Raw genomic sequence first — 57,671 nt, 5'->3', positions numbered from 1 at the left:
CTTGCCGGGCCGTAAAATCCCCGCTACACTGCCTTCATCCATTAAACTACTGAATATATAAGGAGGCCAATTATGCTGTACTGTGAAATTTTCAATGTTTCACATACATTTGGTGATCGCACCAGCTCAAGCGTTATCGGTATCGTGCTGCGATAACTTCTGCTTGAGCGAAGACACCAACCCCTGAAATCCCTTCTCTCGGGCTTACTGAGTTATCGTCAGCGATGTTTGACGAGGCATAAACATGCCTGTAACTCTTGGGTAAGCAACAATGAGCACTTTACTCACTGCACAATCTCTACGTGTTGATACGGCGTTTGGTACGCTCTTCGACTCGCTCTCCTTTACGCTGAAAAAAGGCGATCGCATCGGTCTGCTGGGCGACAACGGCTGCGGTAAAAGTACGTTGCTGAAGGTGCTGGACGGTACGGACACGCCTGCCGCCGGAACGGTCGCGCTGGCCGGGCACTGCATCATGGCGCGCGTAGAACAACATCTGCCGGACGGGATTTACCCCCTGAGCATGCTGGATGCCGTGCTGGCACAACTGCCTGCAGCTGAACGCGAGAGCCTGCGCTGGAAAGCGGAAACGCTGCTGGCGAGTATGGGCTTTACGCCGCAGGACTGGACATTAACCTCGGCAACATTGAGCGGCGGGCAACATACGCGTCTGCTGCTGGCGCGGGCTTTGATTAATGCGCCGGACCTGCTGCTGCTGGATGAACCGAGTAACCACCTCGATTTACCCACCATGCTCTGGCTGGAGCAGTTTTTACAGGCCTGGTCAGGCAGCTTTGTGCTGGTTTCACATGACAGGCAGCTGCTGGATGCCGTGACCAACGGCAGCTGGATCCTGCGCGATAAGATGCTGCATTACTTTGCCCTTCCCTGCACCGCCGCACGCAAAGCGCTGGATGCGAAAGACGAAAGTGATGCGCAGCGCCACAAGGCAGAACAAAAGGAGATCGACCGCGTCGCGGCCAGCGCAAAAAGACTGGCGACCTGGGGCAAAGTCTACGACAACGAAGACCTGGCCCGCAAAGCGAAACAGATGGAAAAGCAGGTTGAACGGCTGAAAGAGAGCCAGACGGAGATCACGGCGGGAAGTCAGTGGACATTAACCCTGCGCGGCGACGCGCTACGGGCCGATCGTCTGCTTGAGCTGGAAAACCTCGCGGTGCCGCCGGCTCCCGGGCTGCCTGCGCTGTTTAACATTGACATCGCGCGTCTCAAAAGCGGCGACCGCGTGGCCATCGTTGGACGTAACGGCTGTGGTAAATCATCCCTGATGAAGCTGATCTGGCGGCATTTTCGCGGCGAGCAGGCTGACGATGGGCTGAAACTCCATCCACGCGTATCGCCTGGCTATTATGACCAGACGCTGAACCAGCTCCCGGACGATGCATCGCTGTTTGATGCACTGGAGCCGTTTGCACCCGATCCGCAGAATCGCAAGATGGCCCTGATCGGTGCCGGCTTTGCGTGGCCACGTCACGGTCAGAAAGTCAGTACGCTCAGCGGTGGAGAACGCTCTCGCCTGCTGTTTGTTGGCCTGACGTTAGCGCGCTATAGCCTGCTGATGCTGGATGAACCGACCAACCATCTGGACATGGAAGGCAAAGAGGCGCTGACAGAAACCCTGCAGCAATTTGAAGGTGGCGTGCTGCTGGTCAGCCATGACCGTCAATTAATCAGCCAAAGCTGCAACCGTTTCTGGCTGATTGAGGACGGCAGGTTGAGTGAATGGCATGACGCCGAAGCGGTCTTTGAACGGCTGCGTGAAAGTGCAGGCCTGATAACATCGCCGTGTTCACCGAAACAACAGCACGATCGCCCTTCGCAGTTTGACGACCTGCTTGAACGGCTGATCGCGCTGGAGACATTGCTGGAGGAAGACCTGGCTCGCAAACCGAAGCACCAGAAGCCGCAGTTGCAGGCGCAATGGCGCCAGGAGATTGAGGCGATAGAAGCAAAACTGTAAGTCCGCGCCCGGCGAGCGTCTCGCCGGGCCGCTCTGCCCCTGAACGCCCCCCTGATTATTAGAGGATCGCTGTATTCTTAATCCGAAATCGAATCAAATGATGACATTATGTTGCTGCCACCTTGCATTAACGCGCCTAAGTATTAATCCTTAAGAAGTAGTACACCTGCTATGCAGAATCTCATCATGAACAAGGAGAAACATATGAAGGCTGCTGTTGTCACTCAGGATCATCAGGTCAATGTCACCGAAAAATCATTACGTCCGCTTAAGCATGGAGAAGCCCTGCTGAAGATGGAATGCTGCGGCGTATGTCATACCGATCTTCACGTGAAGAACGGTGATTTCGGCGATAAGACCGGGGTGATCCTGGGTCACGAAGGAATAGGGATCGTTAAAGAGATTGGCCCAGGCGTCAACTCGCTGAAAATTGGCGACCGTGCGAGCGTGGCATGGTTTTTTGAAGGCTGTGGACACTGCGAATACTGTAATACCGGCAACGAAACCCTGTGCCGGGATGTGAAAAACGCGGGTTATTCCGTTGACGGTGGGATGGCTGAAGAGTGCATCGTGACCGCCGATTATGCGGTAAAAGTGCCGGACGGTCTGGATTCCGCAGCGGCGAGCAGCATCACCTGCGCGGGGGTCACCACCTACAAAGCGGTAAAAGTGTCCCACATTAAGCCGGGCCAGTGGATTGCGATTTACGGTCTTGGTGGTCTGGGTAACCTTGCGCTGCAGTACGCTAAAAACGTGTTCAACGCCAAGGTCATCGCCATTGATGTGAACGATGAACAGCTGAAACTGGCCGCGAGCATGGGGGCAGATTTAACCATTAACTCTCGCAGCGAAGATGCAGCGAAAATTGTTCAGGAGAAAACCGGAGGCGCACATGCCGCGGTGGTAACTGCCGTGGCAAAAGCAGCCTTCAACTCAGCGGTGGATGCCGTGCGTGCGGGTGGCCGCGTGGTCGCCGTGGGCCTGCCGCCGGAAGCGATGAGCCTGGATATTCCACGCCTGGTTCTGGACGGCATTCAGGTCGTCGGTTCGCTGGTGGGAACCCGTCAGGACCTGATGGAGGCATTCCAGTTTGCAGCAGAGGGCAAAGTGGTGCCAAAAGTGACAATGCGTCCGCTGGAAGATATCAATGCCATCTTTAAAGAGATGGAGCAGGGTCAAATCCGCGGTCGTATGGTGATTGATTTACGCTCTTAATCGCCGGTTGCCGGGGGGCGGTTTTGCCTTACCCGGCATTTCACTACGACGATCGCCGGTCAGAAATCCACTCCTGAACCTCAATCTGAAAGGTATCCGGCGCTTTGCGGTACATCTTGCGCGCCAGATCGAGAATGGTATGTCGCGCTAACTCCTCTTCCATCCGTTGCTGTGCGCTGTCCATGACCGAACGTACGCCACACGGGCCATTGCACACCCAGGCAGGAGGCGTTTCATTAAACACCGCCAGCCGCTGACGCACCTCGCGACACTCAAACATGTTCTTCTCACCGTCAATGGCGTGCGCCACATCCAGTACGGTGATCAACTCAGCCGGGCGCGCCAGTTTAAACCCGCCGCCCTTACCTTCCGTGCTGCTCACCAGCCCGGCACGTGACAAACGGGTGAAGATTTTTCCCAGGTAATCATACGGCACACCCTGCAGGGCGGCCATTTCCCGGACGCTCATCTCACGCTCATTGCCTTTTGCATCCACCATGCACATCAGGCTGTGAATGCCGTATTCCACACCGGAACTGTAAAACGCCATGGTTAACTCCGAAGTTATTTATCTGGGTCATTATAACGGCGTTATTGCCCACAATCACAACTACCCTCCCCTTTTTCATTAACATGCTGATTTTATGCAGCATTAAAATTTAACTCAGAAAGAAGTTGTCTCAGTTAACTGCGACAAGTATAGTTGCAGTTATGTCAGGTATACAGCGTGATGATCAAAAGGATCGAAGATGAAGAAGCAGATTTTAATTGTGGGCAGTGGTTTTTCCGGCATGTGGGCTGCAGTCAGTGCCGCGCGTCTGAATGCGCTGGAGGGCAATAACAGCCTGAAGATCGCCGTGCTGGCACCCGCCCCCGAGTTGCGTGTTCGCCCGCGCTTCTATGAAGAGAACGTGACGTCGCTGGTCTCGCCGCTGACCGGACTGTTCGCTGAACTGGGTATTGATTTTATCGCCGGTAAAGCAGAATTCATTGATATAAAAGGGAAAAGTGTTTCCTATCGTGATGCGAATGGCGTAACTGCCGCAGTGAGTTACGAGCGGTTAGTGCTGGCCACCGGCAGTCAGAGCAAGCGTCCACCGATTGCCGGGCTGGCTGAGTACGCCTTTGATATCGATCAGCTTGAATCCGCACAGACCTTTGAGCAGCATCTTGACTCCCTGGTCTCGCGCCCTTCCACCGCTGCGCGCAATACCGTGGTTATCTGTGGCGGCGGTTTTACCGGCATTGAACTGGCAACCGAGCTTCCTGCCCGACTGCGCGCTCGCTTCGGTGATGATACGGCGACAAGAGTTATCGTAGTTGAAAGGGGTCATGTCATTGGCGGACGATACAGTGAAGCATTGCGTAACACCATTGAAGACGCGAGCCAGGAACTGGGGATTGAGTGGCGTCTGAACAGTGAAATTGAGGCCATCGATGCGAACGGCGTAACGCTGAAAAACGGCGAACGTATCCCCGCTGCAACCGTAGTCTGGACGGCAGGCGTTGAAGCAAACCCGCTTGGACAACAGATTAACGGCGAACGCGATAACCAGGGGCGTCTGAAAGTGACAGAAACGCTGCAGGTTCCGGCTCATCCGGACGTGTACGCGACGGGAGATATGGCCTACGCCAGAACGGACGAGATGGGGAACACGGCGCTAATGACCTGCCAGCACGCGATCCAGTTGGGTAAATTTGCCGGCCACAACGCGGCAGCCAGCCTGTTGAATCGCACGCCTTATCCTTACCGCCAGGTTAACTACGTGACCTGTCTGGACCTGGGTGCCTGGGGTGCCGTTTACACTGAAGGGTGGGACCAGGCCGTCAAATCGGTGCGTGATGACGCAAAGAAAATCAAAATCGCCATCACCAATGAACTTATCTACCCGCCAGCAGCGGACAAAGCCGTGGCGTTTGCCGCTGCCGATCCGTTGGCGAAATTTGTCTAGCGCCCTTCTACCGCGCCTTACCGGCGCGGTTCAACGTGCGGAAGCGAGCGAACCGGCGTCTGCCTTTCTGGCCCGAAGGTGCGCGTAGATCAGCAGTGAACTCATGGCTGAGAAAGAGAGCACAGCCGCTGGCAGCGTGACATAGCTCCAGCTAAAGCCTAGCGTGATCATCATCCCGCCAAAATACGCCCCTATCGCACTGCCGAGGTTAAATGCCATCTGCCCGCCTGCGGCACCCAACATCTCACCGCCCTTCGCATTTTGCAGGAGAAGAATTTGCAGCGGCGCAGAGAGTGCAAACAGCCCGGCGCAGCAGATAAAGCCCATCACCAGCGACGCCGTTTTATGTTCCCCAAAAGCGAACAGCAACAGCAGTGACGCGACAATGACCATGTCGGTGGTGGCGGCAATACGCAGCGGACTGAAGCGACCCGATAATTTCCCGCTCAGGAGATTACCTAACACCATACCCAGCCCCATCAGCATCATGATGACCGTCATGACGCCTTCGGAGAAGCCAGAGACGTTGACCATAAACGGTTTGACGAAGCTGAACCACGCAAACACGCCAGCATTGCCAAACATGGTGGCGGCAAAAATCAGCCACGGCTCCGGTTTTTTCAGAAAGGAAAATTGCGCGGTCAATTTGATTTCGGAGCGATCATGGATGTGCGGCACCCAGACCAGTACCGAGATGATCACCAGAGCATCAAACAGGGCAATCAGGAAAAAGGTATAGCGCCAGCTGAATTCATGACCCAGCCAGGTGCCCAGCGGTACGCCCACCAGATTGGCAACCGTCATGCCGGCTATCATGCCCGCCACGGCGACCGTCACCTTCCCCGGAGGCGCAATTCTCGAGAGAATAATCGCCCCGACGCCAAAAATGGCGCCGTGCGGAAAACCGGAAATCAGCCGCCCTATCGCCAGCCAGGCATACGACGTTGAAAAGGTAAAAATCGCATTACCGACGGCGCACAGCACCACCAGAAACAACAGCGTGGATTTTAACGAGAACTTGCCTGAGAACAGCGCCACAATCGGGGCACCAATCACCACACCAAAGGCGTAAAACGAAATCATATTCCCGGCGGCGGGAATTGAAATTCCGGTGTCATGGGCCAGTTCAGTTAATACGCCCATAATGCCAAATTCAGCCATTCCCAGGCCAAACGTGCCAAGTGCCAACGAAAAAATTGTCTTTTTCATACCACAACCACTGGTTAACAACGCGCGACGGGCATTATTGAACAATCTTGTATGGTGAGCCAGTTCAAATCAGCTGGCTGACACGTTAATCCATTAATTCAGGTGGATTACACTTCATAGTGCGGCCCCGCTTTTTCCCGCGCCGGACAACCTGAGGATGACAATCATGGGAAGCAAGAAGAAAACCAGTGTCGCAGTTGATGTCATAAAGCATGAGCCGTTAAAAACGAAAGAGTATGAAAAAGAACTTCGTCGCCTCCACGTTGAACTGGTTAAACTCCAGCAGTGGGTCGTCGCAAAGGGATTAAAGGTCTGCATTGTCTTTGAAGGGCGCGACGGTGCCGGTAAAGGCGGAACCATTAAAGCCATCACTGAACGCGTTAGCCCACGCATCTTCCGGGTTGTTGCGCTCCCCGCCCCGACGGAAAAAGAGAAGACCCAGCTCTATTTTCAGCGCTATGTTCCCCACCTGCCAGCCGCCGGCGAAATTGTCATTTTTGACCGCAGCTGGTACAACCGTGCGGGCGTTGAACGGGTGATGGGATTCTGCACACCGGAGCAGGTCGAGAAGTTTCTTGATGGCACGCCGGTGATGGAAAAAGCAATGGTGGATGCCGGGATCATCCTGCTCAAATACTGGCTGGAGGTCACGCCAAAAGAACAGGAGCGTCGTCTGCGCGATCGTATTAACGACGGGCGAAAGACCTGGAAATTATCGCCAATGGACATTAAGTCTTTCAATTTGTGGGATGAATATACCGTGGCGCGAGATGCGATGTTTGCTGCCACCGACACCGCCTGGGCGCCGTGGTTTGTCGCCCGTTCGGAAGATAAAAAACGCGTGCGCCTGAACATTATTTCGCACCTGCTGGCGCAAATCCCGTACAAAGCCATTCACATCGAAGCGGTGAGTTTGCCGAAGCGTAAGATTGGTAAAGTGAAGCCGACCCAATACCCGTTCCGGTATGTTGAAGAGCGTTTTTGACTGAACCGTTCGCGGGTCATTCGCTGACCCGCGAACGCGGGACTTACGGCATCCCTTTCGTACTTTCCTGTTTCGCTTCCAGCCGCTCAACGTCACGGTACCAGCGCGGGTGGTGTTTCTGCGCCCAGCGGCGGCTCACCTTCCCTTCAATCATGCCTTTAATCGACCCTTTGACCCAAAAGGCCATATACATGTGGATCAGGATGGCGTGGATCAGAATGATCGCTGACGTCGCGTGAATAAGCAGCGCGTAGCGAATCACCTGAATGGGGAAGTAGTGCGCAAAGTACGGCCGCCAGATAATGACGCCGGTGACCAGCAGCACAAAAATCATGCTCATGATGGTCCAGAACATCATCTTCTGCCCGGCGTTGTATTTGCCGACCTTCGCAACCTTATGCTCATTGCCCTTCAGAACCTCAATAATCCCCTTCAGCCATGGAATGTCATGCTTATCCGGAATATTGTGATGTACGAAGCGCGCAAACATAAACATCAGCACCACAAAAATCAGCACGCCGAAGAACGGATGCAAAATACGCCCCATCTGTGGCGTCCCGAAGGTTTCCGTCAGCCACTGCAGCGTCGGGAAGAAGAAGGAGATCCCCGAGACCGCCACCAGGAAGAAGCAGATCACTACCGTCCAGTGACAGGCGCGGTCGACAAACTTCGTGCGCACAATCCATGACTTACTCATGAGGTTCCTCCTCATCGTCATCCACCTCTTTGTTGGGTCCGATACCGATGTAGTGATAAATCAACCCGGCGAAAGTAGCGATAAAGCCCGCCGCAGAGAGCGGTTTGAGCGCCCCTTTCCACAGGTTGATCGAGGTATCGATCGCAGGATCTTTCGGCAGATTGTGGTACAACTCCGGCTGGTCGTTATGGTGCAGAACATACATCACGTGCGTTCCCCCCACCCCCTGCGGGTTATAAATGCCCGCACTGGCGTAACCGCGCGCTTTCAGTTTGTCCACGCGCTGCTGGGCTACCTCCAGCATCTCTCTTTTGGTCCCGAAGTGGATAGCCCCGGTCGGACAGGTTTTCACGCAGGCAGGCTCCTGCCCGACGCTCACGCGATCGACACACAGGGTGCATTTGTAGACCCGGTTATCCTCTTTATTGAGGCGCGGAATATTAAACGGACAGCCCGCAATGCAGTAGCCGCAACCGATGCAGTTATCCTGCTGGAAATCGACAATTCCGTTGGCGTACTGGACGATGGCCCCGGCTGACGGACAAGCCTTCAGGCACCCCGGATCTTCGCAGTGCATACAGCCATCTTTACGGATCAGCCACTCCAGCTTGCCGTTCTGATCGGTTTCGCTAAAACGCATCACCGTCCAGGATTTGGCACTCAGGTCCGCTGGATTATCGTAAACCCCGACGCAGTGTCCTACTTCATCGCGGATATCGTTCCACTCCGAGCAGGCCACCTGGCAGGCTTTACAACCCACGCAGGAAGTGACATCGATAAGCTTTGCGACTTCTGCCTTATCATCCCGCGCACGAGGCGCGGGGGTGATGGAGTTGGTCGCGGAGCGTTTAATAATGTCCTGTGTTTCCATTGCCATGTATTCGCTCCTTACGCTTTCTCGATGTTGACCAGAAACGCTTTGTACTCCGGCGTTTGCGAGTTGGAATCGCCGACGTTTGGCGTCAGGGTATTGGCGAGGTAGCCTTTTTGCGCCACCCCTTCAAAGCCCCAGTGCAGCGGAATACCGACGGTTTCCACCTGCTGACCATGCACGTTCAGCGCCTGCAGACGGCGCGTAACCACCGCAACCGCGCGAATAAAGCCGCGCTTGCTGCTCACCTTCACGCGGTCACCGTTGGCAATACCCTTCGCTTTCGCCAGCGTTTCGCTGATCTCCACAAACTGTTCCGGCTGGGCAATGGCGTTAAGCCGTGCATGCTTGGTCCAGGTATGGAAATGCTCGGTCAGGCGGTAGGTTGTCCCGACATACGGGAACCTGTCCTTCTTGCCTAAACGCAGGACGTCCTCTTCATAGATACGCACCACCGGACTGGATATGACGTTCGGGTGCAGCGGGTTGGTTCCGAGCGGCGTTTCCATTGGCTCGTAGTGTTCCGGGAATGGCCCCTCCGCCAGCTTATCGAGGGCAAACAGGCGTCCCAGCCCTTCCGGCTGCATGATAAACGGCCCGGTCTCACTGCCCGGTGCGGCGGTGCTGAAGTCCGGAATATCGTTACCCGTCCATTTGCTGCCGTTCCATTCGATCAGCATCCGTTTCGGATCCCACGGTTTGCCGTTGATATCCGCAGAAGCACGGTTGTACAGCACGCGACGGTTCAGTGGCCATGCCCACGCCCAGCCCAGCGTATTGCCCAGCCCTGACGGGTCGGCGTTATCGCGGTTCGCCATCTGGTTACCCTGTTCCGTCCAGCAGCCGGTGTAGATCCAGCATGACGACGCGGTCGTGCCGTCATCCCGCAGCAGCGCGAAGCTGTTGAGCAACTGACCTTTCTTCGCCAGCAGCGTGCCGTTCGCGTCAAACAGATCCGTCAGCGCAACGCCGTTATTCTCTTTGGCGACCTCTTCGGATTCAGGATGGTCCGGCTGTTTGTAATTCCAGCTCATCCTCAGCAGCGGTTCAGCGCCTTTCCCCCCTTCGGTGCGATACATTTCACGCAGACGATGGTAAATCCCGGCCAGGATTTCGCCGTCGTTACGCGCTTCACCCGGTGCATCCTGGCCTTTCCAGTGCCACTGCAGCCAGCGGCCGGAGTTGGCAATCGACCCGTCTTCTTCTGCAAAACAGGTGGACGGCAGGCGGAACACTTCGGTCTGAATCGATGCGGGATCGACGTCGTTCATCTCACCGTGGTTCTGCCAGAAGTTGGAGGTCTCGGTCACCAGCGGATCGATAACCACCATGTATTTCAGTTTGCTCAGGCTGCGAACGACCTTGTTTTTGTCCGGGAAAGATGCCACCGGGTTAAAGCCCTGGCAGATGTAGCCCGTAACGTTGCCCTTATCCATCATGTTGAAATACTTAATGACGTCGTAGGCCTGGTCCCATTTCGGCAACCACTCGAAGCCCCAGTCGTTTTCCTTCTGCGCGGCATCGCCATAGAACGACTTCATCAGGCTAACGAAGAACTTCGGATAGTTACTCCAGTAGTTCACCTGATCGGCACGCGTCGCTTTTGGCGTGTTGGCCGCCAGATAGCTGTGCAAATCAGTCTGCTTTTCAGACGGCAGCGTCAGATAGCCTGACAGGCTGGTCGACAGCAGGCCCAGATCGGTCAAGCCCTGAATGTTGGAGTGTCCGCGCAGGGCGTTCACGCCGCCGCCGGCCATCCCCATGTTTCCAAGCAACAACTGGATCATTGCCATGGTGCGGATGTTTTGCGCACCGACGGTATGCTGCGTCCAGCCGAGCGCATACAGGAACGTCGTGGTTCTGTCGGCGGCGCTGGTTGACGCCAGTACATCACACACCTTGAGGAAATCTGCTTTTGGCGTGCCGCAGATATTCTCCACGACGTCCGGCGTATAGCGGGAAACATGCTGTTTCAGCAAATTCCATACGCAGCGCGGATGGCTCAGGGTCTCATCGCGTCTGGCGTAGCCGTTTTCATCGAACTGGTAGTTCCAGGACGATTTATCGTACTGCCGTTTTTCCGCGTCATAACCGCTGAACAACCCCTCTTCAAAGGCAAAATCATCCCGTACCAGGAGGCTGGCATTGGTGTAATGCTTAACGTATTCAGCGTTAATTTTGTTGTTTTCAATCAGGTACAGCAGAACGCCCGAGAGGAACGTAATGTCCGTACCGGAGCGAATAGGCGCATAGATATCCGCCACCGATGCCGTACGCGTAAAGCGCGGATCGACAACGATCAGCGTCGCATCGTTATTATTTTTCGCTTCCATCGCCCAGCGGAAACCCACCGGATGGGCTTCAGCGGCATTACCGCCCATCACCATCACGACGTTGGCGTTTTTGATATCAACCCAGTGGTTGGTCATCGCACCGCGACCAAATGTTGGAGCAAGACTTGCTACCGTTGGTCCGTGTCAGACGCGCGCCTGGTTATCTACCGCCAGCATGCCGAGGGAACGCACAAATTTTTGCGTCAGCATGCCGGTTTCATTACTTGCCGCGGACGCGCACAGCATGCCGGTCGACAGCCAGCGGTTCACCGTAACGCCCTGCGCGTTCTTTTCGATAAAGTTGGCGTCGCGGTCAGCTTTCATCAGTTTTGCGATTCGGGAAAACGCCTCATCCCAGGAGATACGCTGCCATTTGTCAGATCCTGGCGCACGGTATTCCGGATAGCGCAGACGGTTTTCGCTGTGGACATAATCCAGCAGACCCGCCCCTTTCGGACAAAGTGCGCCACGGCTCACCGGATGATCCGGGTCCCCTTCAATATGATAAATCGCTTCTTTGGCGTTCTTCGCACCATCGCCCAGGCTATACATTAAAAGCCCACAACCTACGGAACAGTATGTGCAGGTGTTACGGATCTCTTTCGCGCGCAGCAGTTTATAGTTGCGTGCCTGAGCCAGCGCCATTTTGGGTGCAAATCCCAGCATTGCGGCTGTTGTTCCGGCCATACCGCCCGCGCAGATTTTAAAAAATTGTCTGCGGCTGACGTCCATTGTTGTCCTCGTTTTCATATAAGACTTCGCGCCGCAAACTAGCAGTAAAGCCCCTGATTTTTTTGCGTCAAATCAAGGTCACTTGTCTTCACCCCCTTAATAGTCACCCCCACGGAATTTAAATACCTCTTTTTGATTAAAGACTTAAGAGAATAATTCGCGATGGCAGGAGGATTAATGCTATAAATTTTTCCTTTGATTTTTATAGCGGTGGCAGGGTTATGGACAGAAAGAGAGCAACGCTCACGGGACTGGCGGCGATACTGTTGTGGAGCACCATGGTTGGCCTCATTCGTAGCGTCAGTGAGGGGCTGGGACCGGTGGGAGGCGCCGCAATGATATACACCCTCAGCGGATTACTGTGCCTGGTGACGGTAGGATTTCCTGATATCAGACGGTTTTCACCCCGGTATCTTATTGCCGGCAGCGTGCTGTTTGTCAGCTATGAAATTTGCCTTGCCCTGTCGTTAGGCTATGCCGCAACGCGCTCCCAGGCTATCGAAGTGGGAATGGTCAATTATCTCTGGCCAAGCCTGACGATTGTGTTTGCCATTTTATTTAACGGCCAACGGTCCACCCTGTGGGTGATCCCGGGCTTAGCCGTCTCATTGTTGGGCGTCTGTTGGGTATTAGGCGGAGAGCAAGGGCTACATCTTGATGACATCATGTGTAATGTCATCTCAAGCCCGCTCAGCTACGCGCTGGCGTTCGCCGGGGCTTTTATCTGGGCGGCTTACTGCACCGTCACCAGTAAGTTTGCCAACGGGCAAAACGGGATAACGCTTTTCGTGCTGCTCACCGCGCTCAGTCTGTGGGTGAAATATGCGTTCAGCGAACAGCCGCAAATGGTGTTTACTCTCCCGGTGGTCGTAAAGCTCATCATGTGCAGCGTCGCACTGGGGTTTGGCTATGCGGCATGGAATATCGGTATTCTTCATGGCAACGTCACGGTACTCGCAGCGGTATCCTATTTCACGCCTGTACTCTCAGCAGCACTCGCTGCCGTATTGCTGAATTCCCCCCTCTCGTTTTCTTTCTGGCAAGGCGCATTAATGGTTTGTGCCGGGTCTTTGTTGTGCTGGTACGCCACGCGAAAATAATATCGCTATCTTCTGCCGGGTCCATAATCGCCCGGCGGGAATTAACATAAATTTAATATGTGATCGCGCGTCAAAATAATGATCGGCGCGTTAGAAAAGCCGTTTAGATTCTGTTTATATTACCGCCCTTTCGTAAATCTCCGTCGTCCTTTATTGACATAACTTGACACCGTTACGTTATTAATCCCTTGCGAATATTAACAATGTATATAGCACAAAGTGCAATAGTGTGTTTCTGTGTGTTTCATGTCCAACAACGATTATCCCGTATAATGAAATAGTTAACTTACTGATTTTAAACAAATGACATTTATATCAAACGCGTAAAAAGACAGAAAATACCGACAATTAACAAAAGAAACTAAAACGGCTGAAAACTATATTGCGGCCAATGGTTTTGTTGAATAATTCATCAAAAAATGCACAAATCACCACCATCTCATTCGTTACAGCCGCAATTTATCCGATCCGGATCACACTAATTGAAATTATTGCTAATATTTTGAAACTTATTATTGAAACCCTACTACAAGATTCTTAAAAATAGCATGCCATTGATGATTAGCCTCGTTTAGAAATCGTTCAAAGTGGCTCAGGAAATACTGAAGAAAATTATAAGGAATATTTAAGATGAAACTTAAATTAGTTGCAGTGGCAGTGACTTCCATGTTGGCAGCAGGCGTTGTAAACGCGGCTGAAGTTTTTAACAAAGACGGTAACAAACTGGATCTGTACGGCAAAGTAACAGGTCTGCACTATTTCTCTGATGACGCTGGCAACGACGGCGACAAAACCTATGTTCGTCTGGGCTTCAAAGGTGAAACTCAGATCAACGACCAGATGACCGGTTATGGCCAGTGGGAATACGAGTTCAAAGGCAACCGCTCTGAATCTCAGGGTTCTGACGGCAACAAAACCCGTCTGGCATTCGCGGGCCTGAAATTCAACGAATTCGGTTCTTTCGACTACGGTCGTAACTACGGTGTTGCTTACGACATCGGCGCATGGACTGACGTTCTGCCAGAATTCGGTGGTGATACCTGGACTCAGACTGATGGCTTTATGACTGGCCGTACGACTGGCGTTGCAACTTACCGTAACACCGACTTCTTCGGTCTGGTTGATGGCCTGAACGTGGCTGCTCAGTACCAGGGTAAAAACGACCGTAACGACATCACCGAAGCGAACGGTGACGGCTGGGGTCTGTCTTCTACTTATGAATTCGAAGGCTTCGGTGTAGGTGCTACCTACGCGAAATCTGACCGTACTGACCGTCAGGTTGCTGCTGCAAGCAATCTGAATGCAGGCGGCGAAAACGCGGAAGTATGGGCTGCGGGTCTGAAGTACGATGCCAACAACATCTACCTGGCAACCACCTACTCTGAAACCCGTAACATGACCAACTTCGGTAGCGGTTTCATCGCTAACAAAGCGCAGAACTTCGAAGTGGTTGCTCAGTACCAGTTCGACTTCGGTCTGCGTCCATCCATTGCTTACCTGAAATCCAAAGGTAAAGACATTGGTACTTACGGCGACCAGGATCTGGTTGAATACGTTGACGTTGGCGCGAGCTACTACTTCAACAAAAACATGTCTACCTACGTTGATTACAAAATCAACCTGGTTGACGACAGCAGCTTCACTAAAGCAGCTGGTGTTTCTACCGACAACATCGTTGCTGTTGGTCTGACCTACCAGTTCTAAGATTTGTTAGTATAAAAAAGCCAGCCTTCGTGGCTGGCTTTTTTTATTCGGTTTGACTGGCGTAATAAAGGAGCACGCCATGCATATTTTCAAAGGACGCTGCCTGTGTGGGATGAGCCAATTCAGCGTTTCCCTCAACAATTTCGACGTCTATGCCTGCCACTGTACCCAGTGCCAGAAATGGTCGGGGGGAATGGCCATGTATCTGGAAGCGCAGGGGCAACCGCTTGTGGAAGAAGAGTCGATAGCCCCTTCTCATTTCACGTCATCTGCGCGCGGCGAACGCTGGTTTTGTCCCGGATGCGGTTGCCCGCTGTGGTTCACGCTGACCGCACGCTCAACGACGCGCTATTTCATTCCCTGGACACAGCTTGAGATGAGCGAAGACGAACGTCGCCGTCTGATACTTGCCGCTGAAATCTATACAGAAACGCAACCCGCATTCTTTGGCCTGACCGGGCAATACGCACGCTTTAGCGGCACCGAAATTGAAGCACACGACAAGCGCTGCCTGCTGACTCCCCATGACGCACACTGAGGGTTACCCGGTTAGCATTGCACCACCGGGCCTGATTTTACTGTTTCGGTACGTTTGCCAGGCTAAACCAAATCCCGACCGCCAGCACCAGTAACATTGCGCCAGCACTGCCTAACGCCACGCTGTGTGACGTGATAAAGGCCGTTTTTGCCGCCGCAATTAACGACTCCGCCAGTCCTGGAGTCAGGCTCTGCGCCACGTTCACCGCTTCGCCAATCGATGACGAGGCCTTATCGGCCAGCGTCGCGCTTAGTCCCTGCGGCAGGACAATTGACGCCGAGAAGCTGCGGGTTAACAGCAGACCAAAAATGGCAATGCCCAACCCTGCGCCCAGCTCATAGGACATGGTTTCAATCGCCCCTGCGGCAGCCGCTTTCTCTTTTGGCGCAGCCGCCATAATTGCCGAGGTTGAGGCCAGCAGCGCACTGGCGGCACTGAAGCCCAGCAGCACCATCAGACTCCATGCCTGCCAGTGCTGCGTGCTGAAGTCGAGCAGCGACAGACCGATAAAGCTGACGGCACTCAGCCCCATTCCGCCTGCCGCCACCAGCCGCAGCCCCAGACGACCGACCAGCACACCGGCAATCGGCCCGCTAAACCCGCTGGCAACCATCAGCGGCAGCATAAACATCCCCGCTTCAAACGGCGTAAAGCCATGTACAAACTGCAGCTCCTGGGCCATCAACAGCTCAAACCCCACCAGCGCGATCATGGCGGTCATCGCCATCACAACACCGCTTAAAATAATGCGATGACAGAACAGGCGCATGTCGATCATCGGCACGCGGGCGCGAAGCTGGATCCGCACAAAGATCATCAGCATCACCGCTCCGGTGAGCAGCGTCATTGCCACCAGCCACGGAGAAAGCACCCCTTTGAGCGCGGTTTTCGCGCTGTAGACCAGCAGCAATATCGCCACAATCAGCATGACTGCATGGGCAATATTCAGCGGCTGTTCCGGGCGTCCCTGTTGACGAGGCACCAGACGCGCGGCAAGGGAAACAACGATGACCACGATCGGTACGTTGATCAAAAAGACCGATCCCCAGTAAAAATGCTCCAGCAACATACCGCCAATCAACGGACCAAACGCCGCACCGCCTGAACCGACGGCGGCCCAGACCCCAAGCGCGATGTTGCGATCGCGCGCATTAACGAACAACGTGCGGATCCCCGCAAGCGTGGCCGGGATGATCATCGCCGCCCCAATCGCCAGCGAGGCGCGGGCAGCAATCAGCCATCCTGCTGAAGGCGCAAATGCAGCTGCCAGCGATGACAAGCCAAACAGCGTACTGCCAATTATCAACAACCGTTTAAAACCAATGCGGTCACCCAGTGCGCCCATCGGCAGCACCATCCCCGCCATCACCAGCGAGTATATATCGATGATCCACAATAATTCGTTACCGCTGGCACCCAGCGTCATACTCAACGTCGGCGCCGCTACGTGCAGTACCGTCGCGTCGATCGCCACCGGGATATACACCAGCACGATAATGACTAACGCTAACCACTGACGAAACATAAATTTCCTTTTCTTTTAAATCATGGACACATGTCCAGTTTGCGATCCTACGTAAAGTTGAACGAGTGTCCAGCTTTTTGTTACACTTGTTTCAGTCCCATTAAGAGTGAGTGAAAATGCGATATCTGAGCAAGGATGAAAGGCGGGAAGAGATTTTACAGGCCGCTATGCGCGTGGCGCTCTCTGACGGACTTTCCGCAATGACGGTACGGCGAATTGCCGCCGAAGCCGGCGTCGCCACCGGACAGGTCCACCACCATTTCACCTCTGGCGGGGAGCTAAAATCGCTGGCTTTTGTGCGGTTAATCCGTGAACTGCTGGATGCGGATGTGGTCGGCAAGCAGGCCAGCTGGCGACAGCAGCTGCATGCCATGCTCGGCAGCGATGATGGCCGGTTTGAGCCCTATATTCGCCTGTGGCGTGAGGCGCAGATCCTGGCAAGCCGGGATACGGACATCAGGGGCGCATATGTACTGACCATGGAGATGTGGCACCAGGAGACCGTCGCCCTTATCAAAGCAGGCACTGACGCGGGAGATTTTACCCCGGGCGATCGGCCAGAAAATATTGCCTGGCGTTTAATTGGTCTGGTGTGTGGCTTGGACGGCATTTATATATTAGATATCCCAGAGATGGACGACGCTGCCTTTAATAACCATCTTGATAAATTAATCTCTCTGGAATTGTGTTAATACTCACTTATGAGTATTAACAACCCTCACTTACAATTCGTAACACATTAAGCGAACCCTTATTTCCCCTCCCGGCTCAGGGATTCGCTTTTTTATCTATCCTTTCAGATGTATCCCAAACCATCCAATAATTCCAGAAACACACTGTCAGACATCCACCTGTTTTTACTCCATTTTTTCTTTTTATGGTTAAGCAAGAGGGCGACATGTCACAACAAAGTGAGAAGAATAATCCTTATCTGCTGAGCAACTGGAAACCCGAAAATGCGCAATTCTGGGAGAATAAAGGAAAACATATTGCCCGAAGAAATCTTTTAATTTCTGTGGCTTGCCTGTTATTAGCGTTTTGCGTATGGATGTTATTTAGTGCCATTGCGGTCAATCTGAATAAAGTTGGATTTAATTTTTCCACCGACCAGCTTTTTATGCTAACAGCCTTACCCTCCCTGTCCGGTGCGATATTGCGCGTCCCCTATTCGTTTATGGTTCCTCTCTTTGGTGGACGCTACTGGACGGTGTTAAGCACGGTGATCCTGATTGTTCCCTGCGTCTGGTTAGGGATCGCGATTCAGGACACTGCCACTCCCTACTGGATCTTTATCGTCATCGCGCTGCTGTGTGGTTTTGCCGGCGCTAACTTCGCCTCCAGCATGGGCAATATCAGCTTCTTCTTCCCGAAAACGAAACAGGGTAGCGCCCTGGGGATTAACGGCGGGCTGGGGAATCTGGGCGTGAGCGTAATGCAGCTGGTCGCGCCGCTGGTGATCTTCCTGCCCATGTTCACCTTTCTCGGCGTAAACGGCGTGCCGCAGGATGACGGCTCAACGATGTGGCTGGCCAATGCCGCGTGGATTTGGGCGCCCCTTCTCCTGCTGGCCACGATTGCGGCGTTTTTCGGCATGAATGACATCGCGAGCTCTAAGGCCACGATTGCCAGCCAGCTACCGGTGTTAAAACGTTTTCACCTGTGGCTCCTGAGCCTCCTCTACCTGGCAACCTTCGGTTCGTTTATCGGTTTTTCAGCAGGCTTCGCCATGCTGTCGAAAACCCAGTTTCCTGACGTCAATATCCTCCATCTGGCTTTCTTTGGCCCACTGATTGGCGCGCTGGCCCGTTCTGCGGGCGGGATGATCTCAGACAAACTCGGCGGCGTACGCGTCACCCTGATTAACTTCGTCTTTATGGCGCTTTTCAGCGCCCTGCTTTTCCTGACGCTTCCCGGTTCCGGGTCGGGCAGTTTTCTCGCCTTCTATCTGGTCTTTATGGGTCTGTTCCTCACCGCCGGACTGGGCAGCGGGTCAACGTTTCAGATGATTGCCATCATTTTCCGCCAAATCACCCTCACCCGCGTGAAGCAACAAGGGGGAAGTGACGAGCAGGCGCAGCATGAAGCAGTCACCGAAACCGCGGCAGCGCTGGGCTTTATCTCCGCCATCGGTGCCGTCGGCGGGTTCTTCATTCCGAAAGCCTTCGGCACGTCGCTGGCCATGACCGGCTCGCCTGTGGGTGCCATGAAAGTTTTCCTCGTGTTTTACATCGTCTGCGTCCTGGTGACCTGGCTGGTTTATGGCCGCAAATCTTCACAACAATAACAATTACACATTCGCCTGAGAGTGGGCAGCCCTCTCCGAAAAGGCTATCGAAGCAGGAGAAATGTCATGAGTAAACTGTTGGATCGCTTTCGCTATTTCAAACAAAAAGGCGACAGCTTCGCCAATGGACACGGGCAGGTGTACAACACCAACCGTGACTGGGAGGACAGCTACCGACAGCGATGGCAGTTCGACAAGATTGTGCGGTCCACCCATGGCGTGAACTGCACGGGCTCCTGTAGCTGGAAAATCTACGTCAAAAACGGCCTGGTTACCTGGGAAACCCAGCAGACCGACTACCCGCGTACCCGCCCCGACCTGCCTAACCACGAGCCGCGCGGCTGCCCGCGCGGTGCAAGTTATTCCTGGTACCTTTACAGCGCCAACCGGCTGAAATACCCGCTGGTGCGCCGCACGCTGATCGAACTGTGGCGTGACGCGCTGGCGCAACACAGCGATCCGGTGCTGGCCTGGGATGCCATTCAGAACGATCCGCAGAAGAGCCGGAGCTACAAGCAGGCTCGCGGACACGGCGGATTTATCCGCTCCAGCTGGAAAGAGCTGAACCAGCTGATTGCTGCCGCCAACGTCTGGACCATTAAACATTACGGCCCCGATCGCGTGGCCGGTTTTTCACCGATTCCGGCGATGTCGATGGTCTCGTATGCCGCCGGGACGCGTTATCTCTCTCTGCTGGGCGGCACCTGTCTCAGCTTTTATGACTGGTATTGTGATTTACCGCCCGCCTCGCCCATGACGTGGGGCGAGCAGACCGACGTGCCGGAATCCGCAGACTGGTACAACTCCAGCTACATCATTGCCTGGGGGTCTAACGTTCCGCAGACGCGTACGCCAGATGCCCACTTCTTTACCGAGGTCCGCTACAAAGGCACCAAAACCGTGGCCATCACCCCGGACTTCTCCGAGGTCGCCAAACTGAGCGATCAGTGGCTGGCACCCAAGCAAGGCACCGACAGCGCGCTGGCGATGGCAATGGGCCACGTGATCCTCAAAGAGTTCCATCTCGACAACCCCAGCGAGTACTTCCTCAACTACTGCCGCCGCTACACCGACATGCCGATGCTGGTGCTGCTGGATGAACAGGCCGATGGCCGCGTGGTGCCGGGGCGGATGCTTCGGGCCTCTGATCTCACGGACGGGCTGGGTGAAGCCAATAATGCTGAGTGGAAAACCGTCGCCTTTGATATCGCCGGCGATCTGGTGGTGCCGAACGGGTCCATTGGTTTCCGCTGGGGCGAAAAAGGCAAATGGAACCTGGCGCCGCTGGCGGCAGATCATGAAACTGAACTCACCCTCTCGCTGCTGATTACCCACGACAGCGTGGCAGAGGTGGCATTCCCCTATTTTGGCGGCAATGAAAATCCACACTTCCGTAGCGTCAAGCAGGAGCCGGTCCTGACGCGCCGTGTACCGAGTAAAACCCTGACGCTGGCCGATGGCAGCCAGAAACGGGTGGTCAGCGTCTACGATCTGATTCTCGCTAACTACGGCCTCGATCGTGGTCTGGAAGACAGCAACGCGGCGGGCAGCTATGACCAGATCAAAGCTTACACTCCCGCCTGGGGCGAGCAGATCACCGGCGTCCCTGCTTACCTGATAGAGAAAATTGCCCGTGAGTTTGCCGACACGGCGCACAAAACACACGGCCGGTCGATGATTATCCTCGGTGCCGGGGTGAACCACTGGTACCACATGGACATGAACTACCGCGGGATGATCAACATGCTGGTGTTCTGCGGCTGCGTGGGTCAAAGCGGTGGCGGCTGGTCACACTATGTGGGTCAGGAGAAGTTGCGTCCGCAAACCGGCTGGCTGCCGCTGGCGTTTGCGCTGGACTGGAACCGTCCCCCGCGCCAGATGAACAGTACGTCGTACTTCTACAACCACGCCTGTCAGTGGCGTTATGAAAAACTGACCGCGCAGGAGTTACTCTCTCCGCTGGCGGACGCGACAAAATTCACCGGTCACCTGATCGATTTTAACGTCCGGGCAGAGCGTATGGGCTGGCTGCCCTCGGCACCGCAGCTAAACCTCAATCCGTTGCACATTAAAGCCCGGGCCGACGCCGCCGGCATGACCCCGCAGGAGTACACCGTGCAGGCATTAAAATCGGGCGATATACGTTTCGCCTGCGAACAGCCTGACAACGGTAAAAACCACCCGCGCAATCTGTTTGTCTGGCGGTCTAACCTGCTTGGTTCTTCGGGGAAAGGTCACGAGTACATGCTCAAATACCTGCTCGGTACTGAAAGCGGCATTCAGGGCGAGGATTTAGGGTCGACGGATGACGTTAAGCCCGAAGAGGTGGAGTGGCAAACTCAGGCCATTGAGGGCAAGCTTGACCTGCTGGTGACACTCGATTTCCGCATGTCCAGCACCTGCCTGTTCTCCGATATCGTGCTGCCCACCGCGACATGGTATGAAAAAGACGACATGAATACGTCGGATATGCATCCGTTTATTCATCCGCTTTCAGCTGCCGTCGACCCGGCCTGGGAATCCCGCAGCGACTGGGAGATCTACAAAGGTATTGCCAGCGTTTTCTCAGAGGTGTGCGTCGGCCATCTTGGCACCGAAACGGACGTGGTACTGCAGCCGCTGCAGCACGACTCCCCGGGGGAACTGTCACAGCCGTTTGATATTCAGGACTGGCGCAAAGGCGAATGCGATCTCATTCCGGGTAAAACGGCGCCGACGATTGCGGTGGTCGAACGACATTATCCGGAAACCTACGAGCGCTTTACTTCACTCGGCCCGCTGATGGACAAACTCGGCAACGGCGGAAAAGGCATTTCATGGAATACCCAGAGCGAGGTCGATTTCCTTGGCAAGCTGAACTACGTCAAGCTCGATGGCCCGGCAAAAGGACGCCCGCGTATTGAAACGGCGATTGACGCCTCTGAAGTGATCCTCGCCCTCGCCCCTGAAACGAATGGCCAGGTGGCAGTGCGAGCCTGGCAAGCGCTGGGCGAACTGACCGGTCGCGATCACACCCATCTGGCGCTGAACAAAGAAGATGAGAAAATCCGCTTCCGCGATATTCAGGCCCAGCCGCGGAAAATTATCTCCAGCCCCACCTGGTCGGGCCTTGAGAGCGAGCATGTCTCCTATAACGCCGGTTATACCAACGTTCACGAGCTTATTCCCTGGCGCACCCTTTCCGGTCGTCAGCAGCTGTATCAGGACCATCCGTGGATGCGCGCGTTCGGGGAGAGTCTGGTGGCCTATCGCCCACCGATTGATACCCGAAGCGTTAGCCATATGCGCGAAATCCCGCCGAACGGCTTTCCTGAGAAGGCGCTGAACTTCCTGACGCCACACCAGAAATGGGGCATTCACTCGACCTACAGTGAAAACCTGCTGATGCAAACGCTGTCACGCGGGGGGCCTATCGTCTGGATCAGCGAAACCGATGCCAGAGAGTTAGGCATTGAGGATAACGACTGGATCGAAGCCTTCAACGCCAACGGGGCCCTGACCGCCCGGGCAGTGGTGAGCCAGCGCGTCCCGCCGGGCATGACCATGATGTACCACGCGCAGGAACGTATCCTGAATATTCCGGGTTCAGAAGTCACCGGTCGTCGCGGCGGGATCCATAACTCGGTGACGCGCGTCTGTCCCAAACCGACACACATGATTGGCGGCTACGCCCAGCTGGCGTACAGCTTCAACTATTACGGCACCGTCGGCTCTAACCGCGACGAGTTCATCATGATCCGCAAAATGAAAAACATTAACTGGCTGGATGGCGAAGGTCGGGATCAGGTACAGGAGGCGAAAAAATGAAAATACGCTCACAGGTTGGAATGGTGCTGAATCTCGACAAATGCATTGGCTGTCACACCTGCTCGGTCACCTGTAAAAACGTCTGGGCCGGGCGTGAAGGTATGGAATATGCGTGGTTCAACAACGTTGAAACTAAACCGGGGATTGGCTACCCGAAAAACTGGGAAGATCAGGAGGAGTGGCAAGGCGGTTGGGTACGCGGGATCACCGGCAAGCTGACGCCGCGTCTCGGCGGGCGCGTGGGCGTGCTGTCAAAAATCTTTGCCAACCCGTCCCTGCCCGGCATTGATGATTACTACGAGCCCTTCACGTTTGATTACCAGGATCTGCACCGTGCACCACAAGGCGATCACCTCCCGACGGCCCGCCCGCGCTCGCTGATTAGCGGCAAACGGATGGACAAAATTGTTGGCGGCCCGAACTGGGAAGAACTGCTTGGCGGCGAGTTCGAAAAACGCGCCCGCGACCGCAACTTCGACAAGATCCAGAAGGAGATGTACGGCCAGTTTGAAAACACTTTCATGATGTACCTGCCGCGCCTGTGTGAACACTGCCTGAACCCGAGCTGCGTGGCCACCTGCCCGAGCGGTGCCATCTACAAGCGTGAAGAAGACGGCATTGTGCTGATTGACCAGGACAAATGCCGTGGCTGGCGCATGTGCATCAGCGGTTGCCCGTACAAGAAAATCTACTTCAACTGGAAAAGCGGAAAGTCGGAGAAATGCATCTTCTGCTACCCGCGCATTGAGTCTGGCCAGCCAACCGTCTGTTCGGAGACCTGCGTCGGGCGTATTCGCTATCTGGGCGTGCTGCTGTATGACGCGGATCGCATTGAAGAAGCGGCCAGCACCGAACATGAAACCGACCTCTATGAACGCCAGTGTGACGTATTCCTTGATCCGCATGACCCGGCGGTCATTGAAGAAGCCTTCAAGCAAGGTATTCCGCAGAACGTGATTGACGCCGCCCAGCGTTCCCCGGTTTACAAGATGGCGATGGACTGGAAGCTGGCCCTGCCGCTGCATCCAGAATACCGCACCCTGCCGATGGTCTGGTACGTTCCGCCGCTGTCACCAATCCAGTCTTACGCAGACGCGGGTGGCCTGCCGCTCAACGACGGCGTGTTACCGGCGGTCGAAAGCCTGCGCATACCGGTGCAGTATCTGGCCAACATGCTCAGCGCGGGCGATCCTGCTCCGGTGCTGCGCGCCCTGAAACGCATGATGGCCATGCGTCATTACAAACGCTCTCAGACCGTTGAAGGCGTGACCGATACCCGCGCCATCGAAGAAGTGGGCCTTAGCGTCGAGCAGGTCGAAGAGATGTACCGCTATCTGGCGATTGCCAACTACGAAGATCGTTTCGTGATCCCCACCAGCCACCGCGAAATGGCGCGCGACGCCTTCCCGGAACGCAACGGCTGCGGCTTCTCCTTTGGCGACGGGTGCCACGGTTCCGACACCAAATTCAACCTCTTTAACAGCAGCCGCATTGATGCCATCAACATCACCGAAGTGCGCGACCACGGGGAGGGAGAGTGATGCAGATCCTCAAAATCATCGCCCTGCTGATTGAGTATCCCGATGAAACATTATGGGAAAATCGCGAGGAAGCACTTTCCCTGATAGAACAGGATCTCCCTGCGTTACTGCCCTTTGCCCGCCAGCATCTGGATGCCGCACTGCTGGATAAGCAGGCCGAATGGTGCGAGGTGTTTGAGCGGGGTCGTGCGACCTCGCTGCTGCTGTTTGAGCACGTTCATGCTGAATCCCGCGATCGCGGCCAGGCGATGGTCGACCTGATGAGCCAGTACGAAAAAGCCGGCCTGCAGCTGGACTGTCGCGAGCTGCCGGACTATCTGCCGCTCTACCTGGAGTATCTCAGCCTCGTCACCGACGACGAGGCCCGCGAAGGGCTACAAAACGTTGCGCCGATCCTGGCGCTGATTGGCGGTCGCCTGAAGCAGCGCGGCGTGGCGCATTATCAGCTGTTCGATGCGCTCCTGACGCTCGCAGGCACGCGTCTGACCAGCGACAGCGTGGCGAAACAGGTTTCCACCGAGAAACGGGATGATACCCGCCAGGCGCTGGACGCCGTCTGGGAAGAGGAACAGGTCAAGTTTATCGAGGACAACGCCACATCGTGTGATACCTCACCGATGCAGCAATATCAACGACGCTTTAGCCAGGACGTTGCCCCGCAGTATGTCGACGTCAGTGCGGGAGGCCCAAAATGATCCAGTTTCTGAACGTCTTTTTCTACGATATTTACCCCTACCTGTGCGGCACGGTTTTTCTGGTGGGAAGCTGGCTGCGTTACGACTACGGGCAGTATACCTGGCGCGCCTCCTCCAGCCAGATGCTGGATAAGCGCGGCATGGTGCTGTGGTCAAATCTGTTCCATATCGGGATCCTGGGGATCTTCTTCGGACATCTTTTCGGGATGCTGACGCCGCACTGGGTTTATTCGTGGTTTCTGCCGATGTCGCAGAAACAGCTGATGGCGATGATTCTGGGCGGCGTTTGCGGCGTGCTTACGCTGGTGGGCGGTGCGGGATTATTGATTCGCCGGCTGACGAACCCGCGTATCCGGGCGACCTCCTCCACGGCAGATATCCTGATCCTCTGCATTTTGCTGGTGCAGTGTATTCTTGGGCTCACCACCATTCCGTTCTCCGCGAAATATCCCGACGGCAGCGAGATGCTCAAGCTGGTGGACTGGGCGCAGTCGGTAGTGACCTTCCGCGGTGGCTCGTCCGAACATCTGGCGGGCGTGGCGTTTATCTTCCGTGTCCATCTGGTGCTGGGCATGACCATTTTCCTGATCTTCCCCTTCACCCGACTGGTGCACGTCTGGAGCGCGCCGGTGGAGTATTTAACGCGCAGGTATCAGGTGGTGAGATCGCGCCGCTGAGTGTTGCCGGGTGGCGCTACGCCTGAGCGCAGCGCCACCGGTCTATTTCCCGGCCTGAGGATGTGTATCAAACCCGGCCATCACCGCCGTCAGCGCGTCCAGCGAAAACCCGTGTTTGGGATCGTCAACGCCCAGTCCAAACCGTGACTGCATCACCTGATACAGCGCGTTCGCGTCGGGAAGATGGACCTGCTCTTCCGCATGCCCCTTCTGCCAGTGGGTAAAGTTAAAGTTGGTCAGGGTCAGCTTTCCGCCGTCAGGCAGATGGCGACACATCAACAGATGGTGGCGAAAATGGGATTGCGGCCAGTGCGCCGACCAGAAGTTGCCCATCACGTAATCGCTGAAATACTGTGTTGTCAGATCAAAATGGTACATCGACTGCCAGTGATCGTGGTGGCTGAACTGCAGGATCCAGTCGTTGCCCTCGCTCAGCAAACGGTACAGCCCGTGGGGTGTCTCCTGCTCCTCGTTGGCGAGCAAACGAATCGGCGCCGTCAGGGTCTGTCCGCCAAAACCGACGTCGGCAATCCAGCGCTCGCCGTTGAGTTCAACCAGCAGCAGACGATGCGTACGCGGCGGCATCTGTGGCGGACTGGCTAAGACCACGCGGCCCAGCACGCTGCGAACCGTAAAGCCCACTTCACGCAAAACGCGTTCAAAGAGGCCGTTCTGCTCAAAGCAATAGCCTCCACGACGCGCCGTCACCAGTTTGTCGACCAGGCACTGATCTTCCAGATGGATCTCGCGCGGCATCACGACGTCAATATTCTCGAAGGGGATCGCGCAGTTGTGGTGTAGATGCAGCGCCCGCAGGGTGTCGATGTCAACCTGAACAGGCTGTTGCCAACCCGTACGGGCAAAATAAGCACTCAGAAATGGGGACATGATTCGCTTCCATGATGTGATGTTCCCTGTTTATAAACTATTTTCTGGCCTCCATATGCGCAAAAGTGCTTTTTGCGGGTGCATCTTGATTTCGGCTACCCATCAGACGTTTAATGCCAGCATACCTGCTGAGAGGAATGTTCATGAGCGCGTTTCGTCCCGTTGAATTAAAGCATGCCAGCCGTCTGCTGAACCATGGCCCTACGGTACTGATTACCAGCCGCGATGAGTCTATCGACCGTCGTAACGTCATGGCTGCGGCCTGGTCGATGCCGGTAGAGTTTGAGCCACCGCGTATCGCAATTGTGGTGGACAAAAGCACCTGGTCGCGCGAACTGATTGAGCGCAGCGGAAAGTTCGGTATTGTCATCCCCGGCGTGGCAGCGGCTAACTGGGCTTACGCCGTCGGCAGCGTGAGCGGGCGCGACGAAGACAAGTTCAACTGCTACGGGATCCCGGTTGTGCAAGGTCCGGTACTCGGCCTGCCGGTGATTGAAGAGAAATGCCTGGCGTGGATGGAGTGTCGTTTACTCCCGGTTACCGCAGCTGCCGAAAAATACGATACGCTGTTTGGTGAGGTTGTTTCGGCAGCCGCAGATGAACGCGCGTTTGTCGCCGGACGCTGGCAGTTTGACGGCGATAAGCTGAACACCCTGCATCATCTGGGGGCCGGGACGTTTGTGACCAGTGGGAAAATGGTAAAGGCGCTGGAAAAATAGCCTATAAAAAAAGCCCTCTCCGCGAGGGAAAGGGCTTTTAAATTACTTCGCGCGCCGTGCAATAATTTCATCCGCAACATTACGCGGTGCTTCCGCGAAATGATGGAATTCCATCGTGTAGGTCGCGCGGCCTTGCGACATCGAACGCAGCGTCGTGGCATAGCCAAACATCTCCGCCAGCGGCACATCCGCGCGAATAATCTGACTACCGTACTGCTCTTCCATTCCCTGCACCATGCCGCGGCGGGAAGAGAGATCGCCCATGATGTTGCCGGCGTACTCTTCCGGTGTTTCCACCTCGACATGCATGACCGGTTCAAGAATCACCGGGTCCGCTTTGCGAGCGCCCTCTTTAAAGCCGAGGATCGCCGCCATGCGGAACGCCATTTCCGAGGAGTCGACCTCGTGATAGGAGCCAAACGTCAGGGTCGCTTTCACATCGACAACCGGATACCCCGCCAGGACACCGCTGTTCATGGCTTCGCGCAGGCCTTTCTCCACAGACGGAATATACTCGCGCGGGACAACGCCGCCCTTGGTGGCATCTTCAAATACAAAACCACTGCCGGGCTCTAACGGCGCCAGACTGAGCACCACATGGCCGTACTGCCCTTTACCGCCGGACTGTCGGACAAATTTCCCTTCGATATCCTTCACCCCTTTACGCAGGGTTTCACGGTACGTGACCTGTGGGCGACCAATGTTCGCCTCAACGCCGAACTCACGCCGCATGCGGTCAACGATAATCTCAAGATGTAACTCACCCATCCCGGAGATAATTGTCTGGCCGGACTCTTCATCGGTGTGCAGACGAAACGAAGGGTCTTCCGCTGCCAGGCGCTGCAATGCAATGCCCATTTTCTCCTGATCGCCTTTGGTTTTCGGCTCGATCGCAAGCGAGATAACCGGGTCAGGAAACTCCATCCGTTCCAGCGTGATGACGGCATTCGGGTCGGTGAGCGTGTCACCGGTTGTCACATCTTTCAACCCAACGCAGGCCGCGATATCGCCCGCGCGCAGCTCATCCACTTCGTGGCGATCGTTAGCATGCATCAGCACGATGCGCCCAATGCGCTCTTTCTTCCCTTTCACCGGGTTGTACACCGCGTCGCCTTTGCGCAGCACGCCAGAGTAAACGCGGATAAAGGTCAGCTGCCCGACGTACGGGTCGCTCATCAGTTTAAAGGCCAATGCGGAGAACGGCTCGTTGTCGTCTGGATGACGCTCGGCATGCTGCCCATTCTCATCCACACCATCAATGGCGGGCACGTCCAGAGGCGACGGCATCAGTTCAATGACCGCATCGAGCATGCGTTGCACGCCTTTATTTTTAAACGCGCTGCCGCACAGCATCGGCTGGATTTCACCGGAGATGGTCCGCATACGCAGCCCCTTGATGATTTCCGCTTCCTCTAAATCACCCGTTTCCAGGTATTTATCCATCAGCTCATCGCTGGCTTCCGCCGCCGCAGAGACCATTTTTTCCCGCCATTCCTGCGCAGTACTCATTACGTCATCCGGCACAGGAGCATAGGTAAACACCATGCCCTGGGTGGCATCGTCCCACAAAATGGTACGCATTTTGATGAGATCCACCACGCCGGTGAAGTGTTCTTCTGCCCCCACCGGAATAACAATCGGGACCGGATTCGCTTTCAGACGCTCCTGCATCATTCGCACGACGCGGAAGAAATCCGCACCCGGGCGGTCCATTTTGTTGACGAAGGCCAGCCGCGGGACATGATATTTGTTCGCCTGACGCCAGACGGTTTCCGACTGCGGCTGCACGCCACCGACGGAGTCATACACCATGACAGCGCCGTCGAGTACACGCATGGAACGTTCCACTTCAATGGTGAAATCCACGTGGCCCGGGGTGTCGATAATGTTGATCCGGTGCGGTTCAAAGCCCCGGTCCATACCTGGCCAGAAACAGCTGACTGCCGCAGAGGTAATGGTTATCCCGCGCTCTTGCTCCTGTGCCATCCAGTCGGTAGTTGCCGCGCCATCGTGTACTTCACCCAGTTTGTGGCTCATACCGGTATAAAACAGGATGCGCTCGGTGGTGGTCGTTTTACCGGCATCGATATGCGCGGAGATACCGATGTTGCGATAACGTTCGAGAGGGATGGGTCGGGGCATAATATTTCCTTAGTCATTAAGACTGCGTTGTGACGACCGGGATGGTCGCGTGTTCGTTCGTTTGCTATAATAGTCCTATTGTACGAGTATTATCGAACTATTTTTTTTACGGTTGACCTATTGTTGATATAGCTCAATCTGACACCAGACGCAGGAAAACGATGATCCCGAACCACCCTGAAACTGAACAAATACTGCTGGAAAATGTGCTTTTTGCCCTCGGTAACCCGCTCCGGCTGTCGATTATCCGCAGGCTGGCCGATGGCAGCGAACTGAGCTGTAACGCGCTGCGCCCGGACGAGGTGGTGAAATCGACGATGACCCATCACTGGCGCGTGCTGCGCGACAGCGGCGTGATTTGGCAGCGCCCGCAGGGACGAGAAAATATGATTTCACTGCGCAGGGACGATCTTGATGCCCGCTTTCCGGGGCTGATGGCAATATTGCTGCAGACGAAGTAACGCGTGTGTCGTGTCGGGCGACTCCGCGCCGCCCGACCCTCTCTCACATTGAATAGCCGGGTTTCTTAATTAAGTGATCCAGGTTGGGTTCAATTTCGGTATCCCAGACCTGCGCTTTCCAGTCGGCTTCCTGCACTTCATTCAGGGCGACCGAAATAGAGCGATCTTTACTGTTCAGATGACGGGTAATCACCTCGGCAATATCCGCCGCCAGCGCGGTTTTTTGGTCGTCGTTCAAATCACGGGGAAAACATTTGATATCTACGTGTGGCATATGCAGGCTTCCAGTTATGAATGTGAGTTCCACGTTATCAGATTATCTCGTTTGCCTTTAACACCTTGTGCAGTTCCGGTAGCTGGCACACGGTATCCGCAATCGCCGTTATCTTCGGCGTGTTCGCCGCAAACCATGCATGGCGAGGCCCCCAGGTGCGTGCAACCGTGATGTAGACGTCAAGCAGCGTCAGCCGTTCCCCGAGTGCAAAAGGGGTGGCACTGAGCTGGCTGTCAAACCACAGATAGAGTGATTTTCGGTATTCAATACAGCTGTTTTTCAACTGCTCTGGCGCATCCGGCACCCAGCGTTCGGGGTAGTCGGCGTAGGTAAAGGTGGGATAAACGTTCGCAACAAACCAGATGAGCAACCGCTGAAACTGCTGCCGCTCAGCCTGCCCGACGGCAGGCGCAAGATCGGGACATCTGTCCAGCACCATCAGGGCAATCGCCGCCGTTTCGGTCATGATCGCCCCGTTTTCCAGTTCCAGCGTGGGTACCTGACACAGCGGATTGCGTGCTTTCAGCAACTCACGCTGCGGGCCGGGCTGGTCGAACCCGTCCACGTTGATAAATTGATAAGGGATGTCTGCCAGAGTCAGCATCACTTCACTGATTGCCGATCCCCAGCCGGGTACGCCATAGAGTTTCATCATGTTGCCCCTCCGGGATGAAAACCCTAAGTGTAGACATGACTAATAGGTTATCCCAGGCGGGTTCACGTCGGATTGTGTCACCGCTTCACCCTCTTCTCCCCAGCGTGCCAGCACCCGCTGGTACTCTCCACGCGTAATAGCGCCCTCCAGCGCAGCCTGCAAAGCATAAACCAGCCCATTGCCCTTTTTGGTCGTCGTGGCGACATAGGCTCTCTTCGGCCCGAGACCCACTACGCGCGTTTTGCCGGTCAACGCCGCTTTATAGGCTGATACGGATTGAGGCCCGAAGAACACATCCGCCCTGCCGGACTGAATATAGAGGTTGCCGGAAGCATCATCGGTCAGATAGACCGGCAGCGCAGGCTCACGACCGGCTTTTTTGTTCTCTTCATTCCAGCCCAGCAGAATGCGCTCCTGATTGGTCCCGGAACCGACAATCACCTTTTTGCCTGCCAGATCTTTTGCGCTGTTAATCGCCTGGACCGCACTGGTGGATTTCACGGAAAACGCCAGCGAGTCGACGCGATAGGTCGCAAAGTCAAATTTCTCTTTTCGCTGTTCGGTCACCGCAATATTCACCAGCGCCACGTCATAGCGTCCGGAGCTGATCCCCAGCGGCCAGTCTTCCCAGGCCGTGGGAACCAGCTTCAGCTTTAACCCCAGACTGCCCGCCAGCAAGCGGGCAATATCCGGATCGCTGCCAATCCGCGTCCGGTTATCGCTGGCAAGCAGCGCCAGCGGTGGAGAGTTGAGCGCTGAGATCGCTACCGTGAGCGTGCCCGGCTCAACGAATTTATAGTTCGCGGGGATCTTCGCGACGGCCTGCCGATCTACCGTCACCGGCAGCGGCTGCTCGTTGGCGTGTAAATCGATACCCGCATGGCTCGCGGTCGTAAAAGCCAGACCGGCCAGAAAAGCATATCTCATCTGCACTCCTTACAGCACTTTTGACAGGAACTGGCGCGTTCGCGGGTGCGACGGACGGGTTAATACGTCGTCACTGCTACCCTGCTCCACAATTTTGCCGTCGACCATAAAGACCACCTGATCCGCCACTTCCCGGGCAAAGCCGATCTCGTGGGTGACGACCACCAGCGTGGTACCCGAGCGGGCGAGCTTTTTAATCACATCCAGCACTTCGCCAACCAGTTCCGGGTCGAGCGCTGAAGTGGGCTCATCAAACAGCATTACCCGGGGACGTAACGCCAGCGCGCGGGCAATGGCAATACGCTGCTGCTGACCCCCGGAGAGATGGCGCGACCAGGCGTCGGCTTTATCGCGCAGCCCGACCACATCCAGCAGGCTGTATGCCCTTTCAACGGCTTCTTTCTTACTCAGTTTTTTATGGGCGATGGGCGCTTCAATCAGATTTTCCAGCACCGTGAGATGCGGAAAGAGATTAAAGTTCTGGAAGACATAGCCCACATTGACGCGCTGTTTGAGGATCTCTTTCTCTTTCAGCTCGTAGAGTTTGTCACCCTGACGGCGATAACCGATGTAATCACCGTCAATCTGGATAAACCCTTCGTCGACGCGTTCCAGATGGTTAATGGTGCGCAGAAGCGTCGATTTACCCGATCCGGAAGGCCCGAGGATCACCGTTACCGATCCGGGCGGGATCTCCAGCGAGACGTTATCAAGTGCTTTATGGCGGCCAAACAACTTACTGACGCCGGTAATCGAAATATGCCCTTCAGGAGAGGTTTGCATGGACGGGCTCCTGTACTGATGCGGTGGATACGGAACGGACGCGACTGGCTACCCGGCTCTGATTAACGGCTGAACGGCGTTCGCTGCGGGCAAGCCCGCGCTCCACAACATGCTGAATGGCAGACAACACGGTGGTAATCACCAGATACCAGACCGCACCGACCATCAACAGCGGGATCACCTCCTGCGTGCGGTTATAGATCATCTGAATGGTATAGAAGAGTTCCGGCATCGCCAGGACATACACCATCGCCGTGCCTTTCGCGAGACTGATAATTTCATTAAATCCGGACGGCAAAATCGTGCGTAGCGCCTGCGGCAAAATGATACGCACTGTGCGACGCCAGGCTGGCAGACCGAGCGCCGCCGCCGCTTCGTACTGACCATGATCCACCCCCAGAAAACCGCCGCGAATGATCTCGGCGGTATACGCGCTCTGAACCAGCGTCAGCCCCACCACGGCGGTGGAAAACTGTCCGAGCACGTTGATGGTTTCGAAGCGACCCCAGGTAATGCCGGTGAAGGGTACGCCGAGCGAGAGCGTGTCGTAGAGATAGGAAAAGTTATAGAGAATGATCAGAACCACAATCAGCGGCAACGAACGAAACAGCCAGATATACCCCCAGGCCAGGCTGCTCAGCAGCCAGGATGAAGAGAGCCTCGCCAGCGCCAGCAGGCCGCCAATGACCACGCTCAGCGCAGTGCCGATCAGGGTCAACAGCAATGTCTGCCCTACGCCTTCAAGGATAACCGGATCAAAGAACCAGCGGGCAAAGACAGACCACTCCCAGCGCGGGTTAAAGGCCACGGACTGAATGACCACCGCAAGCACAAACAGCGCCACCACGGCACCGACAGTCCGCAGCGGATAACGCGCCGGGACCACCTTAATGGTTTCAACGTTGCTCATTGTTATTCCTCATGCTGTTTTACTGAACGCTTCACTGATCAGCGTTTTGGTGAAACGCAGCCGGCCATCAAACGGCGGCTGGCTGTACTCTTCCGGATCGCGGTTCAGATCGAACTGCGGCTGATAGCCCTGGCTGATATAGAGCCTGACCGCTTCCGGCTGACGAAAACCGGTGGTGAGGTAGATCTGGCTGTAACCGGCCTGTACCGCCCGGCGCTCCAGCTCCTGGACGACGCGGGCCGCCAGCCCCTGTTGACGCAGCGCCTTGTGCGTCCAGATTCGTTTGATTTCAGCGGTGCGTTCATCAAACGGTTTATACGCGCCGGTGGCGATGATGTCGCCGTCACGCTCAAGGACAATAAACAGCCCCTGCGGGGCCAGGTACCACTCCGTGAGCTCCACTTCCGCGTCTTTAGAGAAGTAGTCGCCATAGCGGGCGGCATATTCACCGAATAATCCATCGATGATGGGCTGAAGATCGGCGTCTTCCGGTGACACGTCCCGAAATTGCTCGCGCATAGCGCCTCCTTAGTCACCCAGTCCTGCCGGGTTCACTTCTGATTGAGGGATACGTTCTACCCCTTCCCCCCAGCGGTTAAGCACTTTGTCGTAATCGCCGTTTTTGATGACCCCGTTAAGTGCGGTCTGTACCGGCTCGACCAGGCCGCTGCCTTTTTTCAGCGTCACCGCAATGTGCGCCGCCTTCGGCCAGCCGCCGTCGACAATCCCAACCCGTTTCGTTTTCCCGGTCAGCGCCGCTTTCCATGCGCCAGTCACGTTCGGGCCAAAGAACGCATCTGCGCGGCCTGACTGGAGAGACAGGGTTTGTGATGCATCGTCTTTGGTGTAGATCGGGGTAAACGGCTTCAGGCCTTTCTTCACGTTCTGCGCATTCCACGCCAGCAGGATAGCCTCCTGGTTGGTCCCGGAACCTACGATGATGCGCAGCCCGGCGATGTCCTCCGCCTTCTGCAGCGAGGTAATCGGACTGGTCGATTTCACATAGAAACCGAGGGAATCTTTACGGTAAGTGGCAAAATCAAACTTCTCTTTGCGCTCTCTGGTCACGGTGATGTTGCTGATCGCCGCATCGTATTTCCCGGAGACGACGCCGAGAGGCCAGTCCTCCCAGGAGGTTGGCACCACGTTCAGCTCCAGCCCAAGGCTGTCGGCCACCAGACGGGCAACGTCCACCTCGCTTCCGAGCAGCGTTTTATTGTCGTCGGAAAAAACGGTCAGCGGCGGTGAGTTAAGCGCGGCAACCGCCACGGTGAATTTGCCCGGCACGGCGAAGCGATAATCTTTCGGCAGTTGCGCGATGGCGTCGCTGTTTTTGGCGGTGTTGACGGGCGTTTTGTTGGCTTCCAGGCTCACGCCAGTACCGTTAATGTTCACATTCTCTGCCCAGACGGCAGGGGAAAAGGCCAGCGCAAGCGCCAGAATAAGCGATGATTTCTGCATAGCGAGGTTCTCTATTATTGTTGTGTGAACTGGTTTTGCGGTTCGTCTAAACCCAGACTGTCGCGCAGCGTAGTGCCGGGATAGTCGGTGCGGAATAACCCGCGGGCCTGTAACACCGGGACAACCTGGTCAACAAAACGCGGGAACGTGTCCGGCGTTCCACCCTGAATGATGAAACCGTCCGCGGCGAATGACTCAAACCAGCCCTGCAGACCGTCTGCCACCTGCTCCGGCGTACCGGAAAAGCGCGGGCGCGGGGATGCCGCTTCGAGTGCAACCTGACGCAGGGTTAAGTTGCGTTCGCGAGCATTACGCTTAATTTCATCGGTCGTGCTGCGAAAACTGTTTTTACCCAGTTCACCGATGTCCGGGAACGGCTCGTCGAGCGGGTACTGGCTGAAATCGTGATGTTCGAAATAACGGCCGAGGTAATTCAGGGCATCGTTAATCGACACCAGAGCCGCGGTTGTCTGATACTGGTTCTCCACGTCCTCCGCGTCTTTGCCAACAATCACGCTGACGCCCTGAAAAATATGTAAGTCCGATGCCCTGCGGCCATTCGATTCAAGCTGGTGTTTCACGTCGCGATAAAACGCTTTGGCTTCCTCTAACGTTTCATGATGGGTAAAAATGGCGTCCGCATGTTTCGCAGCCAGTTTTTTTCCGTCATCCGATGCACCTGCCTGAAAGACAATCGGGCGTCCCTGCGGCGTGCGGCCAATATTGAGCGGACCGGCCACCTGGAAGAAATCGCCGTGGTGATCAAGCGTATGCAGTTTTGCCGGGTCAAAGAACTGGCCGCTCTCTTTGTTGCGCACAAAGGCATCCCCCTCCCAGGAATCCCAGAGTCCTTTCACCACGTCGAGGTATTCATCCGCTATCCGGTAGCGCAGCGCATGTTCAGGGTGTTTCTCGCGCGAGAAGTTTTTCGCCGATCCCTCGAGCGGTGAGGTCACCACGTTCCAGCCTGCGCGTCCGTTGCTCAAATGATCCAGGCTGGCAAACTGGCGCGCCACGGTAAACGGTTCGCTGTAGGAGGTCGATAAGGTACCGACCAGACCGAGGCGCGAGGTCAGACTTGCCAGTGCGGACAAGACCGTTAACGGCTCAAACCGGTTTAAGAAATGCGGGATGGATTTCTCGTTAATATAGAGGCCGTCGGCGACGAATAAAAAATCAAGCTTCCCCTCTTCGGCTTTTAACGCCGTGGCTTTTACAAAATCAAAATTAATGCTGGCATCGGCGACCGCCGCCGGATGACGCCAGGCAGACATGTTCCCGGAAGCACCATGCAAAATGGTTCCCAGCCGCAATTGTCGGGTTGCAGACATATTCACCTCTTCAGAATTAAACGTGTTGCAGGGCTTTTTCCGCAAGCTGTGCAAAATAGCGGGCAGCGGGCTCAATTAATGCTTCATCCGGGTTGAAGGCCGGGTGATGTAAACCGAACGGACTGGCGCTGCCGATGCTGACAAACGCCCCGGGGATCTGCTGCAGATACACCGCGAAATCTTCCCCGCCCATATGCAGCTCGGCGTGCTGCGTTTCATACCCAGATTCTCTGGCGACGGCGGTGGCAAATTCGGCCCAGTGCGCGTCATTGACCAGCGCGGTAGGCCCGGCGTACCAGGTAATGTCGATCTGCGCGCTAAACGCGCTGGCAAACCCGGCGGCAATTTCGCCGACGCGTGCTTTCACATTCTGCTGCACTTCCACGCGGTGGGTGCGAAGCGTGCCTTCCAGCTCAACGCTTTCCGGCAGGACGTTCCAGGTATTGCCCCCGGTAATGCGCGTGACGCTCAGCACCACGGAATCAAGCGTGTTGACGTTGCGGCTGGCAACGCTCTGCAACGCCGTTACCAGCTGGCTCGCCAGCACGATGGCGTCGTTACCTTCATGCGGACGTGCAGCATGCGCGCCTTTACCGGTAATTCGGATAACAAACCGGTCGACGTTGGCGTAGAACGGTCCACCGCGGGTGGCAAATTCCCCGACCGGCAGCCCCGGCTCGTTATGCATCCCGAAAATGGCACTGACATCACGTAAGGCACCGGCCCGCACCATACTTTTCGCGCCGCCAAAGTTCTCTTCAGCCGGCTGAAAAAGGATCCGCACACGCCCGTTTAAAGACGCTTCACGCTCTTTAAGTTTTAACGCCGCCCCGAGGATCACACTGGTATGAATATCGTGTCCGCAGGCATGCATCACACCCGCACGCTGTGAACTAAACGGCACGCCGCTGCGCTCTTCAATGGGCAAGGCATCAATATCGGCCCGCAGCGCAATCAGCTTTTTCCCCGTGCCGATTTCGGCCACCACGCCGGTCTGAAGCGCATAAGGCAGCGGCGTAATACCAGCCGTCGTCAGCCACTGACGCAGGCGAGCGGTCGTTTCGACCTCCTGGCCGGACAGCTCCGGGTTCTGGTGCAGCTCCCGGCGCCAGGCAATCAGTTGTTCGTCAAAACGCATACGGCGACCTCCTTGTTAAGCTTCGCCTGCGCCAGCAGACGCAGGGACTGTATTCGCGTTACGCCATCCGCAACGGGCGTATCAATAATGAATTCATCAATGCCCCATTTTTCGTGCAGGGCGTTCAACTGTTCCAGCACCGATTCGGCTGTTCCCGCCAGCAGCGACTGTGCCCGACGGGCAATGCGCACCGGCTCGCTGCCCGCCTGTCGGGCAAAGGCATAGGCCTGCTCTTCGCTGGCCACGGTGACGCGCTGCCCATTTGCCAGTTCGACGCCCCAGACTTCAACCTGTTGTGCCAGTGCCTCCGCCTCAGCCTGCGACTGAGCGACGATGACCTGAACCGCCACAATCGCATCCCGGGCGCTGTGGTTACGCCAGGTGGTGATGACTTCACGCAGCAGCGCCGGATCCCCATTCAGGTGAGCAGCAAAGACAAAATGCCAGTCAAGTTTCGCGGCCAGCAGTGCGCTTTCGGTACTGGCCCCCAGCAGGAACCCCTGCGCCGGAACCGGCGGCAGCGGCGTCGCGCGAACGGCCTCGTCCACCGACTGATTTTCCGGCTGGATCCAGTGATGAAGCTGTGTCAGCTGTTCGGCAAAACTGCCTTTTTGCTGTTGATCGAGGCCCTGCTGCAGCGCCCGGGTGGAGAGCGGCAGGCCGCCTGGGGCTTTCCCGACGCCCAGATCCACGCGTCCGGGAGCAAGCGCGGCCAGGAGGTTGAAATTTTCTGCGACTTTGTAAGGGCTGTAGTGCTGGAGCATGACGCCACCAGAGCCCACGCGGATACGCCGGGTTTGCCCGAGGATCCAGGCAATTAACAGTTCGGGTGAAGGGCTGGCCAGCTGGGGCGTGTTGTGGTGTTCGGCAATCCAGAAACGGTGATAGCCCAGATTTTCTGCCTGCTGTGCCAGCGCCAGGGTTCGCGCCAGTGCATCGGCAGCCGTTTCGTTTTCAGCGATGGGGCTTTTATCCAGAATACTGATTCGCCAGGACATGTTGCGTTCTCGTTTGACTTAACATGTCGTCATTATTAAAGGCGTATTTCACCTCTGAGAAACAATTAATTTACATTTGGTTTGCCGGAAATCAGATATATAAATCCATGCTACGCGTGTGACTTAAGCGATGAAATGAGGTTTTCCACCTCACTGCGGCGGGTAATGCGGACAAAATGAATATGGGCGTATTGCGGGTCTATCATATCGCGTGCATAACGTGCGCGGTTGCTGCGCCAGGTTTTGATTGTCCAGATAATAATGGACTCACGGCTCAAGAATGAGCGACGAAAACTCTCACAGTTTCCCGTACCGGGCCACAGTTCCTGTTTGTGCCAGGCGCGCGTGAACGCTCGGGTGACAGCCTGATACAGGGTTCGGGCGAACCCATAATCCACCCACACCACCCGATCCACGTCTCGCCATTTCACAGGGCGCGTACGGTTATAGTTGCCATCAAGCACCCACTCCGCTGACGCCTTTAGCGTCGTCTCCAGTTTTTCCAGCAAGATAGCGTCCGGGGTGCCCTGCCAGTCCGGACACCAGTAAAGTCGGTCCATTTCAATGTAAGGAATATCCAGTTCTGCGGCGATACGCTTCGCCAGAGTGCTTTTTCCACTCCCGCTGGTGCCAATCACATTTACTTTCACCCTGTTGCCCCCTGTTGAAGAAAAACCCTTAAAGCATAGCGTTTTCATCTTGTTAACGAAACGCTATTTCGGCGGGTCAGTTTACGTCGAAGCGTGATCTCCCGCTTTTAATTTGCCTTATGGCGTTTATTTGCAGGGCGCCACAAAAACGCACCGATAAATATTTTCATTTTTATTACATCGGACGCATTTTAAAAATAAAAAATACTAAATGCAGGGTATTCCTGAACGCATAACTTTCGTAGAGAATATGCCGACAGTAAAAATAAAAACAAACCTTTCAATCTTGCCTGAATGTTTAACGGGCTCTTTTTTATTGATATATGACCATGGGGTTACTGATGCGGAATAACACTCCCGTTACACAAAACGAGTATTTACTTAACGAAGGTTCGACGCTCATGTCGACCACCAATACGCACAGCCATATTACCTATGCGAACTCTGCCTTTATTGACGCCAGCGGCTATAAAGAAGAGAGTCTTCTCGGTGAGCCGCATAATCTTATTCGCCATCCCGACATGCCTGCCGAGGCGTTTGGCGACATGTGGTTTACCCTGCAACAGGGTGAGACCTGGACGGGGCTGGTCAAGAACCGCCGCCAGAACGGCGATCACTACTGGGTGCGCGCAAACGTCACCCCGGTTTATCAGAATGAAACGTTAACCGGCTATATTTCTGTGCGGAATATTCCTTCGCGTGAAGAGATTGCTGTCAGTGAAAAACGGTATGAGAAAGTGCGCAATAATGAATTAAAACATCACCGCTTTTATAAAGGCCTGTTTGTTCGCCACGGTCTGTTCTCTTTTACGTCGCTGTTTAAACGCCTCAGTACCAGTAAAAGGATCCATCTTGGTATTGCGATAACCGCCCTGCTCGCCTGTCTGCAGCTGTTTATATTTGCCGATCGTATTGTTGAGACTGTAGGTCTGGCTCTGCTATTTATTGCCCTGGCTGTTTATCTTCATGCGCAAATTGCAAAGCCGGTAAAATCCATTGTCCAGCAAATGCAGCGGGTGGTTTCAGGACGTAAAGCGGACTATTACCATTTTGACCGCGTCGATGAAATCGGCCTGATGATGCGCATGGTGAATCAGTCGGGTCTGAACCTCCATTCGCTGGTGGACGATGTCGGTGCGCAAATCAGCGGTATAAGTACAATCAGCCAGCAGGTGGCGAAAGAAGGTATGGCGTTACAGACACGTACCGAAGAAACCGCAGACTTTCTGCAGCAAACGGCCTCAGCCGTGGAAGAAATTGCCAGCGCGGTTCAGCAGACGGCTGAAACGGCGAAAGACGCGATCCTGATGGCAGATCGCACCCGCACCAGCGCTCACCGCGGTGAAGCAATGATGAAAGAGACTATCGGCATGATGCAGTCCGTGTCGCAGGATAACAGCCAGATCGTCGACATCATCAGCGTCATCGATCGTATCGCCTTCCAGACCAATATTCTGGCGCTGAACGCGGCCGTTGAAGCGGCGCGTGCGGGTGATGCCGGACGCGGTTTTGCGGTCGTGGCGGCCGAAGTCCGCAACCTTGCCCAGCACTCTGCCACCGCGGCCAAAGAGATCAAAACGCTTATAGAGAAAAACGTTTCCAGCGTGAACGCCGGCGTGGAGAAGGTCGAGCAAACTGAATCGCAGCTGACGGTGATGATTGGCAATGTCATGGAGATGTCTTCTCTGATTAAGGAGATAGGCCACGCCACGCAGGAGCAAACGCAGGCGCTGACCCTGATTAACGCGTCCATCTCCCGCATCGGTACAATGACCCAAAACAATACCGGTATGGTGGATAACGTGACGGACGCCGCACACCATCTGACGCAGCGCACGACCCGCCTGCAACAGGCGATTGCCGTTTTTGGCGGTTGAGAAAAGGCGCCGTTATGCGCTGGTTGCTTTGCGCAATCATTAAGCGAAACTGATGATTAAAGCACCACTTCATTAATGGATTTGTCTAAAAACTCACCGCTATTCAGCGTGTTGTGATCCCCGTCTGCTCTGACCACACGATTTCCTTCGACGTGCATCACTTTCGGCACGGTTATATTTTGCGTCGCTTATGAATTGCAGGTAGGATGCCTCGCCATGTTTCGCCTTATCCATACGCAGAATGACTGGGAAGGCAACATGTGTTTGCGCAGAAGCAATCGTTTGTATTGCACTCTGCCAGGCAGGACTATCACGATAATGGTTCAGACAGGCAAACAGGTAACTCAATGAAAACAAGCAATAAAAGCGCAGCCGATCATCACGCTGCTAAACGTCGCTGGTTAAACTCCCATGAAGAGGGCTACCACAAAGCGATGGGCAACCGTCAGGTTCAAATGATCGCCATCGGCGGCGCTATCGGAACGGGTCTGTTTTTAGGTGCTGGCGCTCGTCTGCAGATGGCTGGCCCGGCTCTCGCCCTGGTCTATCTGGTGTGCGGGATCTTCTCTTTCTTCATTCTTCGTGCATTGGGCGAACTGGTACTGCATCGCCCTTCCAGCGGCAGTTTTGTCTCTTACGCCCGTGAATTCCTCGGTGAAAAAGCGGCTTACGTTGCTGGATGGATGTACTTCGTCAACTGGGCAATGACCGGTATTGTCGATATCACCGCCGTCGCGCTTTACATGCACTACTGGGGCGCGTTTGGTGATGTGCCACAATGGGTGTTTGCGCTGGGCGCACTGGCCATTGTCGGCACCATGAACATGATCGGCGTGAAGTGGTTCGCGGAGATGGAGTTCTGGTTCGCGCTGGTAAAAGTGCTGGCCATCGTGGTGTTCCTGGTCGTAGGTACGGTGTTCCTCGGTAGCGGTAAACCGCTTGATGGCAATGCCACCGGTTTCCACCTGATCACCGATAACGGCGGTTTCTTCCCGCATGGCCTGCTGCCTGCGCTGGTGCTGGTTCAGGGTGTGGTGTTCGCGTTCGCGTCCATTGAGCTGGTCGGCACCGCGGCGGGTGAATGTAAAGACCCACAGACCATGGTACCTAAAGCCATTAACAGCGTTATCTGGCGTATCGGTCTCTTTTATGTTGGTTCCGTGGTGCTGCTGGTTCTGCTGCTGCCGTGGAACGCCTATCAGGCGGGTCAAAGCCCGTTTGTGACCTTCTTCTCTAAACTGGGCGTGCCTTATGTTGGCAGCATCATGAATATCGTGGTGCTGACGGCTGCGCTCTCCAGTCTGAACTCGGGTCTTTACTCTACCGGTCGTATCCTGCGCTCCATGTCGATGGGCGGTTCGGCGCCGAAATTCATGTCGAAGATGAGCCGTCAGCATGTGCCTTACGCGGGCATTCTGGCGACGCTGGTGGTGTATGTCTTCGGCGTGTTCCTGAACTACCTGGTACCGTCTCAGGTATTCGAAATCGTGCTGAACGTTGCCGCGCTCGGCATCATCGCCTCCTGGGCCTTTATCGTGGTCTGCCAGATGCGTCTGCGCAAAGCGATCAAAGAAGGCAAAGCCGCTGAAGTCAGCTTTAAGCTGCCGGGCGCACCGGTGACCTCCTGGCTCACCCTGCTGTTCCTGTTCAGCGTGCTGGTGCTGATGGCGTTTGATTACCCGAACGGTACCTACACGATCGCCACCATTCCTCTGCTGGCCGTATTGCTGATTGCCGGCTGGTTTGGCGTGCGTAAACGCGTACAAGAAATTCACAGCACGGCGCCGGTTCATCCTGATGATGCCAAACACGACGCCCCGCTGGTTGAAGAGACGTCGCGTTAATATCGACCTGCTGGTTAATACAAAGGGAAGGCATTGCGCCTTCCCTTTTTCTTTGTGTTGAGGAGCGAAACTTAGAGCGTGATACGAATCACGTCATCAGGCTGGGTGGCTTCCTGCTGACGGGTCGATTTTTGTTTTACCGTCACATACAGGGTTTTGCCATCAGCAGAGAGCGCCAGACTGTTCGGGTAGACCGGGGTGTCGAAGGTTTTGGTAACGTTGTAGGTTTTCGCGTCGATTACGCTCACCTTACCCGCTTCACGGTGCGTCACATACGCTTCGTTGCGCGCCGGGTTAAACAGAACGGCCAGCGATTCAGGCACGGCAATTTTCTTGATGACGCTGCCGTCCTTCAGATTCACCACCAGCACTTCCGGCTGCTTTGAGTCGGTTAAGAACGCACGCTGTCCGGCGGTATCCAGGCTCAGATTCAGGTAGAAGTGCTCCTTACCGTCGTCCTGCACTTTTTTACGGCTGAGGATTTTGTGGGTTGCCGTATCAATCGTCACCAGTTCGCCATCAGCATTGGTGGTGTAAAGACGTTTTGCCTTCGCATCCAGCGCCAGGCCAGTGCTGAATTTACCGGTACTGCCGATGGTATCTTTCAGCTTCAGCGTTGCACCATCCACCACCCAAATCGCGCTCTCCTGGCCTACGCCGGTGATGTAAACCGTGTTTGTGCTGTCATCGGCCACCAGCTGGCGCGGCTGCAGCGGTTTGACGGTTTCACTGCGCTGACGGTTATCCAGCACCAGTCGCCCTTTCACCTCACCCGTCTTGGCATCAATCGCGGTTACCGCGCCGTTGATGGTGTTACCAAACCACAGCGTCTGGGTGGCATTATCAAGGGTGGCACCGAACGGTTTGAGATCGTTATGAATGACCTGCGTCACGTCCAGCGTGACCGGGTCAAGGCGATAGACAATCCCGCCTTTGTCCGTTTTGCGGCTCTGCGATGTCGCGACCCACAGCGCATTCTCCTGCTGGCTCACGGCCATTTCATATGCGCCTTTCCCTACCGCTTTGCGCAACATCTCTTCGGCAGCATGAACCTGGAAGGTTCCGGCAAACAGTAACGCCCCTGACAGCAGAGACATACTCAGGCGCGGCGAGCACAGATGACGTAAAGACATAACAATTCCTTTTTTGAACACAGGGTTTACTGCTGACATCACTTCCGGCAGGCAACGTCATGGCATTGCCGTTTTGATAATGAGAATAGTAATCATTTATGAGTTAAATGTGGAGTTTTTCTTTCCTTCCCGGCCTTTCATTAACGCAATGTGCGGTTATAGTTTTCAAAAGATTTACAAAAGATTTAACATATATGGACATGTTCCATTTGGTACGTTTTTTCCATAACCGGTCTATTTCATGAAAATCATTTCTGCCCGTAAGGCAACGCTTCCACTGCTGCTGGTTCCTGTTATCTCTGCGCCTCTCACTGCGATGAGTGCCGATGAACAGACCATGATCGTCAGCGCCACGCCGCAAACCGTCTCGGAGCTCGATACCCCGGCGGCGGTTAGCGTCGTGAATGGCGAGGATATGCGTCATGCTGCGCCACGCATTAACCTGTCTGAATCTCTTGGCAGCGTGCCGGGACTGCAGATCCAGAACCGCCAGAACTATGCTCAGGATCTCCAGCTTTCGATGCGTGGGTTTGGTGCCCGCTCAACCTTCGGCGTGCGCGGTATCCGTATGTATGTCGACGGTATTCCGGCAACCATGCCGGATGGACAGGGACAAACCTCCAATATCGATCTCTCCAGCGTGGACAGCGTAGAAGTGCTGCGCGGCCCCTTCTCTGCCCTTTATGGCAACGCCTCTGGCGGTGTGATCAACATGACGACCCAGACCGGGCAGCAACCGCCGACCATCGAGGCCAGCAGCTATTACGGCAGTTACGGTACCTGGCGCTATGGAATGAAAGCCACCGGCGCGATGGGTGACGGGACGCATGCCGGGGATGTGGACTACACCGTGTCCACTACCCGTTTCACGACCAAAGGTTATCGCGACCACAGCGGCGCGCGGAAGAATCTCGCCAACGCTAAACTGGGTGTTCGTATTGATGACGTGAGCAAGCTGACGCTGATTTTCAACAGCGTGGACATGAAAGCCAACGATCCGGGTGGACTGAGTGCCCAGGAGTGGCATGACAACCCTCGCCAGTCTCCGCGTGGCGATCAATACAATACGCGCAAGACCATCAAGCAGACCCAGGCTGGCCTGCGCTACGATCGTCAGCTCAGCACCCAGGACGATCTCAGCGTCATGATGTACGCCGGCGAACGTGAAATGACGCAGTACCAGTCAATTCCTTATCAGCCTCAGCTGAGACCTTCCCACTCCGGCGGCGTGATTGATATGCAGCGCCATTACCAGGGGATTGATACCCGCTGGACGCACCGTGGCGAACTGCTGGTTCCAGTAACCTTTACCACCGGTCTGAACTACGAAAACATGAGCGAAGATCGTCGCGGATACGAGAACTTCGTCATGAACAACGGCGTGCCGGAGTACGGCGTCAAGGGCGATAAACGTCGTAACGAACGTAACCTGATGTGGAACGTCGACCCGTACCTGCAAACCAGCTGGCAGTTAACGCAGAAACTCTCCGTGGATGCCGGCGTCCGTTACAGCTCGGTCTGGTTTGACTCCAACGACCATTACGTGACCCCGGGCAACGGAGACGACAGCGGTGACGCAAGCTATCACAAGTGGCTCCCGGCCGGATCGGTGAAATATGCCGTGACCGATGCGTGGAATCTCTATGCTGCGGCAGGTCGCGGGTTTGAAACGCCAACCATCAATGAGCTCTCTTATCGTGCGGATAACCAGGGCGGCCTCAACATTGGCCTGAAACCTTCCACGAACAATACCTATGAAGTGGGCAGTAAAACCCGTATCGGTAATGGTCTGCTGACGGCAGCGCTGTTCCGCACCGATACGGATGATGAGATTGTCGTCGATGCCAGCGCTGGCGGTCGTACCAGCTATAAAAACGCCGGTAAAACCCGTCGTCAGGGGGTTGAAGTTTCCCTGGATCAGCAGTTTGCTGAGAACTGGAAGCTGAAAATGGCGTGGACCTATCTGGACGCCACCTATCGAACCAACGTGTGCAGCACCGGCGACTGTAACGGCAACCGTATGCCGGGCATTGCCCGCAACATGGGTTATGCCTCGTTTGGCTGGCAGCCGGAAGAAGGCTGGTATGCGGGATCGGATGTGCGCTACATGAGCGATATCATGGCGGATGACGAGAACACGGCGAAAGCCCCGTCCTACACGGTGGTTGGGCTGAATACCGGGTATAAATTCAACTACGGTAACTGGGGAATGGACGTCTTTGGTCGCGTCGATAACCTGTTCGATAAAGAGTATGTCGGATCGGTTATCGTGAATGAATCCAACGGGCGTTATTACGAACCTGCACCGGGCCGTAACTACGGCGTAGGTCTGTCGGTCTCTTATCGCTTCGAGTAAGCAAAAAGCATTCTTTTTTGCTGAATATTATTTTTATAAATGGAATAACGCTCCTGATGGCAATAAGCCATCAGGAGTATTTAACCAGGAATATAATTCGCGGCAGGATATAGTCGCTCTGCTAAATAATCTCTCAGTTAAAATATTGTCGCTGTAAAAGCGTGTTCGCTTCGTCAATCAACGTCTCTATCGCCTTCTGACTGCCATCAACATCTCTTCGCTCAAGCGCGGACAGGAGCTCGGCGTAGTGATAAGTCGACACCTTGATGTCGTTAAGCTCCTGATGCAGATAGTTCATGCAAGGTCCAATACGCACCCATAGCTGCTCAATTAAGGCGCTGAGTGTCGGCATTTCCGCGTACTGATAAAGCGTAAACCGAAAGATGCGGTTAGCATGCAGCGCCTGCTGAACGTGCCCGTTGCGCATGGCTTCATGGAATGTCTCTGATAGCTTGCGCAACACCTCCAGCTTATTTTCCGTCATATGCTGACAGGCGGCAGCTACCGCCATAGGCTCAAGCTGTTTTCTGATGGCGTTAATCTCGTTATAACGCTCAAGCGTGACCTCAGGAACCAGAAACGCCTGGGCCGGCGTGGCGTGCAATGCCCCAGACGACACCAGACGCAAAAGCGCCTCGCGAACCGGGGTAATACTGGTTCCTAATTTATCAGCAATTTCTTTGGTAATCAGTCGAGCGCCAGGTTTCAGTGAGCCTGTAATTAACGCGCCTTTCAAACTGAGTTCGACTTGCATGGTAAGACTGATCCTTTGCGCTTTTTCTAAATGGTCCAAATCAAGCATGTTCAATTCCTGTAGCTAATACTTAATGCTATTTTTAAACGCCGTTTTTTATAAACGACGCTGTTCCGATATATCCTGTATCGTCATGCCTGGTGATGGGAAGTCTGTAAAAATGTCAAGAAATGCAAAATTTATTTTTTTTTTCGTTTTCGTGCTCATCTGAACGGAAGGCGCGAAAAGCCATGTCCAGTTAATTAAAGACAATATATCGTATCTTCACAAATAAATATGGCGGGAAACCCCGCCATATTTTAGATTATTTATTGTCACCCGCGACGCGAATCACGACTTTGCCGAAGTTTTTTCCTTCAAGAAGGCCAATCAGCGCCTCAGGCGCATTCTCCAGGCCGTCTGTGACCTGCTCACGGTAGTGAATTTTGCCTTCCTGCACCCAGCGCCCCATCTCATCCTGGAACTCCTTGATGCGATGGCCGTAATCCTGAGCGATGATAAACCCCTGCATACGAATCCGTTTCTTCAGAATCGTCGCCATCAATAACGGCAAACGATCAGGCCCTTCCGGCAGACCCGTCGCATTGTAACCGCTCACCAGACCACATACCGGTACGCGCGCCGAGGTGTTCAGTAAGGGCAACACGGCGTCAAAGACTTTCCCGCCGACGTTTTCATAATAGACATCAATCCCTTTCGGGCAGGCCTTTTCCAGCTGGGCCGCGAAGTCATCGGCATGGTGATCCAGGCACTGGTCAAACCCGAGCACCTCGACGGCATGGCGGCATTTTTCTGCACCACCGGCAACGCCGATCACCCGGCAACCTTTGATTTTACCGATCTGCCCGACTGTCGCACCAACCGGCCCCGTCGCCGCCGCAACCACCAGCGTTTCACCGGCTTTAGGCTGGCCGATGTCCAGTAGCCCCATATAGGCGGTAAACCCTGGCATACCCAGAATGCCCAGCGCCCACGAGGGGTGAGAAATATTATCGCCCAGTTTCACCAGGCCGCTGCCGTCTGAAATTTCATACTCCTGCCAGCCGCTGTAGCCCAGCACCCACTCACCCGGCGTATAGTCCGGATGGTTTGACTGCTCAACGCGACTGACCGTTCCCCCCACCATGACCGCCCCAATTTCCACTGGCGGTGAATAGGAAGGTGCATCACTCATGCGCCCACGCATGTAAGGATCAAGCGACAGCCAGACCGTGCGCAGCAAAAGCTGTCCTGCCTGAGGTTCAGGAACAGGCTGCTCTTCCAGACGAAAATTCTCCGCGACCGGCGCACCGTGCGGACGAGAAGCCAGAACCCAGCGGCGATTTTGCGAAACAGATTGATTCATCAGGAACTCCTTCTGGTACAAATGTCATTAGAGCCTGGCTCATGATCGGCGTAAACGCTTTAACTTTACGAGCCAGACTGGTTAAGCCGCACAACCAGATAGATACAGGTTTCATTCGTCTCATTAATGAACCGGCAGTCGTTGGGCGGCCCCAGTTCCAGGCAATCACCGGCGTGCATTTCATGACGGGTATCGCCCTCCTGGAAAACCAGTTCGCCAGACTGCAGCCAGATAAGCTGGCGCGCCAGCGCATACGACGAGGCGGGCATAGGGACATCGCTTCCCGCCGGCAGCTCAACCTGAACAAGATCGATGGGCAGATCGGTGCGGGGTGAAACGTGGCGGCGGAGGTAGTGTGTCTGAGGGTCACGCCAGACGGGCTGGTTTTCCAGACGCAGCAGCTTTCCTTCCTGCATTTCGGCTCTGGCGATCAGCGTTGACATGCTGATGCCAAACGCGCCGGATAACCGCGCAAGCAAGGTCGCCGTCGGGCTGCTGTCCCCGCGCTCTATCTTGTGGATCATGGCGCGCGAGACGCCGGCCCGGTCAGCAAGCTCGCTTAATGACCATCCTCGCGACTCGCGTTCAAGGCGAATTCGCGCGCTAATCCTTTGATTCATTGTGTCTGCCATAGTATTCATGACGTCATACTATAGTGTATGAACGGCATTTCAACGCGGTTTTGATAACAAAAAAATCTGGCTTATGTCATAGCCATCCGTCTGTACAGTTGTGTAATATCGTACTCATAACGTAATACTATAGTGAACAACACACTCAGAGGTTCAAACATGATCGTTCGTCATGCCTGCAAAGAAGACTGCGCCGCTATTGGGGAGATTTACAACCACGCGGTGCTGCATACTGCCGCGATCTGGAATGATAAAACCGTCGATACGGATAACCGCATTGCCTGGTTTGAGGCGCGTGCCCTCGCAGGCTACCCGGTGCTGGTGAGTGAAGAGAATGGCGTTATCACCGGCTACGCCTCGTTTGGCGACTGGCGCGCCTTTGACGGTTTCCGGCATACGGTAGAGCATTCTGTCTACGTTCATCCGGATCATCAGGGCAAAGGTATTGGCCGCACGCTGATGAACGCGCTGATTATTGAAGCGCGGACCCTCGGCAAACACGTCATGGTGGCGGGCATTGAGGCGCAAAACCAGGCCTCTATTCATCTTCATGAGACGCTCGGTTTTGTGACCACCGGCCAGATGCCGCAGGTGGGCACCAAGTTTGGCCGCTGGCTGGATCTGACCTTTATGCAGTTGCAGCTTGATGAGCGCAGCGATCCGGATGCTATCTCATGAATCAATCTCTGACGCTGGCTTTTCTGGTGGCGGCGGGAATTGGCCTGGTGGTGCAAAACACCTTAATGGTGCGCATCACTCAGTCCTCCTCGACCATTCTTATCGCGATGCTGCTGAATTCGCTGGTTGGCATTGTGCTATTTGTCAGCATTCTGCTGCTAAAACAGGGCTTCGCCGGATTTAGCGAGCTGGCCTCAACGATCCGCTGGTGGACGTTGATCCCGGGGCTGTTAGGGTCGTTTTTTGTTTTTGCCAGTATCAGCGGCTATCAAAATGTTGGCGCAGCGACAACCATCGCCGTGCTGGTGGCAAGCCAGTTGATTGGCGGGCTGGTAATGGATGTACTCAGAAGCAATGGCATCCCCTTGCGCGCGCTGATTGGCCCGGTGTGCGGTGCCGTAATGCTGGTGGTCGGGGCGTGGCTGGTCGCGAGACGCCAGTTCTGACCCCCGGCTCACCGCTACAGTATCGTACCGCCTTTGGTCAGCAATTCCTGACGGGCGTCCATCTCTTCTTTATGTTGCTTACCGTGATGTGCAATCGCGGTACGCAGACGCTGCTGCTGACTGTAGCGATCTTCACGGCTTAACGCTGCGTCGTCGCTCAGTTCGATCAGCAGTTCATTCATTCGGCTAATCACTCCCTCTTCGATGGCGGTATCGACACGGGCGGTAACTTCATCTAAATGTGACATTGTCACTCCTTGTCAGATGCCCGGCAGGCGCGGTGCCTGCCGGGAAAAATGTCAGTTCAGTTTCGCTTTGGAGAAATCGCTGCCCATCAGGCTCACGCTGTACCCCGTTACGTTGCTGCGGGTGGCGTAGAACGTTTTGCCGTTCGCCAGCGCAATCCACGGTGCCTGAGCATAGAAGATCTCCTGCGCCTGGCTGTAGAGTTTCGCACGCTCACCCGGGTTGCTGGTCAGTTTGGCTTTCTTGACCAGATCATCATACCCCTTATCGCACCAGCGCGCGGCGTTCGATCCGGTTTTGATGCTGTCGCATCCCAGCAGTACATCAGCAAAGTTATCCGGGTCGCCGTTATCGGACATCCAGCCAAACAGCGCGGAATCATGCTCCCCTTTACGCATACCGGAGAGATACTCGCCCCACTCGTAAGAGACAATTTTGGCCTTCACGCCGACTTTCGCCCAGTCGCTCTGGATCATCTCCGCAATACGCTTCGAGTTAGGGTTATACGGACGCTGCACAGGCATTGACCACAGCGTCACGTCCGCGCCCTTCTCCAGACCGGCCTGTTTCAACAAAGCTTTCGCTTTTTCAGGATCGTAGCTGTAGTCCTTCAGATCGGTATTAAAGCCCAGCATATTCGGCGGAATGGGTGATTTCGCCACCGTACCGGAACCCATAAAGACCGCATTCACGATGGCTTTTTTGTCCGTCGCATAGTTCAGGGCCTGACGCACCAGCACGTTATCAAACGGTTTTTTCTCGGTATTGAACGCCAGATACCCCACGTTCAACGCCTCCACGGCGTGCAGCTTCAGGTCTTTATTTTTGTTAATAACATCAAACTGAACCGGTGACGGCGCCGGAATGATCTGGCATTCGTTGGTCTGCAGCTTCGCCAGACGCGTTTCTACGTTTGGCGTGATGGAGAAAATAAGATGTTTCGTCGGAACCGCACCTTCCCAGTAGTTCGGGTTAGCGACGTAGCGGATCAGCGAATCCACTTTGTACTGCTGCAGAACGTATGGCCCGGTACCAATCGGCCAGGTATCGACATTCTCAGGCGTCCCTTTTTTCAGCATCGCGTCAGCGTATTCAGCGGAAAGAATAGAGGCGAAATCCATCCCCCAGTCAGCAAGGAATGCGGCGTTTGGTTCGCTCAGCGTAAACTGCACGTGATAATCATCAACCTTTTTGACGTCCTGAATCAGCTTGTCCAGACCTACGTCATTAAAGTATTCATAATTACCCTGCGAGACATTGTGATAAGGATGCTTAGGGTCTTTCTGACGCATGACGGAAAAAATAACGTCATCCGCATTAAAATCACGGGTCGGCTTGAAGTATTTATTGCTGTTGAACTTGACCCCTTTACGCAGCGTAAAGGTATAAGTCTTACCGTCCGTGGAAATTGTCCAGGACTCTGCCAGCGACGGTACCGGGGTGTTTTTCACCGGGTCGAAATTGATCAGGCGGTTATACAGGACCTGAGAGCTGGCCACGAATGACGGGCCTGAGCTGGCGATCTGCGGGTTGAAAGACTCCGGTGATGCTTCAGAGCAATAAATGATGGTGTCATTATTCGCCGCCCATGCGGCACCGGCTGGTAAGAGAGTGCTCAGCGCGAGGGCGAGCAGCGTTTTCCCTGTAGACATGGTTATAACCCTGGCAGTTTTATTATATTGGACTGTAATAACAGCACAGCCGCTATAACCTGGCAAATAACGAATCACTATCAGGTTATTCTAAAGCAACGTTTTCCGCTGGTTTTACAGCCAGTGCGCCAGAAGTTGATTTGCCTTAAGTGCCATTATTCGTCAAGCACAACCGCACCTTTCTATGCCACAAGAAATCGTCCCTTTTGGCGTCTCTTCCTCCGTTTGGTTGCTTCCCGATTTCGTTAAAGTAACGGTGTGAAGAAGTATATGGGATCAAATCGTGGCAAAAACTCTTTTACGCAGCGGTAATCTGGATGACTTTCAGGCCGTTGGCGGCGGCGGACAAGCCGTTTTTGAATCAGCGTTACAAATCCGGGAAGCGCTCCGGTTACGCAAACAACAGGCGATTGTCGACTGTCTGGCTATTCCGCAGGTCAATGATGGTGGCGACCGTGTCGACTGGTATTCGCCGGTCGACGGTAGTGTAACCAGCTGGAAAGCGGCCAACGAAGACGATCGTTATCGCGCCCTGCGCTATCTGGAAAATACGCTGGCCAGCGTTGAATCGCTCAGTAAGAAATGCCTGCAGTCGCCAAAAACAGCGCAACAGCTTTTCGGTTCCCTGCTGTCGAAAGCATTTCAGTTTCCCGGCGAAAATTTCCTTTTCCTGGTTGATGGAAAGCCGGTCATAAGCTTCTGGGGGTTTGTAAATCTTAATGAGAATGCACGTGACGACGTACTCGACTGTTTACGTGAATCGCTGATCCCTGAACCAGCCCCGATTGTCATTGAAGACCCTGAACCCGAGCCGGAACCGACCCCAGTCCTGACCTTTGAACAGGCCGATGAGCCGCTGATCGCCCCGGCCACGGTGGTGCGCATCACGCCGGACGAGCTGTATACGCCTGAGCCTGCGCCGGTCATTATGCCGCCTGTGGAAGAACCCGAGCCAGAGCCTGCGATCGTAGCCAAAAAACGCCGCGTTCCCCTGTGGACACTTCCGGTTGCCGCCGTGATCGTTGCCGCGATTGCCACCCCGTTGCTGTGGCCAAAACAGGCCCCTTCTGCCGAGCCAGTGGCTGTTGTTGCCCCTGAACCTGTCGCCATTGCGCCAAAGCCGATTAAAGCCGTTGAGCCACTGCCGATGAAATTACCGCTGCATCAGGCAGAGGTGGTCGCGAGCAAAGAAAAAGAGCCAGCTCCCGTTGCCGCCCCAGCGCCTGCGCCGGTTGTGATTGCGGCGATCCCGAAAGACGCCATGGTCATGGAAGCAAACCAGGTGAAAGCGGGGTCGACGCGTTTTCTGAACGGAACATGGCGTGCGATCCTCGACGTGAAAGATCCGATTACCGGCAAACCACCGTCGCTGCGCTATCAGATCCAGAACAATAAAGGCTTCGCTCGTGTTGTTCACGGTGACAATGTTGTCTGCCGCGTGGAGGTTTTCTCCGGGCTGCACAGCAATGGCGAACTGATGATCAAGAGTCGCGGTAATGCCCGCTGCACAGACGGTTCACGCTACCCGATGCCGGAAGTTGCCTGCAAAGCAGGTACCAGCGATGTCGCTGAATGTAATGCCCGTTATGATGCCAAAACCGTCGTTCCACTGACGTTCAAGAAAGCAGGTGCCTGACCCTATGCTGGTAAATCTTTGCGACTATAAACAGAGCGTCACGCTTATTGCCAACAGCGGCGTGCAATTCCTCGATTTTGGCCTGACTCCGCAGGACACCGCCAGCAACGGGCGCTTCGTACGTAAAACCGCCAACGGTCCGCTTCTGCGTCTCGATTTCGATCTCGTCAACGGGCGTTACACGCTGCCGGGATTGAACGGCGGACAGCCTGAAGTGGTGAAACCGGAAACCACGATCCCACTGCATCAGTCTCTGACGGTGCTGGATGGCGTCTGGCTCCCCATTCCCTTCCTGCGCTTCAATCCGCCACGTACCTTTGTTGACGGGCCGGATAACTGGGCGCGTGTCCAGGTGCGTAAACTTGAAACGCCTGATGCGGCAGGTAATACACACCGCGTCACGCTCGCTCTCGACAGCCAGATTGCAGAGCATGCTACTGCCGCACTGTCCCCGGTTGAAAATGACATTCTCAACGGCACCCGTTTCGGACTGGCGTGGCGTGACGATGAGGTGGAAAGCTTCCTCGACCAGACCTGGATTGACGGCTGGCTGCGCGAGGCGTTTACCCACTATGCGACCGACGTTGAAAACCGCGCGGAACGCGACATGCAGCAGGCAATGCGCAGCTTTGAGTACCAGGCACACTGGCTCAACCTGCTGTCCATGCTCGGTGAACAGCTTACCGTGCCGGAAGTGAAATTTGTCACCCATACCCTCAGTACGCCGGCTATACCGGTCGACCTGATCCTCGACGTCGGGAATACCCATACCTGCGGCGTTATTATTGAAGATCACGGTGATGCGAACGACGGTCTGCGCCAGACGGCCGAACTGCAGGTGCGCTCGTTAAGCGAACCACAGTTCCTCAATGAGCCGCTGTTTACCAGTCGTCTGGAGTTTTCAGAAGCGCGTTTTGGCAAGCAGCACTTCTCGGTGGAAAGTGGGCGTGAAGATGCCTTTGTCTGGCCGTCTATTGTCCGCGTGGGCGATGAAGCACGCAAACTGGCTACGCGCCGTCTGGGCACGGAAGGTAACAGCGGTATCTCCAGCCCGCGTCGCTACCTGTGGGATGAAACCCCGGTGGTCCAGGACTGGCGCTTTAGCCAGATGAACAGCAAAACCCAGCGCGAACCGCTGGCGACCGCGTTCCCGCTGATGAACCTGATGAACGATGACGGTGAGCCGCTCTTTACGCTGCCGCAGGACGAGCGACTGCCGGTCTTCTCTCCGCAGTACAGCCGCAGCACGCTGATGACGCATATGCTGTGCGAACTGCTGGCACAGGCGCTGGGGCAGATCAACAGCGTTGCCACGCGCCTGCGTCTGGGCTTTCCGGCCTCGCCACGCCAGCTGCGTACGCTGATCCTGACCCTGCCCTCGGCGATGCCGAAGCAGGAACGCGAGATCTTCCGTCGCCGCATGTTCGAAGCGATCGCTATCGTCTGGAAAGCGATGGGCTGGCACCCGCAGGACGACGATTTTGCCACCCGTAAGCACCAGGAAAAAAGCGTGGTGCCGGTACCTGCAATCCAGATGGAGTGGGACGAGGCCAGCTGTGGTCAACTGGTGTGGCTGTACAACGAAGCGATCTCACATTTTGGTGGTCAGACGGAAGCGTTCTTCGCCTCCCTCGCCCGCCCGGATCGTGAACCTGAACCGGGCGTGCAGCCGGGGCGCTCGCTGCGTGTCGCCTCTATCGACATTGGCGGCGGCACAACCGACATGGCGATCACCCATTATCAGCTGGATGACGGCTCCGGTAACAACGTCAAAATCACGCCGCAGCTGCTGTTCCGCGAAGGGTTTAAAGTGGCCGGTGACGACACCCTGCTGGACGTCATCCAGCGCTATGTGTTACCCGCCCTGCAAACCCAGCTGCAGAAGTCCGGTATCGCCGATGCCTCTCTGCTGATGGCCTCGCTGTTTGGTGACTCAGGACGTATCGATACTCAGGCGGTATTGCGCCAGCAAACGGCGCTTCAGCTCTTTATGCCGATTGGTCACGCCATCCTTGCCGCGTGGGAATCCAGCGACATCGACGATCCGATGGCAGGCTTGCATGCCACCTTTGGCGATTTGCTGTCGCAGAAACCGACCCGCAACGTGATGAATTATCTGCAACAGGCCGTCGATCATGCCTTGCCGGCAGGTTCAGAGGCCTTCGATCTGTTTGCCGTTCCGCTGCACGTGAATTTCCGTGAAATGCAGGATGCGATGCTGGCAGGCCAGTTCACGCTGGCGTCACCCCTGCATGCGGTGTGCGAGGCCATTTCACATTACAGCTGCGATATTCTGCTGATCACGGGGCGTCCGGGCTGCCTGCCTGGCGTTCAGGCGCTTATTCGCCACCTGCAGCCGGTGCCGGTTAATCGCATCGTCTGGCTGGATAAATACCAGGTTCATGAATGGTACCCGTTCAGCCAGCAAGGACGCATTGGTAATCCAAAATCGACTGCCGCCGTCGGCGCGATGCTTTGCAGTCTGGCGCTTGACCTGCGACTGCCGCGCTTTAACTTTAAAGCCGCGGATATCGGTGCATATTCGACTGTTCGCTATCTGGGCGTCCTGGATAACACCGTAAACACCCTGCGTGAAGAAAACGTCTGGTATCAGGATATCGACCTGGATAAACCGGGTGCGAAACTCGACGCTCGTCTGCACTTCCCGCTGCGCGGAAATGTGACGCTCGGTTTCCGCCAGCTGGCGAACGCGCGCTGGCCGGCAACGCCGCTCTATACGCTTAGCATCAACTCGGCCGAACTGGCCAAAGCGATTGCGGGTGACGGCGTGCTGAACGTGCGGCTCAAACTTTGCGGCGGCAATAAGCATGAAGGGCCTGAATCCTTCGCGCTGAGCGATGCCTGGTTGCAGGACGGGACGCCGGTTCCGCCTGATGCTTTAACCTTCAAACTGAATACTCTGGCCGATCGCCGTCATAGCGGCAGCCACTACTGGATCGACAGCGGGAGCGTATACCTGAAATGACTGCGACGATGACCACCACTCAGGCCTTAATCGGGTGGATAAATGAGACGCGCCTGAACGCCCCTGTGCTGGATAACGAGGCCGATGCCCTTCTTGCGCGCATCAACGCGACGCAGGCACGGGAGCAGGCCATTGACCGCGCCCTGTCACGCCCGGGCAGTATTGGACTTTACGGTCATTCTCAGAGTGCAAAAGCGCATCTGCTTTTATCGCTGTGCGGCAGCGGTAATGGCCGCCTGAACGTTACGCCAGGCCAGCGTACATTTGATTATTTTTCGCACATTAATCCGGGACATGCCCTGACCAACATGGCCGTGCGCTTCACCCGCGGAAATGCAGAGGTGATGGATGAGGTGTTCCCGCTGCGCCTGAGCCTGGTGACAGAGGCAGAGCTGGTGCAGCTGTTTATCGCCCGCACCATGCTGCAGCCGGACATCCGCGCCGTGGATAAAGCGGTCATTGAGACGCGCCTGGAGAAGTGGCGTGGCCTGCGCCAGCCGCAGGGCGTTCCTGGTATTACGGCTCAGGACGTGGGTGCCATCGCCCGCTTCTGGCAAAGCTCAGTACCTGCCGCGAAACAACAAATTGATGATGCCCTGTGGCATCAGTTTGCACAGCTGGTCCCTTCGCTCGATCTCAGCACGCGTGCCAGCGTCTGGTCGCTGCTGTGGGGTGAGCAACAGGAGTTGACCCAGCAGTGGTTAAAGCTCGCTCATGTCCTGCATCAGACCAGCCATGCCGGAGCACTCGCCGCCCCGCTCAGCCTGCTGGTCGATAACTTCGGGCTGCCGGGCGAAGGGTTCCTGACTCACGGCACCTTTTCCCTTCCGGAGGCCCAGGAGATGCTGCTTCATCCGCTGAACAACGGCGAGATGCTTAACGCCATCAGTATCCCTGTCGATA

General features: G+C 55.3%; 46 protein-coding genes and 1 pseudogene (1 of these 47 running past the window's edge). 23 read left to right on the top strand and 24 right to left on the bottom strand.

The genetic code is table 11. The features are described 5' to 3' along the window. Positions 1 to 271: 271 nt before the first annotated feature. Both AAIR21_RS02945 and adhP read left to right on the top strand, forming a co-directional pair. Positions 272 to 1,981: an ABC-F family ATP-binding cassette domain-containing protein gene (locus AAIR21_RS02945; RefSeq protein ID WP_020884078.1), complete on the top strand. Its 1,710-nt coding sequence runs from the start codon at positions 272 to 274 to the stop codon at positions 1,979 to 1,981. Between the two features lie 204 nt (positions 1,982 to 2,185). Next, a complete protein-coding gene (gene adhP / locus AAIR21_RS02940) occupies positions 2,186 to 3,196 on the top strand; it encodes an alcohol dehydrogenase AdhP (protein ID WP_020884077.1) in 1,011 nt (336 codons plus the stop codon). 43 nt (positions 3,197 to 3,239) lie between these two features. Here the strand turns inward: adhP and AAIR21_RS02935 are convergent, their stop codons facing one another. Then, the gene (locus AAIR21_RS02935) at positions 3,240 to 3,746 is read right to left on the bottom strand and encodes an RrF2 family transcriptional regulator (protein ID WP_014170178.1); all 507 of its coding nucleotides are present in this window, start codon (positions 3,744 to 3,746) and stop codon (positions 3,240 to 3,242) included. Positions 3,747 to 3,945: 199 nt separating this feature from the next. Between AAIR21_RS02935 and AAIR21_RS02930 the strand changes: the two genes are divergently transcribed. Continuing rightward, positions 3,946 to 5,148: an NAD(P)/FAD-dependent oxidoreductase gene (locus AAIR21_RS02930; protein WP_183516339.1), complete on the top strand. Its 1,203-nt coding sequence runs from the start codon at positions 3,946 to 3,948 to the stop codon at positions 5,146 to 5,148. A 30-nt stretch (positions 5,149 to 5,178) separates the two neighbouring features. Here the strand turns inward: AAIR21_RS02930 and araJ are convergent, their stop codons facing one another. Continuing rightward, positions 5,179 to 6,357: an MFS transporter AraJ gene (araJ, locus tag AAIR21_RS02925; protein WP_040017569.1), complete on the bottom strand. Its 1,179-nt coding sequence runs from the start codon at positions 6,355 to 6,357 to the stop codon at positions 5,179 to 5,181. A 166-nt stretch (positions 6,358 to 6,523) separates the two neighbouring features. Here araJ and ppk2 point away from each other — a divergent pair, with 166 nt between their 5' ends. Further along, positions 6,524 to 7,342 carry a polyphosphate kinase 2 gene (ppk2, locus tag AAIR21_RS02920; protein WP_183516338.1) on the top strand — a complete coding sequence of 273 codons (819 nt, stop codon included), beginning with the start codon at positions 6,524 to 6,526 and terminating at the stop codon, positions 7,340 to 7,342. Positions 7,343 to 7,385: 43 nt separating this feature from the next. On the opposite strand, the gene fdnI is transcribed toward ppk2, so the two are convergent. From fdnI to fdnG, 3 genes are read right to left on the bottom strand one after another with little or no spacing between them, the layout of a single operon-like run. Continuing rightward, positions 7,386 to 8,039: a formate dehydrogenase-N subunit gamma gene (gene fdnI / locus AAIR21_RS02915; protein WP_044859317.1), complete on the bottom strand. Its 654-nt coding sequence runs from the start codon at positions 8,037 to 8,039 to the stop codon at positions 7,386 to 7,388. Further along, positions 8,032 to 8,916 (bottom strand): formate dehydrogenase subunit beta, encoded by an 885-nt coding sequence (gene fdxH, locus AAIR21_RS02910; RefSeq protein WP_121339651.1) that lies wholly within the window; start codon positions 8,914 to 8,916, stop codon positions 8,032 to 8,034. Before fdxH ends, fdnI begins: the two co-directional genes overlap by 8 nt. Positions 8,917 to 8,927: 11 nt before the next feature. Continuing rightward, a complete protein-coding gene (gene fdnG / locus AAIR21_RS02905; RefSeq protein ID WP_183516653.1) occupies positions 8,928 to 11,975 on the bottom strand; it encodes a formate dehydrogenase-N subunit alpha in 3,048 nt (1,015 codons plus the stop codon). 221 nt (positions 11,976 to 12,196) lie between these two features. Here fdnG and yddG point away from each other — a divergent pair, with 221 nt between their 5' ends. The 3 genes from yddG to AAIR21_RS02890 all read left to right on the top strand — a co-directional run bounded on the left by yddG (position 12,197) and on the right by AAIR21_RS02890 (position 15,317). Next, positions 12,197 to 13,075, top strand: a complete 879-nt coding sequence (gene yddG, locus AAIR21_RS02900; RefSeq protein WP_183516337.1) for an aromatic amino acid DMT transporter YddG — start codon at positions 12,197 to 12,199, stop codon at positions 13,073 to 13,075. Positions 13,076 to 13,705: 630 nt separating this feature from the next. Further along, positions 13,706 to 14,779 (top strand): porin OmpD, encoded by a 1,074-nt coding sequence (ompD, locus tag AAIR21_RS02895; RefSeq protein WP_020884056.1) that lies wholly within the window; start codon positions 13,706 to 13,708, stop codon positions 14,777 to 14,779. Positions 14,780 to 14,858: 79 nt separating this feature from the next. Continuing rightward, positions 14,859 to 15,317, top strand: coding sequence for a GFA family protein (locus AAIR21_RS02890; protein WP_020884055.1), 459 nt, complete (start codon positions 14,859 to 14,861; stop codon positions 15,315 to 15,317). A gap of 37 nt (positions 15,318 to 15,354) precedes the next feature. Here AAIR21_RS02890 and AAIR21_RS02885 read toward each other — a convergent pair whose 3' ends face one another. After that, complete coding sequence (locus AAIR21_RS02885; protein ID WP_020884054.1) at positions 15,355 to 16,842, bottom strand: MFS transporter; 1,488 nt, start codon at positions 16,840 to 16,842, stop codon at positions 15,355 to 15,357. Between the two features lie 116 nt (positions 16,843 to 16,958). On the opposite strand from AAIR21_RS02885, the gene AAIR21_RS02880 reads away from it, so the two are divergent. The 6 genes from AAIR21_RS02880 to narI all read left to right on the top strand — a co-directional run bounded on the left by AAIR21_RS02880 (position 16,959) and on the right by narI (position 25,846). After that, the gene (locus tag AAIR21_RS02880; protein WP_020884053.1) at positions 16,959 to 17,534 is read left to right on the top strand and encodes a TetR family transcriptional regulator; all 576 of its coding nucleotides are present in this window, start codon (positions 16,959 to 16,961) and stop codon (positions 17,532 to 17,534) included. A gap of 206 nt (positions 17,535 to 17,740) precedes the next feature. After that, entirely contained in the window at positions 17,741 to 19,126 is a 1,386-nt protein-coding gene (locus AAIR21_RS02875; RefSeq protein WP_025204128.1) for a NarK family nitrate/nitrite MFS transporter, read from the top strand. A gap of 66 nt (positions 19,127 to 19,192) precedes the next feature. After that, positions 19,193 to 22,933, top strand: coding sequence for a nitrate reductase subunit alpha (locus AAIR21_RS02870; protein WP_025204127.1), 3,741 nt, complete (start codon positions 19,193 to 19,195; stop codon positions 22,931 to 22,933). Continuing rightward, a complete protein-coding gene (gene narH, locus AAIR21_RS02865; protein ID WP_183516336.1) occupies positions 22,930 to 24,474 on the top strand; it encodes a nitrate reductase subunit beta in 1,545 nt (514 codons plus the stop codon). The genes AAIR21_RS02870 and narH overlap by 4 nt, the downstream gene beginning before the upstream one ends. Next, positions 24,474 to 25,169 carry a nitrate reductase molybdenum cofactor assembly chaperone gene (narW, locus tag AAIR21_RS02860; protein ID WP_020884049.1) on the top strand — a complete coding sequence of 232 codons (696 nt, stop codon included), beginning with the start codon at positions 24,474 to 24,476 and terminating at the stop codon, positions 25,167 to 25,169. The genes narH and narW overlap by 1 nt, the downstream gene beginning before the upstream one ends. Next, the gene (gene narI / locus AAIR21_RS02855; protein WP_014170231.1) at positions 25,166 to 25,846 is read left to right on the top strand and encodes a respiratory nitrate reductase subunit gamma; all 681 of its coding nucleotides are present in this window, start codon (positions 25,166 to 25,168) and stop codon (positions 25,844 to 25,846) included. Before narW ends, narI begins: the two co-directional genes overlap by 4 nt. A gap of 42 nt (positions 25,847 to 25,888) precedes the next feature. Here the strand turns inward: narI and nhoA are convergent, their stop codons facing one another. Further along, positions 25,889 to 26,734: an N-hydroxyarylamine O-acetyltransferase gene (nhoA, locus tag AAIR21_RS02850; RefSeq protein WP_020884048.1), complete on the bottom strand. Its 846-nt coding sequence runs from the start codon at positions 26,732 to 26,734 to the stop codon at positions 25,889 to 25,891. 143 nt (positions 26,735 to 26,877) lie between these two features. Here nhoA and AAIR21_RS02845 point away from each other — a divergent pair, with 143 nt between their 5' ends. Then, complete coding sequence (locus AAIR21_RS02845; protein WP_020884047.1) at positions 26,878 to 27,453, top strand: flavin reductase family protein; 576 nt, start codon at positions 26,878 to 26,880, stop codon at positions 27,451 to 27,453. 42 nt (positions 27,454 to 27,495) lie between these two features. Here the strand turns inward: AAIR21_RS02845 and fusA are convergent, their stop codons facing one another. Continuing rightward, positions 27,496 to 29,595: an elongation factor G gene (gene fusA / locus AAIR21_RS02840; protein ID WP_183516335.1), complete on the bottom strand. Its 2,100-nt coding sequence runs from the start codon at positions 29,593 to 29,595 to the stop codon at positions 27,496 to 27,498. 161 nt (positions 29,596 to 29,756) lie between these two features. On the opposite strand from fusA, the gene AAIR21_RS02835 reads away from it, so the two are divergent. Continuing rightward, positions 29,757 to 30,056 (top strand): ArsR/SmtB family transcription factor, encoded by a 300-nt coding sequence (locus AAIR21_RS02835; RefSeq protein ID WP_014170235.1) that lies wholly within the window; start codon positions 29,757 to 29,759, stop codon positions 30,054 to 30,056. Positions 30,057 to 30,099: 43 nt separating this feature from the next. Here the strand turns inward: AAIR21_RS02835 and pptA are convergent, their stop codons facing one another. The 10 genes and pseudogenes from pptA to AAIR21_RS02785 all read right to left on the bottom strand — a co-directional run bounded on the left by pptA (position 30,100) and on the right by AAIR21_RS02785 (position 39,183). Then, positions 30,100 to 30,330 carry a tautomerase PptA gene (gene pptA, locus AAIR21_RS02830; protein WP_020884045.1) on the bottom strand — a complete coding sequence of 77 codons (231 nt, stop codon included), beginning with the start codon at positions 30,328 to 30,330 and terminating at the stop codon, positions 30,100 to 30,102. A 37-nt stretch (positions 30,331 to 30,367) separates the two neighbouring features. Then, complete coding sequence (locus AAIR21_RS02825; RefSeq protein WP_121339646.1) at positions 30,368 to 30,985, bottom strand: glutathione S-transferase family protein; 618 nt, start codon at positions 30,983 to 30,985, stop codon at positions 30,368 to 30,370. Positions 30,986 to 31,024: 39 nt separating this feature from the next. Further along, entirely contained in the window at positions 31,025 to 31,912 is an 888-nt protein-coding gene (locus AAIR21_RS02820) for a transporter substrate-binding domain-containing protein (RefSeq protein WP_183516334.1), read from the bottom strand. A 9-nt stretch (positions 31,913 to 31,921) separates the two neighbouring features. After that, on the bottom strand, positions 31,922 to 32,695 hold the full coding sequence (locus AAIR21_RS02815; RefSeq protein ID WP_163305586.1) for an amino acid ABC transporter ATP-binding protein: 774 nt from the start codon (positions 32,693 to 32,695) through the stop codon (positions 31,922 to 31,924). Further along, positions 32,679 to 33,605 carry an amino acid ABC transporter permease gene (locus tag AAIR21_RS02810; protein WP_163305582.1) on the bottom strand — a complete coding sequence of 309 codons (927 nt, stop codon included), beginning with the start codon at positions 33,603 to 33,605 and terminating at the stop codon, positions 32,679 to 32,681. Before AAIR21_RS02810 ends, AAIR21_RS02815 begins: the two co-directional genes overlap by 17 nt. Positions 33,606 to 33,614: 9 nt before the next feature. After that, positions 33,615 to 34,124 (bottom strand): GNAT family N-acetyltransferase, encoded by a 510-nt coding sequence (locus AAIR21_RS02805; protein ID WP_020884041.1) that lies wholly within the window; start codon positions 34,122 to 34,124, stop codon positions 33,615 to 33,617. A gap of 9 nt (positions 34,125 to 34,133) precedes the next feature. After that, positions 34,134 to 36,397: pseudogene (locus AAIR21_RS02800) on the bottom strand (NtaA/DmoA family FMN-dependent monooxygenase). A 16-nt stretch (positions 36,398 to 36,413) separates the two neighbouring features. Beyond that, positions 36,414 to 37,535, bottom strand: coding sequence for an amidohydrolase (locus tag AAIR21_RS02795; RefSeq protein WP_020884038.1), 1,122 nt, complete (start codon positions 37,533 to 37,535; stop codon positions 36,414 to 36,416). After that, positions 37,514 to 38,533: an LLM class flavin-dependent oxidoreductase gene (locus tag AAIR21_RS02790; protein ID WP_047356439.1), complete on the bottom strand. Its 1,020-nt coding sequence runs from the start codon at positions 38,531 to 38,533 to the stop codon at positions 37,514 to 37,516. The genes AAIR21_RS02795 and AAIR21_RS02790 overlap by 22 nt, the downstream gene beginning before the upstream one ends. Positions 38,534 to 38,643: 110 nt before the next feature. Beyond that, complete coding sequence (locus tag AAIR21_RS02785) at positions 38,644 to 39,183, bottom strand: AAA family ATPase (RefSeq protein ID WP_183516332.1); 540 nt, start codon at positions 39,181 to 39,183, stop codon at positions 38,644 to 38,646. Between the two features lie 341 nt (positions 39,184 to 39,524). On the opposite strand from AAIR21_RS02785, the gene AAIR21_RS02780 reads away from it, so the two are divergent. Together AAIR21_RS02780 and ansP are read left to right on the top strand one after the other, a co-directional pair. Next, positions 39,525 to 41,060: a methyl-accepting chemotaxis protein gene (locus tag AAIR21_RS02780; protein ID WP_025204119.1), complete on the top strand. Its 1,536-nt coding sequence runs from the start codon at positions 39,525 to 39,527 to the stop codon at positions 41,058 to 41,060. A gap of 347 nt (positions 41,061 to 41,407) precedes the next feature. Next, positions 41,408 to 42,904 carry an L-asparagine permease gene (gene ansP, locus AAIR21_RS02775; RefSeq protein WP_020884034.1) on the top strand — a complete coding sequence of 499 codons (1,497 nt, stop codon included), beginning with the start codon at positions 41,408 to 41,410 and terminating at the stop codon, positions 42,902 to 42,904. Positions 42,905 to 42,975: 71 nt separating this feature from the next. Here ansP and AAIR21_RS02770 read toward each other — a convergent pair whose 3' ends face one another. After that, positions 42,976 to 44,037, bottom strand: coding sequence for a YncE family protein (locus AAIR21_RS02770; RefSeq protein ID WP_183516331.1), 1,062 nt, complete (start codon positions 44,035 to 44,037; stop codon positions 42,976 to 42,978). Positions 44,038 to 44,278: 241 nt separating this feature from the next. Here AAIR21_RS02770 and pqqU point away from each other — a divergent pair, with 241 nt between their 5' ends. Beyond that, positions 44,279 to 46,393 carry a TonB-dependent receptor PqqU gene (pqqU, locus tag AAIR21_RS02765; protein WP_148576713.1) on the top strand — a complete coding sequence of 705 codons (2,115 nt, stop codon included), beginning with the start codon at positions 44,279 to 44,281 and terminating at the stop codon, positions 46,391 to 46,393. Between the two features lie 133 nt (positions 46,394 to 46,526). Here pqqU and AAIR21_RS02760 read toward each other — a convergent pair whose 3' ends face one another. The 3 genes from AAIR21_RS02760 to AAIR21_RS02750 form a co-directional block, all read right to left on the bottom strand. Then, positions 46,527 to 47,195: a GntR family transcriptional regulator gene (locus tag AAIR21_RS02760; protein ID WP_020884031.1), complete on the bottom strand. Its 669-nt coding sequence runs from the start codon at positions 47,193 to 47,195 to the stop codon at positions 46,527 to 46,529. 256 nt (positions 47,196 to 47,451) lie between these two features. After that, positions 47,452 to 48,492, bottom strand: a complete 1,041-nt coding sequence (locus tag AAIR21_RS02755; RefSeq protein WP_040017592.1) for an NADP-dependent oxidoreductase — start codon at positions 48,490 to 48,492, stop codon at positions 47,452 to 47,454. A 65-nt stretch (positions 48,493 to 48,557) separates the two neighbouring features. Continuing rightward, positions 48,558 to 49,133, bottom strand: coding sequence for a helix-turn-helix domain-containing protein (locus tag AAIR21_RS02750; protein WP_014170255.1), 576 nt, complete (start codon positions 49,131 to 49,133; stop codon positions 48,558 to 48,560). A 150-nt stretch (positions 49,134 to 49,283) separates the two neighbouring features. Here AAIR21_RS02750 and AAIR21_RS02745 point away from each other — a divergent pair, with 150 nt between their 5' ends. Then, positions 49,284 to 49,802 (top strand): GNAT family N-acetyltransferase, encoded by a 519-nt coding sequence (locus AAIR21_RS02745; RefSeq protein ID WP_020884028.1) that lies wholly within the window; start codon positions 49,284 to 49,286, stop codon positions 49,800 to 49,802. Beyond that, the gene (locus AAIR21_RS02740; protein WP_014170257.1) at positions 49,799 to 50,248 is read left to right on the top strand and encodes a DMT family transporter; all 450 of its coding nucleotides are present in this window, start codon (positions 49,799 to 49,801) and stop codon (positions 50,246 to 50,248) included. Before AAIR21_RS02745 ends, AAIR21_RS02740 begins: the two co-directional genes overlap by 4 nt. 14 nt (positions 50,249 to 50,262) lie before the next feature. Here the strand turns inward: AAIR21_RS02740 and AAIR21_RS02735 are convergent, their stop codons facing one another. Together AAIR21_RS02735 and AAIR21_RS02730 are read right to left on the bottom strand one after the other, a co-directional pair. Continuing rightward, positions 50,263 to 50,496: a YdcY family protein gene (locus tag AAIR21_RS02735; RefSeq protein ID WP_059305726.1), complete on the bottom strand. Its 234-nt coding sequence runs from the start codon at positions 50,494 to 50,496 to the stop codon at positions 50,263 to 50,265. A gap of 51 nt (positions 50,497 to 50,547) precedes the next feature. Beyond that, a complete protein-coding gene (locus AAIR21_RS02730) occupies positions 50,548 to 52,146 on the bottom strand; it encodes an ABC transporter substrate-binding protein (RefSeq protein WP_183516330.1) in 1,599 nt (532 codons plus the stop codon). A gap of 283 nt (positions 52,147 to 52,429) precedes the next feature. Here AAIR21_RS02730 and AAIR21_RS02725 point away from each other — a divergent pair, with 283 nt between their 5' ends. The 3 genes in view from AAIR21_RS02725 to AAIR21_RS02715 are tightly spaced (at most 4 nt apart) and all read left to right on the top strand, a layout consistent with a single transcriptional unit that may run on beyond the window. Further along, positions 52,430 to 53,782, top strand: a complete 1,353-nt coding sequence (locus tag AAIR21_RS02725; protein ID WP_183516329.1) for an SrfA family protein — start codon at positions 52,430 to 52,432, stop codon at positions 53,780 to 53,782. 4 nt (positions 53,783 to 53,786) lie between these two features. After that, positions 53,787 to 56,768: a virulence factor SrfB gene (locus AAIR21_RS02720; RefSeq protein ID WP_183516328.1), complete on the top strand. Its 2,982-nt coding sequence runs from the start codon at positions 53,787 to 53,789 to the stop codon at positions 56,766 to 56,768. After that, on the top strand, positions 56,765 to 57,671 hold the 5' end (the start) of the coding sequence (locus tag AAIR21_RS02715) for a virulence factor SrfC family protein (RefSeq protein WP_183516327.1). It continues 1,268 nt past the right edge of the window; only the first 907 of its 2,175 coding nucleotides appear in the window; it begins with the start codon at positions 56,765 to 56,767; its stop codon lies off the right edge, out of view. Before AAIR21_RS02720 ends, AAIR21_RS02715 begins: the two co-directional genes overlap by 4 nt.

It is taken from the genome of Enterobacter sp. PTB, assembly GCF_051130085.1.
In the GTDB taxonomy this organism is placed as follows: Bacteria; Pseudomonadota; Gammaproteobacteria; order Enterobacterales; family Enterobacteriaceae; genus Enterobacter; species Enterobacter ludwigii.
The sequence above is the reverse complement of the archived record's forward strand: the minus strand, read 5'-3'. Positions and strand labels throughout refer to the sequence as shown.

Excerpts from the sequence above, each read along its gene's own strand:
- AAIR21_RS02945 (WP_020884078.1), top strand. The coding sequence starts at position 272 with ATGAGCACTTTACTCACTGCACAATCTCTACGTGTTGATACGGCGTTT.
- adhP (WP_020884077.1), top strand. The coding sequence starts at position 2,186 with ATGAAGGCTGCTGTTGTCACTCAGGATCATCAGGTCAATGTCACCGAA.
- AAIR21_RS02935 (WP_014170178.1), bottom strand. The coding sequence starts at position 3,746 with ATGGCGTTTTACAGTTCCGGTGTGGAATACGGCATTCACAGCCTGATG.
- AAIR21_RS02930 (WP_183516339.1), top strand. The coding sequence starts at position 3,946 with ATGAAGAAGCAGATTTTAATTGTGGGCAGTGGTTTTTCCGGCATGTGG.
- araJ (WP_040017569.1), bottom strand. The coding sequence starts at position 6,357 with ATGAAAAAGACAATTTTTTCGTTGGCACTTGGCACGTTTGGCCTGGGA.
- ppk2 (WP_183516338.1), top strand. The coding sequence starts at position 6,524 with ATGGGAAGCAAGAAGAAAACCAGTGTCGCAGTTGATGTCATAAAGCAT.
- fdnI (WP_044859317.1), bottom strand. The coding sequence starts at position 8,039 with ATGAGTAAGTCATGGATTGTGCGCACGAAGTTTGTCGACCGCGCCTGT.
- fdxH (WP_121339651.1), bottom strand. The coding sequence starts at position 8,916 with ATGGCAATGGAAACACAGGACATTATTAAACGCTCCGCGACCAACTCC.
- yddG (WP_183516337.1), top strand. The coding sequence starts at position 12,197 with ATGGACAGAAAGAGAGCAACGCTCACGGGACTGGCGGCGATACTGTTG.
- ompD (WP_020884056.1), top strand. The coding sequence starts at position 13,706 with ATGAAACTTAAATTAGTTGCAGTGGCAGTGACTTCCATGTTGGCAGCA.
- AAIR21_RS02890 (WP_020884055.1), top strand. The coding sequence starts at position 14,859 with ATGCATATTTTCAAAGGACGCTGCCTGTGTGGGATGAGCCAATTCAGC.
- AAIR21_RS02885 (WP_020884054.1), bottom strand. The coding sequence starts at position 16,842 with ATGTTTCGTCAGTGGTTAGCGTTAGTCATTATCGTGCTGGTGTATATC.
- AAIR21_RS02880 (WP_020884053.1), top strand. The coding sequence starts at position 16,959 with ATGCGATATCTGAGCAAGGATGAAAGGCGGGAAGAGATTTTACAGGCC.
- AAIR21_RS02875 (WP_025204128.1), top strand. The coding sequence starts at position 17,741 with ATGTCACAACAAAGTGAGAAGAATAATCCTTATCTGCTGAGCAACTGG.
- AAIR21_RS02870 (WP_025204127.1), top strand. The coding sequence starts at position 19,193 with ATGAGTAAACTGTTGGATCGCTTTCGCTATTTCAAACAAAAAGGCGAC.
- narH (WP_183516336.1), top strand. The coding sequence starts at position 22,930 with ATGAAAATACGCTCACAGGTTGGAATGGTGCTGAATCTCGACAAATGC.
- narW (WP_020884049.1), top strand. The coding sequence starts at position 24,474 with ATGCAGATCCTCAAAATCATCGCCCTGCTGATTGAGTATCCCGATGAA.
- narI (WP_014170231.1), top strand. The coding sequence starts at position 25,166 with ATGATCCAGTTTCTGAACGTCTTTTTCTACGATATTTACCCCTACCTG.
- nhoA (WP_020884048.1), bottom strand. The coding sequence starts at position 26,734 with ATGTCCCCATTTCTGAGTGCTTATTTTGCCCGTACGGGTTGGCAACAG.
- AAIR21_RS02845 (WP_020884047.1), top strand. The coding sequence starts at position 26,878 with ATGAGCGCGTTTCGTCCCGTTGAATTAAAGCATGCCAGCCGTCTGCTG.
- fusA (WP_183516335.1), bottom strand. The coding sequence starts at position 29,595 with ATGCCCCGACCCATCCCTCTCGAACGTTATCGCAACATCGGTATCTCC.
- AAIR21_RS02835 (WP_014170235.1), top strand. The coding sequence starts at position 29,757 with ATGATCCCGAACCACCCTGAAACTGAACAAATACTGCTGGAAAATGTG.
- pptA (WP_020884045.1), bottom strand. The coding sequence starts at position 30,330 with ATGCCACACGTAGATATCAAATGTTTTCCCCGTGATTTGAACGACGAC.
- AAIR21_RS02825 (WP_121339646.1), bottom strand. The coding sequence starts at position 30,985 with ATGATGAAACTCTATGGCGTACCCGGCTGGGGATCGGCAATCAGTGAA.
- AAIR21_RS02820 (WP_183516334.1), bottom strand. The coding sequence starts at position 31,912 with ATGAGATATGCTTTTCTGGCCGGTCTGGCTTTTACGACCGCGAGCCAT.
- AAIR21_RS02815 (WP_163305586.1), bottom strand. The coding sequence starts at position 32,695 with ATGCAAACCTCTCCTGAAGGGCATATTTCGATTACCGGCGTCAGTAAG.
- AAIR21_RS02810 (WP_163305582.1), bottom strand. The coding sequence starts at position 33,605 with ATGAGCAACGTTGAAACCATTAAGGTGGTCCCGGCGCGTTATCCGCTG.
- AAIR21_RS02805 (WP_020884041.1), bottom strand. The coding sequence starts at position 34,124 with ATGCGCGAGCAATTTCGGGACGTGTCACCGGAAGACGCCGATCTTCAG.
- AAIR21_RS02795 (WP_020884038.1), bottom strand. The coding sequence starts at position 37,535 with ATGCGTTTTGACGAACAACTGATTGCCTGGCGCCGGGAGCTGCACCAG.
- AAIR21_RS02790 (WP_047356439.1), bottom strand. The coding sequence starts at position 38,533 with ATGTCCTGGCGAATCAGTATTCTGGATAAAAGCCCCATCGCTGAAAAC.
- AAIR21_RS02780 (WP_025204119.1), top strand. The coding sequence starts at position 39,525 with ATGCGGAATAACACTCCCGTTACACAAAACGAGTATTTACTTAACGAA.
- ansP (WP_020884034.1), top strand. The coding sequence starts at position 41,408 with ATGAAAACAAGCAATAAAAGCGCAGCCGATCATCACGCTGCTAAACGT.
- AAIR21_RS02770 (WP_183516331.1), bottom strand. The coding sequence starts at position 44,037 with ATGTCTTTACGTCATCTGTGCTCGCCGCGCCTGAGTATGTCTCTGCTG.
- pqqU (WP_148576713.1), top strand. The coding sequence starts at position 44,279 with ATGAAAATCATTTCTGCCCGTAAGGCAACGCTTCCACTGCTGCTGGTT.
- AAIR21_RS02760 (WP_020884031.1), bottom strand. The coding sequence starts at position 47,195 with ATGCTTGATTTGGACCATTTAGAAAAAGCGCAAAGGATCAGTCTTACC.
- AAIR21_RS02755 (WP_040017592.1), bottom strand. The coding sequence starts at position 48,492 with ATGAATCAATCTGTTTCGCAAAATCGCCGCTGGGTTCTGGCTTCTCGT.
- AAIR21_RS02750 (WP_014170255.1), bottom strand. The coding sequence starts at position 49,133 with ATGAATACTATGGCAGACACAATGAATCAAAGGATTAGCGCGCGAATT.
- AAIR21_RS02745 (WP_020884028.1), top strand. The coding sequence starts at position 49,284 with ATGATCGTTCGTCATGCCTGCAAAGAAGACTGCGCCGCTATTGGGGAG.
- AAIR21_RS02740 (WP_014170257.1), top strand. The coding sequence starts at position 49,799 with ATGAATCAATCTCTGACGCTGGCTTTTCTGGTGGCGGCGGGAATTGGC.
- AAIR21_RS02735 (WP_059305726.1), bottom strand. The coding sequence starts at position 50,496 with ATGTCACATTTAGATGAAGTTACCGCCCGTGTCGATACCGCCATCGAA.
- AAIR21_RS02730 (WP_183516330.1), bottom strand. The coding sequence starts at position 52,146 with ATGTCTACAGGGAAAACGCTGCTCGCCCTCGCGCTGAGCACTCTCTTA.
- AAIR21_RS02720 (WP_183516328.1), top strand. The coding sequence starts at position 53,787 with ATGCTGGTAAATCTTTGCGACTATAAACAGAGCGTCACGCTTATTGCC.